Genomic DNA, 57,671 nt, shown 5'->3' with positions numbered 1-57,671 from the left:
TGCAAAGAAGGAGGAGATGCAGCAAAATGTTTCAGATCCAAAGGGCACAACTATGACTACCAATCAAGGACTTAAGGTTAATGATACCAATAATTCCTTGAAAGCCGGTGAGCGTGGTGCAACACTATTAGAAGACTTTATTTTAAGAGAAAAGATCACTCATTTTGATCATGAAAGAATTCCAGAACGCATTGTGCATGCAAGAGGAAGCGGAGCTCATGGTTATTTTGAACTATATAAAAGTCAGGAGAAATATACCAAAGCCGGAATTTTTACAGATACTAATAGGAGAACCCCTGTGTTTACCAGATTTTCTACCGTGGCAGGATCTAAGGGATCTGCAGATATGGCCAGAGATGTTAGAGGTTTTGCTGTAAAATTTTATACTGAAGAAGGAATTTTTGATCTGGTAGGAAACAATATGCCTATCTTTTTTATTCAGGATGCTATGAAGTTTCCAGATCTAATTCATGCTGTTAAACCAGAGCCACATAGAGAAATTCCTCAGGCAGCTTCTGCTCACGATACTTTTTATGATTTTGTTTCTCGTACGCCAGAGACGCTTCATAACCATATTTGGGCAATGAGCGACCGTGCCATTCCTAGAAGTTTACGAATGATGGAAGGTTTCGGAATCCATACTTTTAGATTGATAAATAAAGAAGGGAAATCTCACTTCGTAAAATTTCATTGGAAACCATTATTAGGGGTCAAATCTGTAACCTGGGATGAGGCGGTTAAGCTTCATGGAGCAGATAGCGATTTTCATCGTCGCGATCTATGGGATGCTATAGATTCTGGTCAGTTTCCAGAATGGGAACTCGGTCTTCAAATAGTTCCTGAAGAAGATGAGCATAAGTTTGATTTTGATCTTTTAGATCCTACAAAGCTTATTCCTGAAGAGATGGTACCAGTACAGCGAATTGGTAAAATGACTCTTAACAGAAATCCAGATAATTTCTTTGCCGAAACAGAACAGATCGCTTTTCACCCAGGACATATAGTTCCAGGAATAGATTTTAGTAATGATCCATTACTACAAGGAAGATTATTCTCTTACACAGATACTCAGCTTTCTAGATTAGGAAGTCCGAACTTTCATGAAATCCCTATTAACAGACCTATTAATCCGGTACATAATAACCAGAGAGACGGGCACATGAGAATGACGGTTAATAAAGGGAATACCGCTTACTTCCCAAATTCTATGAGCGGTGGTTGTCCTCATTTAGCAAAAATGGCTGAAGGTGGATTCACAAGTTATGAAGAGCGAATAGATGCTAATAAAGTAAGAGCAAGAAGCGAGAGCTTTAGCGATCATTATTCACAACCGGGAATTTTCTATAGAAGTTTAAAAGATTGGGAACAAAATCACATTGTAGACGCTTACTCTTTTGAACTTGGAAAATGTACCCAAGACTATATTAAGGAGCGTATGTTATACCTCATTGATAAGATAGATAAAGATCTTGCTAAACAGGTTGCAGATAATTTAGGATTAAAGGTTCCTTCTAGTGTTGAAAAACCAATAAACCAAGCTATTGGAGCAGATGATGATGGCACTAAAAATGAGCCTCAAAAAAGAAAGGATTATCTAGATAAATCTGAAGCTCTAAGCCAAACGCATATTAAAACAGATACTATTGCTACTAGAAAGATCGCTTTTTTAGTAAGTGATGGATTTAATGCAGATCATGTTACCAGTATGAAACAGGCCTTAGAAAAAGAAAATGCTGTTGTAAATATAGTGGCTACTCATGGTGGAACGGTAAAAGGATCAGATAGCAAAACACACAAGGTAGATGCTGCACTTATGACTACAGAAAGTGTTGCTTTTGATGCTATATATATTCCCGGTGGTTCAAAAAGCATTAAGGCTTTAAAAGAAAATGCCAAGGCAAAGAAATTCATCAATGAGACTTTAAAACATTGTAAAGCTATAGCGATGGATGGAGAAGGAGAAGACCTATTTGATGATACTTTTGGTAAAGACTTTAAAGAAGATGCTGCTGTATTTATCAATAAAAAACCTTCAGCTTTCATTAAAGCTATTGCAGATCATAGAAACTGGGATAGAGAAGATAAAGCTAAAATGATCCCAGCTTAATACTTACATTTAATACTAAATCAATAGAGATCCCGATAATAATGTCGGGATCTTTTATTAACACATACTGAAATGCTATCTATTAAAATAAAGATGAGACAAAAGAATCCATATAGAAGAATTTTAATTAGTAGAATCTCTAAGCTTTTTTTTAATTGATTCCGGTATTCTCCATGAGAAATTATTTAACAATTGTCTGTAAACTTCTTGCCATAATGAGTCTTCTTTATCTAGTAGCGCAACACGATTTTTTTTGAGAAGAATCATTACCTCATAAACACTGTGATAGCCCGGTAAAACTTGCTCACATTCTTCCAAGTTTCTAAGTGCTCCTTCTACATTTTTATCTAATAAAGAATATAAAGCTTTTCGTTCTAATGTTGCAGCCTTCATTTCTTTAGAGCCAGTACCAATAGTATTGTTCTGGAATTGAAGTTTGATACTATTATCATCTAAATCTTCAACTTTATCATCATCTAAAGACATGCTCATTCCTGCAGATACAATGGGCGCATTATTGTTAGCACTCACTGTTGCTATCTTTTGATTACGCGCACCTATATCTACTTTAATGGCCATTACCTGCGGATATAATTTTGTATCGGCATCATAAATTTTAGATTTTATGGTTGCCAAAGCCTGCATTGCATTTTGGATGGTGGTTTGGTTTATTTCTGATGGCAATGGCAATAATGTAGTAACATCTTTAGATTTTATTCCAATTACCTCAATCATTAAAGTTCCGCTCAATTTCCCGGCTTTAGCAGCGAGTCCAATCGAATACAGGTCACTTATGTTAATTCCTGCCTCTGCGGTGGTAATTAATGAAATAAGTCGTAATCCAACCCCTACCCGCTTATAACCAATAAAATTGTTTCTTTCATCTCGCTGGCCTAGCGTTGCATATTTCATATAATCCATAGTCACCTTATAGCTGGTGTTCTTTTTGGATATAGCAAAAGGGATATAGGCTATCTTACCTTCGGATGTCAATAGCCCTATTGAGACCAAAACCGTCTCATTGTTTAAAAAACCCAGAGTTTCTTCAGCATTTAATAGTTTAAGATCTTTACTGGCAATTAATCCATCCTGAACAATTAAGATATCATCATTAAATTCTGTAGGATCTACAGGTTCAAAACCTCTAAAATTCTTGAAGCTCTTGGCTTCCTCTAATACAGCATCATTAGTTTCTATAGCTTTACAGCCAAACAGAAGTATTAAAATCAGGAAAAATTGACTAGAAATTTTCATTCTCTATAATTAAAATGACTTATTAAAGACCTTTAGCTAAGAATAAAAAATATAAGTTCCTGAATTTGAGCACTTAAAGCTACTCTATTTTATTTTAATAATGCTTCCTAATTACTGTTTTTTAAAAAACCAAATACGCAATCACGTCTCATTATTAGACACTTACATCAGCCAAATCTCTCTATAAAATATCAACTTCTTTTGTGCTTCTGTATATTAGCCATTTAAATAATATTTTAACATGGATAAAAACTTTTGGGTAAAACTAAAATCGCAGTTACTAGAATTTTTATTAGAAATTGGGCCAGAACTTATTTACGCTCTAGTGATCCTTATTTTCGGAATATTCCTGATAAAGATCTTGATGAGAATATTAAAAGGAACTCTTAGAAAATCTAGGGTAGAACTTTCGCTTAAAACTTTTTTGGAAAGTCTTAGTGTATTTCTACTTTATGGCTTTCTTTTCTTTGTAGTTGGTTCTATCTTAGGAATAAAAACAACTTCCTTTATTGCAGTTTTTGGAGCCGCCGGGATTGCAATTGGATTAGCCTTACAAGGAAGTTTATCGAACTTTGCAGGAGGGGTGCTTATTTTGGTCTTTAAACCATTTAAGATCGGGGACCTAATTAATGTAAACGACAATCTGGGGTTTGTAGAACAAATTGATATACTATACACTCGAATAAAGACTTTTGATGGCAGAATAATTACAATGCCTAATGGGAATGTGTCTAACAGCGACGTAGATAACCGCACTATGGAGAAATATAGAAGAATAGACCTAGATCTAAAATTCTCTTTTGATACAGATATGGATGAGATACGAAGAGTTGTTACTAATGGCATGAACACTCATCCAAAATTAGCAACTCATTTACCGGTAGATGTCTGGCTAAATGAGATTGGTGAATATCAAATGAAAATAAAAGCTAGATGCTGGGTAGAATCTATAGAATTTTGGCCGGCATACTGGGAGCAACTAGAAGCAGTTAAAAAGGAATTAGATAGAGAAGGAATTATAATACCAATTCCCAAACATAAAATCTATAAAGAGGATCCTGCATAATATATATTTGAGAGAAATAATTATACATTAAAAGCCTGTAAAAACAGGCTTTTAATGTATTCTAAAACTATAATACTAATTTTTGATCTCTACTCGAATCCCTTTAGTATGAGCAGAAAATTCTGGAGCATACATACTCTCTAAAAGCGTGATGCCATTAGAAAATTTTCCGGCATTATTAGCTCTAACTGTATATTCTAATACGTAAACACCTTTCTTTAAGGAGTCAAAGAAAAAGTGAGTGGCAGCATCTCGTGTGCTTTGAAAATATCCTGTACCATCCTGATATTTATATTCGCTTAACACATCAGTAGGTTCAAATCCGCTTGCACGCATATCTTTTAGATGCACAAAATCCATAGCTGCTTCACTTCTTACAACTAGTCTTACTGTTACCAGATCTCCAGTTTTAATAGGAGTATTAGATGTTATTTTCCTTAACTTATTATCTGGTAGATTCAGATAAAGTTCCTTCTCTAAGCTTAACGGACTTTCAGAATCATCCTTTATTTTATCCAGATCTTCAAAATATTGCCAATAGGCACCGCCATAACCGGCAGTAGTAGTATTATTTTCAATTTGAATATCTCCAAGATCTTTAGATACCTCCTTCGCGCTCCAATTTATTTTTAGATATCCGGTACCTGCTTCCTTATTAGTTTCTTCTAATTTTTCGGGATTAATCATTTTATTCCCAACTTTAATAACAGTATTATCTGAAATACTTAGCCAATCTTTCCCTTTCATTAAAAGAGCATAACAAGCTGCCGTAGTAGATTTTGATGTATTCCAATGGGTGGTTCGCTTATTTTGCAAAAGCCAAATCTTCATTTCTTCTACAGCCTCTTCATCATTTAGCACATCACTAAAAGCTTCTATAAGCATAGCTTGTGTTTCTACTGATGTTCTGCTGTAAGACCAAGAAGATTGATTTTCTTTCCAATACATTCCATAATCCTGAGAACGAACTGCAGATTCCTTTAAAGACTTAAGGATCTTTTTTGCTGCTTCTTCTTCTCCAAATGCATTTAAAACTAATGATAAAGTTCCTTTATCATGCAATGATTTTTGTAACCATTCCTCCTTTTGAAATTTGATAATTTTGTTTACTAACTCTTGATGTTTTTTAGGTAATGGATGCTTTTTAAGATGATAAATTCTTGCGTACAAGTAGGACAAAGCATAATTACTTTTATAGAAATCATCTTTTTTTCTATAATAAGTATCTAACTTTTCTATTCTTAAAAACTCCTTATCTAAGTATACAATCGCATTGTTTATAAAACTTTTATAATCTAAAGCAACTCCAAGCTTTTCAAGTTTACCAAACCCTGTTAAAATAATTCGAGTTATATAAAAATTATCTCTTCCGCCATAAAACCAAGGAAATGCTCCAGAAGGATTTTGCAATTGTACAAGTTTGGCAAGAGCAGATTCTAATTCTAGATTTATCTTTTGGGTATCAAATAATTCTGCAACTCTCTTCTTTCTGGCAGTTTCAGATTCTGCATCTATAACCCAAGGGGTTTCTTGCAAGAGTATAGATCTTAGGTCTTCATTCTTTTCCAGATTGCTTACTAAAGAACTATCTTTTTTCCATTCATTAAATACAGCCGCAATTTTAGGTTGAGAATTGAGGATATGATTTCCAACAGAATTTGCAAAGATCTTGGCAAAGATCTGTTCAGAACTTTCATGTTCATTATTCATTAAATAAGGTAAACTTTGTATAGCATACCACGCAGGATTGGAAGAGTATTCGATAGTGAATTTATGATTTCTTAATGTTGATGAGTGCTGCTCTTTTAGATTTTTAAAAACGTACTCTTCCGTTTTTCCTGCCCGAACAAAAAATGGAATACTTTCTTTTACCAGCATTCTATTTTTTAGAACTGGCAGCAGATTTTCTTCTCCATCCGTAAAATTTCCGGCTTTTGCCAAAATTCTATAGGTTACAGCACCAACTGTATCTGGCACCACCAATTTCCATGAAATCACTTCGCTTTTTGAAGAATTCATTTTAAAAGCTCTGAGACTCTCAGAATTATTCATCGCATTATCTATAGGCTGCATAGTAACCGCATCAAATAATTTTAAAATAGCATTTCCTGTTAAGGTTCCTTTAGAAAGGTTACTGATTTTCGCCTTAAAAATGATGGTATCTCCTTCTCTTAAAAAGCGAGGCGCATTAGGTACAACGCTCAATTCTTTCTGAGTAATTATTGTTTTTTGTAAGCTTCCAACATTCCAGTTTTTTGTATGCGCTAATAATCTCAATTTCCAGCGAGTAAGAGCTTCAGGACTTGTAAAACTAAATTCGAGCATACCCTTTTCACTCAATTTTAACTGAGGCAGGAAAAAGGCTGTTTCATCCAGATCTTTTCTTGCTTCTACTTTTTGAAGGTCTGCTACTCCAGCTTTGGTAGTAATTATAACTACCCCACTAGATGCACTTGTACCATATTGGCTAATTGCCTCCATTCCAGTTAAAACCTCCACATTAATTATATCTTTAGAATCAAGATCGTACGTGGTAACTAGCTTACCATCTACTACAAATAGCGGAGTTTTAGCATTATTTAAAGTAGAACTCCCCCGTATAGATATAACTTCATTTAATACCTCTACTCCCGCAACTTTGCCTTGTAGCATCATCTCTGCATTCAATTCTGAACCTCCTGCTGATGTCTCTGCTTGTGGAGCTGGAACTACCTCGTTCAATTGAGTATTATCATTCTGTAGAACCAAAACAAATTCAGATTCGTTCATGACAATATATTCCTCCGATTTCATTCCTATAAATGAAAATACAAGAACGTCTCCAACCTTCGCGTCTAATGCGAACTCTCCTTGAAGATTACTCTGAGTTCCAGTGGTACTATTTTTAATTAAAACATTAACTCCGGGTAATACCAGTCCTTTTTCATCAATTATTTTCCCTCTCACGTTACCCTTTAGAACTAAGGGACTTTCAGCTTTTTTAGCTTGTAAATAGTTCTTGTAAAACCAATTATTTTTATTTCCAAAGCTAAATCCGAATGTTCTTAGCTGATTAAAATAAAGCTCCGTTGGTCTATACCCCCAAGAAGGATTATGGTTTGCGTAAAGGTTCATGGTATTAACCATATACGAAGACCTGAAATATGGATAATTGCCATAATCAGACTCTAGATCTGTGGTGGTATTCCACCTACTAGATTTAAAAAGATCTAAAGAAGCATCATACATAGATGCCAGCACCTCTGCATCTGGAATCTTATTATCACTATCTTTTATAGTAAAGCTCCATTTTTCTTCTATCCCGGGTTGAATTTTATTTCTAAAGGTATTAGCCTCTATTAAAAGAGCCTTTTCGTCAGCTTTTAAATTTATTATTTCTTGAAATTCAATTACTCTATTGTCACGAATTCCACTTACCACCAATTTAAACGCTGCTTCTTCTAAGTTCTTAACAGGTATCTTTATGGTTTTTGTGCCATCAACCATAATTAAATCTTTTCTTATAACAGCATTTTTATTGCTGTAAGCATCTACCTTTAAATGAAGATCTTTATAAGGTGTCTTAATTTTGATTTCCGCATAACCATCAGTTTTTATATTTTCTCTATTGACAACAGTCACCTCGAGAATCTGGCCATTATTCAAATAGTTGCTCTCTGGATTGTTAATATTAAAAATGGCTTTAGAAACCCCTTCGCTATTTAAGCTCTTGGCATCTACTTCAATAAGATAACTACCTTCTTTCCAACCTTTAGCTATTTGAAGCTTATCTTCAAATTCTCCATCAGACTCAAAACTAGATTGATAAACCATGCTAGTTTTTGGCCATTGCTCTGGAGGCAACTTGTTTAAGTAAGGTTCATTTGGAAAATGTGTGCTAAACTCCTCTTCTGTAATTAAATTAAATTCCGGAGCTTCCCACCACCTCGCTTTATAATTTTTTTCTGGCGTTTCTAATTGGTAGATCCTTAGTTCTCCAGATACCGGCACCTTTGAATCATTAAGATTTTTAGATGAAAAAGACATTTGAAGGGTATCTCCTAAATCAAGGGATTTCTGAACATCTAAACTCAAAATTAGACTCTTATTACCAATTTTAACCGTTTTTGTAGCGGTTCTGGTTTCTCCAGTTATATCTGTAACATTTGCCTTGACTGAATATCTATATATCTGAAAGGGGTTGGTAACTCCTTCCTTTTTTGCTTCAGCAATAAAATTAATTTCAAAATCTCCGGTATCCCGTGTTAGAACAGAATCTGTTTTAATAATTACAGGATTGGAGTAGGAATATCTCCACCAAGACGCAATCATTTCCTCTCTTGTAACTTCATATTTAACCATAGCATTGGTTATAGCAGCACCCATGTAAGACTTTGCACTACCAGACATTTTAACACTATCTTGAAGTTTAAAACTTTTATTAATAGTATCAAAAGCTACTTCAAACGTTGGCCTTTTATATTCTTCTACACTAAAGAATTTAGATGAATATTGAAAATTGCCTTTTTTATAAATCTCATTCCAAAATTCAGTATTAGACGCTGTATCTTCTTCTGCATAGATCTTAAATTCTCCAGTAATACCAGATTTTGGCAGATCAAAACTTCCTGTAAAAGATCCAAACTCATTGGTTTTAAATCTTAGTTCTAGGATCTCATTTCTATTTGGATCATCTACATAAATTTCTATAAATTCATTAGTAACCACAGAGGTTATATTGTCCTTGTTTTGTAGCAGCACCCCTTTAAAATATACTTTCTGCCCCGGCCTATAAATTGCTCTATCTAGAAAGAAGATGGTCTTAGCGTTTATTGGTTCTGTAGATTCTTTGTCATTGTTAATCGTAGCTCTATTCAAATAACTTATCAGAGTATCTTTTCCTTTGATGTAGTAGTTTCTGCTCCTATCATAATAAGAGCTAACATTGGCAACTGTTACTTCGCCATTAGAATCTGTGAATTTTTTAATTTCATTATCCCCATTATCAGAATTAATATTTAACTGAACATTTTTTAGTGCTTTACCTGTTTTTCTATTAGAAACATTAAAAACAGTATTTAAATTAAATACAGTACTAGAAACTGCAAGATCTGTAACTTGGTACATACCATAGTTAAGAGCGCCATCTGGTGAATAAAAAAACACCATATAATTGCCCAAAGGTTTTGCTTTAAGAATCACCTCTGTAGTATGAGTGCGGTAATCATCCGGCTCTGGAAGTATAACCTGTAAACTATCGCTGAATTTTGAAGCAGCCTTTTTCACAAAATTATCTCTATCCTTATAGTTTATATCTTCAAAAAAATTAGACACTACTGGAAATGTCTTATAATATAAAGTGTCTATATTCTTGTAGGTAATTAAAGCTCGACCAGATTGTTCTGAGGGTAAAAATTGTTGAATTTCAGTTTTAAAATAAGGTTTAGTAATATGAGCCCTTAACTTAGTTGCGTTCTGAATGGTGGGAGTTGTAGCATATTCTGAGGCTATTATATCCAATAACGCAATGGCTTTTTTCAAAAAATCAGCGTTTTTGAGTTTCTCATCAGTTCCTCTTTCTTCAGCTTGTTCATAATAATAATTAGCCATTTCATAAAGGATCATAGCTTGAGCTCTTTTATTGGTATGATCTTTTGATAGTGCTTCTAATGCATCAAAAAATAGTTTATTAGCGACATCTGTGGCTAACAGTTCTTTTGAGAATTTTAAACGCTCTAACTTCCAAAAGATAAGTGACTTTACCTCATTTCTCTCAGCGTGATTTTTTTCTAGTTGCTGATATATCTTTATTCTTTCCAAAGCAGAAGAACTTACATCATTAATTACTAGTTCATAAAATTTTGGAGTAACAGAAAATAATTGATCTTCAGAAAAGCTGAATTTTTCGTCCCCGAATTCAGTTATAAAAAAAGTTGAATCTTCAAAGAAATCTAAAACATTGGTAGAAAGAACATCGTATAGGCTTGGCTTATACCTTGCGTTGAAGGAATCTCTGGATAGAATCTCAGAAATATCAGCATTGGAAGTGTTAAATAGAAGCTCTTGATTTTCCAGAGATTTATTGAATGTGATTTTAATACTATCCAAAAGAATCGGCAGAGACCAAGTAGCAAGGTTTCTTTGGGTTGTATCTAATACCTGGCTCCTATCTTTAAACTTCCAACGGTTAAGCTTATAAAATTTTGAGAGATATATTGCTTTATAATTTCTTAGAATATTTTTATAAGGAGAAGGGATCTTATTTATAGCAACATTTAAATCGTCTAAAATGTACTGCTCAGAATTTTCATGATTGATCTGGTAAAGCCTGTAATGATATACCTTCGCTTTGATATAATCTATTAGGTCTCCTTTTTGAAATGTATTTTCAATTAAAGTTTTGGTACGCTCATTTGCTGTAGAGACTTTTCCTTCTATTTCAAGATCATCAATTTCCTGCCATTCTTTTTGGTAATTACTAACTTGAGAAAATGCAGTGTAGGTAAATAGAAATATTATTCCTAGAAGAAAATTTTTCATGGGTATAAATTAAAAGTAAAATTCGAACGTATAGAGTTGGTAATATAATGAAAAGCTAAACTTTATAGATTGAACTTTACATCGATTTAATGGAATCATATATAAAGTCTTTCAAATGCTAACAAACAGATAAATTTTTTCACAATTCATATAAAAGATAGAACTTACGGCTCATTAATTTTAATTAAATAAATATGGCCTCCGGATTTTTTGCATTGTTAGATGATATTGCTGCTTTAATGGATGATGTTTCTGTTATGACAAAGGTGGCAGGTAAAAAAACCGCAGGGATATTAGGGGATGATCTAGCTGTGAATGCAGAGAAAGCATCTGGCTTTATGTCTTCCAGAGAAATTCCTGTGCTTTGGGCAATTACCAAAGGATCTTTATTAAATAAAATAATAATTCTACCCATTGCATTTCTACTAAGTGCCTTTGTGCCTGTAGCCATAACAATTATTTTAATTATAGGTGGATTGTATCTTGCTTATGAGGGGGCAGAGAAGATCTATGAATATATATTTCCACATGCTCATGCAAAAGAAAAACCGGTTTTAGAAGAACTTTCTGAGGAAGAGGTTTTAGCTAGAGAGAAAGACAAAATTAAATCTGCCGTTCTAACAGATTTTATCCTTTCTGTAGAAATTATAATTATTGCTCTAGGTACGGTTAGTACAGAACCTATAGTTTCACAAATAATAGTAGTAACCATTATTGCCTTAATTGCTACGGTGGGAGTTTATGGAATAGTAGCTCTTATAGTACGCATGGATGAATTTGGAGCCAAACTTATCAATATGAATGATAGAGATGATAGCTTTTCAGACAAACTTGGTAGGTTTCTAGTAGCTGCTTTACCAAAGGTGATCAAAAGTTTATCTGTAATTGGTACCATAGCTTTATTACTCGTTTCAGGCGGAATATTCTCGCATAACGTTGATTTCCTACATGGCCTATTTGAGAACATTCCGGCAATAGTTGTAGAATTCTTTCTTGGACTTATAGCTGGAATTCTGATGCTAGGTTTGGTGAACATTGGTAAAAAATCTTGGAAAGCTTTGAAAACTAATTAAGTAGAGAAAGATCTGTTAATCCCAATGCAAGATTTAATCAGAAAGATATATAAGTATAGGGTTCTATAATTGCTGAAATTTGAACTTCTGCTCCCTTTGCCAATATTCTAAGAAGTCGTACTTTCGAACTTTATCTTTATAAAATATGTCTGATTTCTGGTTATATTTTAAGTTAGGCCTTGAACATGTGTTAGATTGGCAAGCTTATGATCATATTCTTTTCTTAATTTCACTTGTTATATCCTATTCATTTTCTAGTTGGAAAAAAGTGCTCTACTTAGCCTCTACTTTTACGTTAGGACACACTATTTCTTTAATGCTTTCTGCCTACGGAATTGTAAATGTAGACACCAAATATGTTGAAGCGCTCATTGCAATTTCTATATTAATTACGGCACTATTTAATCTTTTTACTGCTAAAAAGAAAGAGAATAAAAATGCTCTTTTACTTTATATCACCACCGTTTTTTTTGGAATAATTCATGGATTAGGGTTTTCTACCTATTTTAAGATGATAGCTTCAGGAATGGAGAACAAGTTTTTATTGCTTCTAGAATTTACTTTAGGAATAGAAGCTGCTCAAATTATAGTAGTACTTTCTGTATTGGTCTTCACGTTTATCTTTTTGAAAGTTTTAAAAGTGAATCGCAGAGATTGGATCTTAGTTATTTCTGCTATTGTAATTGGTATACTGCTACCCATCTTACAAGAAACCTTAATGCAGCTGTGGTAAGTTAAATACAAGATATTGCTTTCAACTATGAGAAATGAGAAACAACAAAGATATGATAAAGCGTATCTTAGAATAGCAAGAGAATGGGGTGCATTATCTCATTGCAAAAGGAAGCAGGTTGGCGCACTTATTGTAAAAGATAGGATGATCATTTCTGATGGCTATAATGGTACTCCAACAGGTTTTGAAAATTATTGCGAAGATGATGAGGGGTATACCAAATGGTACGTACTTCATGCCGAAGCAAATGCTATTTTAAAGGTTGCTTCTTCTACACAGTCCTGTGAGGGCGCTACTTTGTATATTACCCTATCACCATGCAAAGAATGTAGTAAACTTATTCACCAGGCAGGAATAAAGAGGTTGGTCTATAAAGAAGGCTATAAAGACAATTCCGGGATAGAATTCTTAGAAAAAGCAGGCATAGAAATTATTCAAATAACAGAACTTGAAGATTGAAGAATAAAAATAAAATATACCTGCCTTTTTTATTAGGTTTAGCGTGTGCCGCAGGATTGATCTTGGGGTCACAGCTCAATTTTACTCAAGAGCAGGTGTTATTTAGTTCTAATAGCAAAAAAGAAAAGCTGAACAGGCTTATAGATTATATTGAATATGAATATGTAGATGAGGTTAATACGGATAGCATTGTAGACGTTACTGTAAATAAAATTCTCGAAAATCTAGATCCACATTCTGTTTACATTCCCAAAAAGGAATATGCCAGCGTTACGGAGAATATGAATGGCGATTTTGTAGGAATTGGAGTGAGCTTTTATCAAGTGGAAGATACCATTGTAGTTATTCAGCCTATGAAAGGAGGACCTAGCGAAAAAATAGGGATTAAAGGCGGAGATAGGATTTTATATGCAAATGATCAAAAATTATTTAATAGAGATCTAGGTACAGATTCCATAATAGCACAACTAAAGGGGGAAGAGAACTCTAAGGTTAAATTGAAGGTTTACAGAAAAGGCGTTGATAAATTGCTGAATTTTGAATTGGAACGATCTAGAGTTCCCATTAAAAGTATTGATGCTGCCTATATGCTAACCGATAAATTGGGATATATAAAGGTTAATCGATTTTCAGAAACTACCTATCAGGAATTTAAAGAGAGCCTTTCACACTTAAGAACTTTAGGCGCAAAAGAAATAGCCATAGATCTTAGAGATAATCCTGGAGGTTATCTATCTGAGGCGGTAAATATTGTAGATGAATTTTTAAAAGACGGAAACCTAATCTTATTTACCAAGAACAAATCTGGCGCTATAGAAAAAACCTTTGCTAAAAATAAGGGGAATTATGAAGATAAACCTCTATACGTTCTTATCAATGAAAATTCTGCTTCTGCCAGTGAGATCGTCGCCGGTGCATTTCAAGATAATGATCGAGGAACTATTATAGGTAGACGCTCTTATGGAAAAGGTCTTGTTCAACGAGAAATGGCTTTGGGCGATGGAAGCGCTGTTAGACTTACGATAGCTCGTTACTACACCCCTACCGGTAGATCTATTCAGAAACCTTATAATTTAGGCAATGAAGCTTACTTTAATGATTACATCCGTAGATACAAAAACGGTGAACTTGCGCATGCAGATAGCATACATGTAACAGATTCTTTAAAATATACCACACCTGCAGGTAAGATAGTTTATGGTGGCGGAGGTATTATCCCGGATATTTTTATTCCTAAGGATACAAATTCTGAGAAAGAAGCCCTGTCCTTTCTTCTAAGATCTTCGGGACTCTTCAGCAAGTTCATTTTTCAGGAATTAGAAAGAGATAGAACCTTTTATAACAAGTTAACCTGGGAAGAATTTAAGGACCGAGAAATGATTACAGATAAAACAATATCTAATTTTTTCAAGTTTACGAAAGATGAAAATATACCTTTAGATATCAAGAATAATCTTTCTATTTTAAAGACCTATTTAGAAGCCGTAATGGCAGAGCAGTTATTTAGCACTAATGAATTTCAACGGATAATTAATATAGATGACCGAATTATTCAAAAAGTGATAGAATTATCGCAGTCAAATTAATATATTCGTGATAATGGACGCTTATAATGACTATACGGCTATTTTTCTATTGCTTTCACCGCTATTTTTTTACATAATAGCCGTGAGCTTCAGACTATTAGATAATAGTGCATTGTTATTTTTACAGAAAGAAATCCTCGTAGATTCCTCTAATGTCTCTTTAAAAGCTATTGAAGAGCAAATTCATTCTTCTGGAGATCATCAATTCAAAAGGCAATTAAAAAGAGCCCTTATTTATAGAAAGATCCACCGCGTGTTTATAATTTTAATGATCGCTTCACTTCCGGTAACTGTCATCACTTATTTCATGTTATTTTAGTAGATATAGAGATCTCTAAAATAAAATCCCTTTTCATCAAATAGATTCCAAAATTTTAAAAATCAATTGCTTAGAGTTCTAATCCATAAAGATTTATTCTGCAATTTTAACTCCTTCACTTATAGCAAAATCACCAAATCTTAGTTCATTAATTTCAAAAATATATGTATTTTCTTGAAACGAATAGGCATTTTAAGCGCAGCGAATAAGAACTGAAAAACGTAAAAATAACAATCTATAAGGGCGCATACTTTAAATTGCACCAACCTAAGGAGATAAGCTACCCTTAGCATTTTAAATTTGTTAATAATAATATTGAACGTCTAATAAATCTTGAGGTAAATCCGTTTAAACCAACAACAGCGCGATATCATCCAATTATCTAAGATTTGATAAAATCAAACTAAATAAAATTAAGCAGTGTAAGTGTATTCTTACAAAACTATCGTGTTAGTAGAGAAAGAATAAGCTTACGAATTTGAACTTTTTGAAGTTCCAAACCATAATAGTTGAAAAAAAAAATCTTACTATAATTTAGATTTTCTTTCAATAGCTTTAGAAGTGAGTAGAATACCTAATAGAACTAAAACGCAACTAGCGGCCAAGATTCCAATTAGAGCAATAGTACTATCGCCTTCCAACACATTATTAAAATCTAGAATTGTAAAGTTATAGGCAATGACAGCTAAAGACATTGCCATTAATATGTAGATTAAAATTTTCATCTGAATAACATTTTAGTAATAAGTTTTAAAAACCTAATTCAGGCTTGTTAGAACTTATTAATTCTCAATTAAATCTATTACATAAACAGATTTTGAATATTTGCTGCAAACAATTTTACTGCAATTGCTAACAAAATTACACCAAAAATCTTACGTATCACATTGATTCCCTGTTTTCCTAAGAAATGCTCGATCTTCCCAGAAGATTTTAAAACTAGGTAGACAAATATGATGTTAACTATAATTGCTATAATAATATTAATAGTTTCATATTCCGCCCTAAGAGATAGTATGGAAGTCATGGTTCCGGCACCTGCAATTAAAGGAAATGCTAACGGCACAACGGCAGCAGTTTCTGGAGCATCATCTTTGTAAAGCGTAATTCCGAGTATCATTTCTAAAGCTAGAAAGAATAAAATTAAGGAACCGGCAACCGCAAAAGAGTTTACGTCTATCCCAATCAAATTTAAGATCTGTTTCCCTAAAAATAGAAAAACGATCATCAGGATACCGGCAACTATAGAAGCCTTTTCACTTTGTATCTTCCCTGCTTTTTTCTTCAGATCTATAATAATAGGAATACTTCCAATAATATCTATTACAGCGAATAAAATCATGGTAGCAGTGGCTATTTCTCTAAAATCTATATTCATCAAAATCATTATTAAAAATAAGGCTGCAAAATTACACTTTATCAGACTAAAAATAAACGAATATCAAGCTAATTTTTACTGAATTTGAGCTTGATAAATTGCGGCCAAAAGTTTGAGGTAGTTCGGCTTAAATAAATATCTTTGCGCCATGTTTCAAATAGGCAAAACCATAGTTTCTGAAGAGATAATCCAAAAGGATTTTGTGTGCAACCTTTCTGTGTGTAAAGGCGCTTGCTGTGTAGATGGCGATGCCGGAGCACCTCTAGATGAAGAGGAAGCAAGAATTCTAAAAGAGATCTATCCTAAGGTAAAACCTTTTTTAAGGAAAGAAGGAATTGCAGCTATTGAGGCTCAAGGCACCTCAATTACCGGAGAAGATGGAGAACTTGAAACTCCACTTATAAATGGAGCAGATTGCGCCTATGTGATCTTCGATAAATCTACTGCTCTTTGTGGGATAGAAGAAGCCTATAACCAAGGAGAAGTATCTTGGAAAAAACCGGTTTCTTGTCACTTATACCCAGTTAGAGTTCAGGACTATTCTGAATTCTCTGCAGTTAATTATCATCATTGGCATATTTGCGATGATGCTTGTTCTCTAGGAAAAGAACTTCAGGTACCAGTTTATAAATTCGTAAAAGAAGCCTTGATCAGAAAATTTGGTGAAGACTGGTATATGGAACTGGAAAAGACAGCAGCCTCCATCTCTAAATAATAAACCATACATTTTTTTAGCAGATATAAAGATTTAATTCCCCAAGAAATATCCTGTCTAGCTTCAGTTTAGATCATCTTAGTAATTGAAGCTAAAATTGCAATTTCCATTCTCAAATCAAACTGAGTTCATATTTGCTATATTTCAGAAATAATAAAGCCTTATATTAAGAACTTCATTCTATTTCCGCTTTTAAGCTAAGAATGAGAAAGTATCATTATTGTTGCTTCTCATGCTTAAATCATCAATTATCAACAGTCTGAAATTTTAATAGAATTCTGCAGTTTTAAAGGGCTTAACCCATTTTAACACATCTTCTCTCAAGCCTAGTAAAAACTTCACAAACAACTGATTTTATGATAATTATATTTATATTTTAACATTTTTATAAGATGAGGATTTTGCCTCTATGTTCATTACTTTGTTGAAAACGTTTGCTCATAATTCTTTCAATATCTATTAGATTTTTGAATATTTGTTAGCACGAGATTTCTACGGAATTCTTTAACCCAAAAACATATCAAACCTATGGCACAACTAGAACCCATTTTACAAGAGAACAAAGACAGATTTGTAATCTTTCCGATAAAACACCATGATATTTGGGATTGGTATAAAAAAATGGAAGCTAGTTTTTGGACCGCAGAAGAAATAGATCTTCACCAAGATCTTTCAGACTGGAATAATAAGTTAACTAAAGATGAGCGTTACTTCATAAAGCATATTTTGGCATTTTTTGCTGCCTCAGATGGAATTGTGAACGAAAATCTGGCAGAGAACTTTGTAAATGAAGTGCAATATGCAGAAGCAAAATTCTTTTATGGCTTTCAGATCATGATGGAAAATATCCATTCTGAAACCTATTCGCTTCTTATTGATACCTACGTAAAAGATGAAACTGAAAAAAATCAGCTTTTTCAGGCATTAGAAGTTTTTCCGGCAATAAAGAAAAAAGCTTCCTGGGCTTTAAAATGGATAGAATCTGATTCTTTTGCAGAAAGACTTATAGCATTTGCTGCCGTAGAAGGGATCTTCTTTTCTGGAGCATTTTGCTCTATCTTCTGGTTGAAAAAACGTGGATTGATGCCTGGACTTACGTTCTCTAACGAGCTTATCTCTAGAGATGAAGGTGTACACTGTGATTTTGCAGTGCATTTACACAACAATCATCTTGTAAATAAAGTACCTAAAGAAAGAATTAGAGAGATCATCGTAGACGCTCTAAATATTGAAAGAGAATTTGTTACAGAATCCCTACCGGTAAGTTTAATAGGAATGAACTCCAAATTAATGACCGAGTATTTAGAATTTGTAGCAGATAGATTACTGGTAGAATTTGAATGTGAAAAAGAATATGGAAGTGCTAATCCCTTCGATTTTATGGATATGATAAATCTTCAGGGGAAAACTAACTTCTTTGAAAAACGCGTAGGAGAATATCAAAAAGCCGGCGTGATGAATAAAGATAAAGACACTAATAAGATAAGCTTTGATGCCGATTTTTAAATATTGGCAACCTAAACCGGGAAATTAGCTTAAATCTAATTCCCCGGTTTCTAATAAAATCAGTTCTAACTCTGAGTATTTAAAGCTTGTCCCCCCACGCTTGCTTCTAGATCAGACATTATTTAAAACCTTGGTGGCAAGAAGTATTCTTCTTGCATCCCTAAAAATTTATTACCTATGTATGTACACAAAAGAGACGGGCGTAAAGAACCCGTAATGTTCGATAAGATCACTGCAAGAATTAGAAAATTGTGTTATGGCCTTAATGAAATGGTAGACCCTCTAAAGGTTGCCATGCGCGTAATAGAAGGTTTATATGACGGAGTTACAACAAGTGAATTAGATAATCTGGCAGCAGAAGTTTCTGCCACTATGACTACCTCTCACCCGGATTATGCACGTTTAGCAGCAAGAATTTCTGTTTCCAACCTACATAAAAATACCAAGAAGACATTTTCTGAGGTAATGACAGATCTTTACGAATATGTAAACCCAAGAACAGGTAAAAAAGCACCTCTTTTGGCGAAAGATGTTTATAAGGTAATAAAAGAAAATCAAGAGCTTTTAGATTCAACCATTATTTATAACAGAGATTTTAATTATGATTACTTCGGGTTCAAAACATTAGAAAGATCCTACCTCCTCAAATTAAATGGTAAGATCGCAGAACGCCCGCAACATATGCTTATGCGTGTTTCTTTAGGTATTCATTTAAATGATATTGATGCTGCCATAGAAACGTATGAGTTAATGTCTAAGAAATATTTTACACACGCTACTCCAACATTATTTAATTCTGGTACTCCAAAACCACAAATGTCATCTTGTTTTTTACTTACAATGAAAGATGATAGCATAGATGGAATATATGACACTTTAAAACAAACCGCTAAGATCTCTCAAGCAGCAGGAGGTATCGGATTATCTATTCATAACGTTCGCGCAACAGGATCTTATATTTCCGGAACTAACGGTACTTCTAACGGAATTGTACCAATGCTTAGAGTATTTAATGATACCGCCCGTTATGTAGACCAAGGAGGTGGAAAAAGAAAAGGTTCTTTTGCTATGTATGTTGAACCATGGCATGCAGATATTTTCGATTTTCTAGACTTAAAGAAAAATCACGGAAAAGAAGAGATGCGAGCGCGCGATCTTTTTTACGCCATGTGGATCCCAGATCTATTTATGAAACGTGTAGAAGAAGATACAACTTGGACGTTAATGTGCCCAAATGAATGCCCTGGATTATTTGATATTCATGGCGATGAATTTGAAGCGCTTTACCATAAATATGAAAGCGAAGGAAAGGGCAGAAAAACAGTAAAAGCTCGTGAGCTTTGGGAGAAGATCCTGGAATCTCAAATAGAGACCGGAACTCCTTATATGCTTTATAAAGATGCTGCAAACCGTAAATCGAATCAGAAGAATTTAGGAACTATTCGTTCTTCAAACTTGTGTACCGAGATCATGGAATACACCAGCCCAGATGAAGTGGCTGTTTGTAACCTGGCTTCTATCGCTTTGCCAATGTTCATTAAAGACAATGAGTTTGACCATAAAGAACTTTTTAAGATCACTAAAAGAGTGATCAAGAACTTGAACAAAGTTATTGATAGAAACTATTACCCGGTTAAAGAAGCTGAAAACTCTAACATGCGTCACCGTCCGGTTGGCTTAGGAGTTCAAGGCCTTGCCGATACTTTTATTAAATTGAGATTGCCTTTTACTTCCGATGAAGCAAAAAAACTGAATCAGGAGATTTTTGAAACGCTATATTTTGGATCTGTAACCGCTTCTATGGAATTAGCTAAAGAAGAAGGTCCATATTCTACATATGAAGGCTCACCAATTAGCCAAGGAGAATTTCAGTACAATCTTTGGGGAATGACAGATGAAGATCTTAGCGGACGCTGGGATTGGGCGAAACTTCGAGAAAAAGTTCTTAAGAACGGAGTTAGAAACTCACTGTTAATGGCGCCAATGCCAACAGCCTCTACCTCTCAAATTCTTGGTAATAACGAAGCTTTTGAACCTTATACTTCAAACATTTATACCAGACGTGTACTTTCTGGTGAGTTTATCGTAGTAAACAAACATCTTTTGGAAGACCTTTCATCTAGAGGTTTATGGACAGAAGATGTAAAGGATGCTATCATGAGAGCCAACGGATCTGTTCAAGATATAGACATTATTCCGCAAGATCTTAAAGAACTTTACAAAACCGTATGGGAATTGAGTATGAAAGACATAATAGACATGTCTAGACACCGCGGTTATTTTATAGATCAGTCGCAATCGTTAAACCTGTTCATGGAAAATGCCAATTTTAGCAAGCTTACTTCTATGCACTTTTACGCTTGGAAGAGCGGGTTAAAAACTGGAATGTACTATTTACGTACCAAGAGTGCTGTAGATGCTATAAAATTCACCCTTAAAAAAGAAGAAAAACAAGAACCTGTAGCTGTAGCTGTAGAAAGTTTTACAGAAACAGCAGCACCGTCTGTAGCTGCACCTGTAAAAGTAGCTAAAGAAGGTAGTTCTCTTTCTCCAGAAGAATTGCGCGCTCTAATTGCACAATCTAAAGAGGCAGAAGGAGACGATTGCTTGATGTGCGGTTCTTAATAAAAATTATAACTCCAACAATTAATTAGTTAACACAAATAAAAGGGAAGTATCACATTACTTCCCTTTTTTATTACTTTTGAATTCAGATTTAGGGCGTCACCCTGCGGGTCGGGCTTTCGCCACTCGCTTCCCGAAAAACGTCGGGAGAGCTCAAACAAATGGCTCAATCCCTAACGCAAACAATACATTATGATGAATTGGGAACAACTCCTTTCTTTAAAAAGATTTGGAGATAAGAATAAGAGACTTAGAAAAGAACAGAACGAAACCAGACTTGGTTTTGAAGTAGATTATGATCGTATTATCTTTTCCTCAGCTTTTAGAAGTTTACAGGATAAAACTCAGGTAATACCATTATCAAAAACAGATTTTGTACATACCAGACTTACCCATAGTTTAGAAGTATCTGTGGTTGGAAGGTCTTTAGGTAGATTAGCCGGGCAAAAGATCTTAGAAAAACATCCACATCTTAAAACCATTCATGGCTATCAAATGAATGATTTTGGAGCTATTGTAGCAGCAGCAGCCCTGGCTCATGATATAGGAAATCCACCTTTTGGTCATTCCGGAGAAAAAGCAATAGGCGAATATTTCAGCTTAGGAAATGGTGCCAGATTTAAAGAGCAACTTTCTCCAGAAGAATATCAAGATCTGGTGAAATTTGAAGGAAATGCGAACGGCTTTCGCATATTAACGGAAACCAGACCAGGTATACAAGGCGGTATCAGACTTTCTTATGCTACTTTAGGTGCTTTTATAAAATACCCAAAAGAATCCCTTCCGCACAAACCCACAAAAAATATAGGCGATAAGAAATTTGGAATTTTTCAATCTGAAAAAGCGATTTTTGAAGAGGTGGCAGAAGAGCTTGGACTTATTAAAATTAGAAATGATAAGAACGTTGCTTTTGCAAGACATCCGCTAGCATTTTTGGTAGAAGCTGCAGATGATATTTGCTATACCATCATAGATTTTGAAGACGGCATTAACCTTGGTTTGATCAATGAAGAATTTGCATTAGAATATCTTATTAACTTGGTGAGAAATAGCATTAACACCTCAAAATACCACTCGCTAACCTCAACAGCAGACAGACTAAGTTATTTGAGAGCCTTAGCTATAAACACACTTATTACAGAAGCGGTAGAGCTTTTCTTAGTAAATGAAGAAGCCATCTTAAAAGGCGAATTTCACGAAGCTTTATTTGACAAAAGCAGCTACGAAGCTCAAATTAAAGACATCATAAAAATAAGTGTAGAGAACATCTATCAGAGTGAGGAGGTTATAGACAAAGAGATCGCTGGCTATAAAATGCTTTCTTATTTGTTGGACACCTACACCAAAGCTCTATTACCAGAACCTGCATATGTAGACTCTAATTTTAATAAATTGGTATTACAATCTATTCCCAAGCTTCAGGTATTGGAGGAAGATTCAGTTTACGAGAGCTTGATGAAGATCTGTTCTTACACCGCATCACTTACAGATGGAATTACCGTGGCATCATTTAATAAATACAGAGGATATAATATCTAAGTAAATCTAATATTCAGGTAATATCTAATATTACAAATCTAAAGATCTAAAAAGTGAGTTTAAAACTTCTTTTTAGATCTTTTTTTATTTTTAGAACCATACATCTATTCATTACTAAAACGATAAAAAGACTGGATCAATATTTATCTTTAAAGAAGTAATTTACGTTATCAAACTCGATTATTCATTAATTCCCAATTGCTAGATCTGAAGATTCTAGATCCCTTAGCCTCAAACATTCCTTAAGATTAGATTAAGATTAGTGGTGTGTTAACTGCTTTTAACAGTATTTTAAACTTCCTTAACACAATACTTTTTTATTTAGTTTACTTTTATAAAAGACGTGCTAATAATCACATAACTACGGTATTCTAAATTTAGAACTATAAAAAAAATAGATTATTTCACTGCCAAAGTCGGTATTAAAACTAAAAGCAAATAAAGTACGTGTGTTCATAATAATTCTAAGTACCTCTATCTACTGGTAAGAGTAATTACAAGAACAATTTTAAATAGATCCATAATTAGATTCGTGAACTAATAAGTTCACATTAATAATATTCTTTAATATAAAATACAATTCAGTATGAAAAACATGGGAAATCCAGATGGCGAAGCCAAATGCCCTTTTCGTGGCACTCGAGTAGGAGGAGCCATTGGAACACATCCACAGGTTGATGATTGGTGGCCTAATCGTCTTCAGGTAGAATTACTTCACCAAGAACAACCTGTTGCTAATCCATTAAGTGATGAAAGCTATAAAGAAGCCTTTAATAAATTAGATTTTCAGCAACTTAAAAAAGACATTAAGGCGCTGTTAGTAGACTCTAAAGAGTGGTGGCCTGCAGATTATGATAATTACGGTCCGCAAATGATTCGTATGGCATGGCACTCTGCCGGTACCTACCGTATTGCTGATGGGAGAGGTGGTGCTGCACAAGCAATGCAACGTTTTGCGCCTATCAACTCTTGGTGGGATAATGGTAATACAGATAAATCCAGACGACTTATTTGGCCTATAAAAAAGAAATACGGAGCTGCACTTTCTTGGGCAGATCTTATAGTACTAACTGGTAACTGTGCTTTAGAAATAATGAATTTTCCAACTTTTGGTTTTGCCGGAGGAAGAAGAGATGCATGGGAGCCGGACAGAAGTACCTATTGGGGTCCGGAGTTCTGGAATGGAAAACCATTTAAAGAATCTGAAGTAGGTGAATACTACGATGGGCACCCAGATAAGATGGTAACCCAAACTTTACGATGGAAAGGAGAACCTTCTGATGAAGATCGCGATCTTGAAAATCCGCTTGCCGCAACGCATCAAGCTTTAATATATGTAAATCCTGAAGGACCGGGTGGAAACGGAGATCCTATGGATTCTGCCAGAGCAATTCGAGAATCATTTAAGCGTATGGCAATGGATGATGAAGAAACCGTTGCTCTAATTGCAGGAGGACACGCTTTTGGGAAAAGTCATGGAATGGTATCTGCAGATAAGATAGGTCCGGCTCCAGAGGCGGCTCCAATACAAGCTATGGGAATGGGTTGGCAAAACCCGGAAGGAACCGGTTTTGGTAAATACACCATGACCAATGGTATTGAGGGATCTTGGACTCCAGACCCAACCACATGGGATAATAATTATCTGATCAATTTATTCAAATTTGAATGGAAGAAAACAGAAAGTCCTGCTGGAGCAATTCAATGGACACCAGAAGATCCTAATGCTCCTAAAACTCCAGATGCTCATCTTAATGGAGAGATGAATGATCTAATGATGATGACTTCTGATATTGCGCTGAAGGTGGACCCAGAGTATAACAAAGTCTGTGAAAAATTCTTAAACGACTTCGACTATTTTACTGATGCTTTTTCAAAAGCCTGGTACAAATTAACCCACCGTGATATGGGGCCTAAAGATAGATATCTTGGACCTGAAGTTCCGGAGCAGGATATGATGTGGCAAGATCCCATTCCAAAAAGAGATTATGATCTTATTGAGGATGTAGATATAGCCGACCTTAAAAATAAAATCTTAGCAAGTGGGCTTTCTATTTCCGCTTTGGTTTCTGCAGCCTGGTCTTCAGCATCTGTTTATAGACATTCAGATAAGCGTGGTGGAGCTAATGGCGCACGCATTGCGCTAGAGCCTCAAAATAATTGGGATTTGAACAGGCCTCAAGAGCTTAACCAAGTGCTGGGCAAATTAAAAGAAATTCAAAGTGATTTTAATAATGCTCAAGCTGGAAATAAAAAAGTTTCGCTCGCAGATCTTGTAGTTTTAGGAGGTTGTGTTGCCATAGGAAAAGCTGCAAAAGATGCCGGGATGGATGTAGGAGTTCCTTTTACACCGGGTAGATTAGATACTACTCAAGAACTTACAGATGTAGAAAGTTTTGATTGGTTAAAACCAGTTTCAGATGGTTTTAAGAATTATCACAACAGCAATATAGGATATCGTGTTCAGCCGGAAAGAATTTTCCTTGACAGAGCACAATTACTTACGTTAAACGCTCCAGAATGGACCGTTCTAGTTGGAGGACTCCGCGTGTTAGATCAAAATTTTGATCATTCTAAACATGGGGTATTTACAGAGAGACCGGGACAATTGTCTAATGATTTCTTCAAAGTTCTTACCAGTATGGATTATGAGTGGGTTCCTCAGGGAGAAGACTCCATGCTCTTTAATATTAACGATAGAGATAGTGGTGTTACCAAATATACCGCTACTCGATGCGATCTTATCTTCGGTTCTAATTCACAACTAAGAAACATTGCAGAGGTTTACGGAGCAGATGATGGACAGGAAAGATTTGTAAAAGATTTTATAGCGGCATGGGATAAGGTTATGATGCTAGATCGCTACGATATTAAAGACGAATAAAAGTACTTAGGTTATGAATAAAAAACCCCGACATCTTAATTGATATCGGGGTTTCTTTTTAATGCTTGAAGTATCAAATTAATTCGTTGCTACTTGAAATACCGCCAACACTCTTTTTAATTCTGCACGCGTATTCCATAGCTTTTGTTTAATTGCTATTTGCTTGATCCTGGAGGCGATCAAACTCTTTTCTCTGGTGTTCACAAAGAAGATAGAACTTTCACCTAGCTGCAATTTTCTTTCTTCCGCATTAAGCATGGTGGTATAATTATCTACCAGTGTATTGATCATTACCACCTGTTCTTGATAAGATTTGTACTGTTCTCTTAAAGCTTTAATCTTATTACGAAGTTCTAATTCCTGACTTACCACATCTAACTCTGCATTTTCAAGCTTAATTTCTGAAGCTTGAAGATCTCCTCTTTCTTTTCGTAAGAATATAGGAATGCTAAAATTGAAGCCTAATTTGTAATTTTCATTTACAAAACTTCTTAGCAACTCTGGTTCTGCACTTAGAAAGTTGTATTCTATGTTAAACTTAGGAAGTAGCTTGTTCGCTTTTAATCTTTTATCATATTCAAGAATATCTACCTTATACTCTAGAGATCTTATTTTAGGATGATCCTCTAAGGATTCTTCAAATAATAACGCCAAAGCAGTTAACGATTCTTCTTGAAAGTTCGCAGTTGGATACACCTCTTCCTTTAGCTCTAAAGGTGTATTATTTTCTGCCCATAAATAGGTTCCCAATTTTAATGAAGCTTTATAGAACTCAAGCTCTGCCTGAGTTAAACTTAAATTTCTATCCTGTATTTGAATATTCGCCTCCAAAGTATCTATTGCAGGTTTATCTCCTAACTCATAACTCTTCAAAATTCCAGAATATCTAATTTCTGCGTTCTCTATAAAGTTTCTATAAAGATCTAGTTCTCCAAACTTCGTATACCATTCAAAATAGGCTACAGATGCATCATAAAGCACTTCATTTACTGCTAGTTGTTGATCTACTAAAGTTTGTTCTCTATAAACCTTAGCTTTCTTTAAAGCCGCCATTCGATCATTTATAAACAAGCCTTGACCTAATGGAATGGAAATTCCTGCTGCAAAAAGACCATCATTAGGAACTTTGTTCTGAGGATTTAGATAATAGCCTTCGTTCTTCTCCCATTTAGCTTTGAGCTCTACACCATACCAAGTAGGTATTTTAAAGGTGGAATTAAAAAGATCATAATATCTGGTATCTTTAAAGTCTTTTCTCTCATAGCCTGCCTCAATTTTAGGATCAAATCCACCTCTTGCTTTTAAAAGATCTGCTGCACCTTTGTCTCTTATCAGGTTAGCTTGTTTTACCAGCGGATGATAGGCTTTAACCATTTCCAGATATTCTTCATATCCCAGATACAAACTATCTTGCTGCTGTGCCATAGTAATAAATGGCAATAAGAGTATCCCTATCAATATTACTTTCAAACCTTTCATTTAGACTCAGATTTTTCGGTTTGAGGGGTATAGTAATTAGGAGGAAATCCATTTAAATGTCTCCATATCTCATACCAAATAGGCACATCTTCCAATAAAGCAAGTGTATTCGCACCGGAACCTACTCTAAGTGCTTCCGGCCATGCATAATCTTCTTCATCTGGTGCAAGCAACACTCTATATTTACCATTTGCACTGCTAAAATTCTCAATGGCTACCACTTTCGCACCATAGGTACCATAAGATACATTTGGCCAACCACTAAATACAATTGCCGGCCACCCGTCAAATCTCACTCTAACTTTTTCTCCTGTGTGTAGCAATGGAAGATCTATAGGCTTCACATAAGTTTCTACCGCAAGATCATAATTAGATGGCATGATATTTACCAGCTTTTCACCTTCTTTAAAGGTTTCTCCAATTCCAGCCATAATGGCTTTGTTTATATATCCGTCTTGCGGTGCTTTTACATAGTAAAGATCTTTACGCATCTCATAATTAGTATATGAATTTTGCAATTTACTCACTTCAGCCTCTGCATTAAATTTACCAGATTCTGCAGAAGATCTATCACTAATAGATTTTGAGATCTTATCGCTATACTCCGCACGGGTTCTATTAATTTCAATTTTGGCATTTAATATATTATTCTGACTCGCCATTAACTTATTTTCCTGAGAAATTAATTTTGCCTGATTCTCTTGTAGCTTTAGTTTTTTCTCTTCAACATCTGTCATTGCTTTAAGTCCCTCTTCCTGCAATAACTGTGTTCTCTCGAACTGAGTTTCTGCAATACTAAGATTGGTTTTAGCAGCTTCAAAATCTATACTATCACTTTGAGATTTTAGTACGGCTTGCTTTAGCTTATTTCTTGCTTGTTCTAGCTTTAATTCTCGTTCTGTTTGCAGTGCTCCCAACTGTGTATTTAAAGCATTCAATTTTTGATCATAAGATTCCAAAGAATTAGATTTAGATCTTACCTGGTCTCCGGTTCTCTCAATTAGGTCTGGATCAAAATATTCATTTTTTACCTCTGTAATATATAAGATGGTATCTCCTTTATTTACAAAATCACCTTCGTTTACGTACCATTTTTCGATCTTACCGGGAATGACAGATTGAATGGTTTGCGGCCTTTGCTCCGGACTTAATGTAGTTACAGATCCAGTTCCAGAAATGGTTTGCGTCCACGGTAAGAATAAAACAACGATACCGAAGATGGCGAAGAACTTCAGGAATCTATTAAAATATTTGTAATGCTTTTTGAAAAAGACCTTTTTACCAGCTTGATATTGGGAAAAGTCTATTTTCTCATTCAAAGAGTTATTAGTGATATTTAGCATGATAATTAGGGATTATTTTGAATGACACCATTATTAAGCTCTATATGACGGTTGCAACGCTCTCGCCAAACTTCATCTCTACTGGTAACTATAATAGACCAATCTTTTTCTGAACTAAATAAATGGTTTAAAATTGCATTTTCATTCTCCTTATCTATTTGATGTAAAGGTTCGTTAAGTATCAATAATTTAGGCTTTCTAATTAAGCTTCTTGCAAGAATGATCTTCTTAGTAATGGTATGAGGCAATTGAAGTCCTTCCGGAAATATCGTGGTACTTAAACCATCGGGTTGCTGACGCACAAATTCTTTCAATCCCATTACATTTAGAACTGCAGAGATCTCAGATTGAGAAATTGAAGTATCCCCAAAAGTTAAATTATCCATCAGTGTGCCTTCAAATAAAGACTCTTCTGTAATAGAATGTCCTAGAAGTGAATGATAAAAGTTAATATCTATGTTTTTTAAAGATATTCCGTTCACATATATGGTTCCGCTATCTGGCTCTATTAATCCTGCAATGATCTTAAGTAATATAGATTTCCCAGAACCATTAATTCCTTCCAAAAGGATCTTATCTCCAGTTTTAATGGTGAGATTCACATCCTTGAGAACAAAAGTTCCATCATTTCTTTTAAAACTAACATTTAAAAGCTCAATTTCTAAGGCTCCATTTTCAACAAAGCTATGATCACCTCCCGTAGGCTCTAATTTCTTATCTACCACTTCTCCCAATTTTTCTAGTGACGTAAGAAGATCATAAAAATTCTCTAACCCCATGATCATTTTTTCTACGGAACTAATGATCAAAAGAATAATGATTTCTGCAGCAACAAATTGACCGATATTCATTTGTTGATTTAGTACTAATAATCCACCAATTACTAGTAGACCTGCGGTTACTAAAGTTTTGAAACCAATCATCTGAATGAACTGCAATCTTAAGATTCGGAAATGACTTTCACGCGCATCCAGATATTTACTTACTAAAGCGTCATTCTTATTGATAGCATGTTGGGTCTTACCAGATATTTTAAAACTTATAAGCGTTCTCGCTACTTCCTGAATCCAGTGAGCGATCTTATATTTCATTTTAGACTCTTTTATACTGGTTTCTAATCCGCTTTTTGCAGTAAATCTAAATACCAGATAAATAAGCAAAACCAAAAGAATTCCGTAAAAGATAAAAAATGGGTGATATAATGACAGTAATATAAGTCCGAAAACAATTTGTAAAACTGCTGCTGGAAAATCTAAAACCAGTTTAGAGATCCCTTTCTGGATAGTAATTACATCAAAAAACCTATTTGCTAATTCAGGCGGATAGAAATTCTTTAATTCAGACATCTTTATCTTAGGAAATCTATACGAAAATTCAAAAGAGGCACGAGTAAAGATCTTTTGCTGAATATTTTCTAGAATACGTATTTGCATTAACTGTAAAATACCTACGAACGCAACCCCAAGCGTAACAAGGGCTACAAGCACGATCCAAGAAGTAGTGATTCTAGCCCCCTGAATAAGGTTTACAATTGCCTGAATTCCAAGTGGCACAGAGAGATTCACCAATCCTGCAAAAATTGCATAATATAAAATCTGTAAGAAGTCCTTTTTCTCTAGCTTTAAAAGACCAATAAAGCGCTGCCAGGTAGTTAATTTATCTTCAGTCATGATTCTCTAATTTTAAAGTTTTTTCAACTAGGTCTATAAAATAATCAGTAACTGTGATCTTGGAATCGCAATCTGTAATAGATGTGATATGATCTCTTAAAAAATGCTGATGTAATGCACCATCTATAATCATACTAGATAAGCTTAAAGAAAATTTATACTCTGGAGCCACCGTATTTACCATTTCAGCTATACGGCCAACCACTCTCTTATATACAGAAAAATAACCTCCTTTATTATCTGTATCTACTTCTTTGGTAAGATAAGATTTTGAAGATTCATTAATAATAATATTGTTTAAAGCAACTTCATTTATATGCTCAAAGCGAAAATCCTGTACCACAGGATGCGTCATCACCTCCACACCTTTAATTAATTTTTGAGTAGGATTGCCCATGCCGTGAGTAGATATAGTTAGCTGAAATTCTTTCCAACCCCAATACCAGTTTGTGATATAAACCAGAAATTTGTGCTTATTCTCAAAGTATCTGTAAATAGAACTTTCATTAGAATTGATCTCCGCACCCAATTTCTTAAATGTGAATTTCTCAAACCCAATTTGATGGATTAAGAGAATTCCATTTCCCACAATCTTCTTACCAAGCTCACTAGATTCAGGATCTTTGAGATATAAGTCTGAATTAATGGAAATTTTTAAACTACTAAATAATTTATCCACCTTACTAATTTTAGTCTTGCAAATATAATAGTATTACTATTAACTATTAGTAGCTTGTCTATTAATTTTAGTTAAAACTTAAGAATTTCCATTCTTTAAAATTGTAACTTATTGATTGTTAGACATATATTCGCTACACAAATGAAGTAAATTAATAAATAAAAAGATGGAATTATGATATACAAGTAGAAAATCAAATCTGATATTCTAAAAGAGGATACCGATATTGATATTTTCAGATAAGATAAACAAGCTAAAAAGTAATTTTAGCTTGAAGACAAGCGGAGAAGTGAAAGCACAGAGAAGCCTTCTTACACAAAAGAATGAGTTTAAAATAAATAGTAAAGAATTGATAATGGGCCGGAAGAGATCTTAAACCTAAAATTCATACAAAACTCCTACCCCCAACATTTGTTTAAATTGGATCTTTGGCCCTTTTGCTTCTAAGACTCCATCTCCATCACTATCTTTTTTAGACTTCACATCGTCATCATATTTTAAATGAGAGCCAATACTAGCCTTTACAAAGTCGTTTACAGTAAGGTTGATGTTTAATTGCCAGTCTACATCTACATTTCCAAATTTATTCAGGTAGTCTGAATATAAACTTAATTGATTATCGACATTAATATTCTCAAACACCTCTTTAGTAAATCCACTTGTAAACAGAAAACCAAATTCTGTACGTACATTTTCCCCTTCTTCGATGATGTTACCTTCCTCATCTCTAATTGCCGGTCTTACCCCAAACATTCCTTCATTAGAAAGCCTTTGATCTAATACAAATGTAGATTTTTGAGTTACAGGAGAAATATACAGCGTAAGATCTTCTTTTGGATCTGTATATTCAGAACCAATCCCTAAAAACATATACCCCGGAGCCATAAATTTAGAAATAGGTTTTTCTGTATCTGGATATTGATATCCGTTGGAGAATTGAGTATTAAAATTGAATTTAGCAGAATAACGCCAGTTAGAGGTAGAATCTCGACGATAACCAAATGTAGAATTCACAATTAACTGATCGTCTGTTTTTCTAGTTTCTCGACCTTCTTGGGCGTTTATCCCATAACGTAATGCAATATTAGATTTCCAAAGGGTATACTGCTTTTTATATTTACGTTCAAAATTACCATGAAACAAAGCTGAAATAGAATTGTTACCCCCAGCATTCCAATTCACAAATGCTACTTCGTTTAAGTTCACTCCCACCGCATTTTTTTGACTCCAAAGCAACACCACATCCTGATCTATAATTGCGGTGGTATCTACAGTAGTGGTGTCTACAGAAACTGTATCTATCTTTAGTTTGGGGAATTTTCTTGCAAAAGCAGAATTTATAGAAATAAAAAAAGTTAAAAGCAATATCAAACCAAGGGTAGGGAATCTTAAAGGCATCAATTTTTTAAAAGTTTTAGTCATAGATCTAAATGGTGAGTTATGGCAGCGATTATACTCTCAACGTCAATTTTTACAATTTCTTGTAATTCATCTAAACTTCCTTGCTCCACAAACTCATCTGGCACGCCCAATCTGGTAATCTTACCCTTATAATTAAAGCGGGAAGCTAGCTCCAATACTGCAGAACCAAAGCCTCCTGCCAACACTCCATCTTCTACAGTTACAATATGTTCAAAATTATTAAAAATCTCCAAAAACAGATCTTCATCCAGAGGTTTTATGAATCTCGCATCATAATGAGCTACCCTATTCGCATCAGAAATTGCCTCTATAGCAATTCTAACATTTTCTTTTACGCTCCCTATGCTTACCACAGCCACATCAATCCCTGTTCTAATTCTAACACCTTTTCCAAATGGGATCTTTACAAAATCCCTTTTCCAGTTCACATAATTCCCTCTACCTCTTGGGTATCTTATAACCAAAGGACCCTCTAAGCCTAATTGAGCAGTATATAAAAGATTGCGCAATTCCAGTTCGTCTGATGGGGCTGCGATCACTAGATCTGGAATACATCTTAAAAAAGCGATATCAAAAACACCATGATGCGTAGCTCCGTCTTCTCCTACCAAACCAGCTCTATCCAAACAAAAGATCACCGGTAGATTTTGTAAAGCTACATCATGAATTACCTGATCATAAGCTCTTTGAAGGAATGTTGAATAGATATTGCAAAAAACAACGAACCCTTGAGTAGCCATTCCAGCAGCCAATGTTACAGCATGCTGTTCTGCAATTCCAACATCAAAAGCTCTATCTGGAAAAGCATCCATCATATATTTTAGAGAACTTCCTGTTGGCATTGCCGGAGTAATTCCTATGATCTTTTCATTCTCTCTGGCTAGTTCTACTAAGGTAAGTCCAAAAACATCCTGGTATTTAAAAGGAAGTCCGTTAGAATTGCTTGGAAGTAACTCACCTGTATCTGCAATAAATTTCCCCGGAGCATGATATTTCACCTGATCTTCTTCAGCCTGCTTTAAACCTTTTCCTTTGGTAGTGATAACATGCAGGAATTTAGGACCTTGAATATTTTTTAATTCTTCAAATACCTTAAGCAAACTTTTAAGATCATGACCATCTACCGGCCCATAATATTTAAAATTTAAAGCTTCTATTATATTATCCTGTGCTGGTTTTTTACCCACGGTGGCTTTGGTGAGATATTGTTTTAGAGCTCCTACACTAGGATCTATGCCTATAGCATTATCATTAAGCACTACTAAAAGATTAGCATTGGTTACTCCGGCATGATTCAATCCTTCAAAAGCCATTCCACTAGCTATAGAAGCATCCCCAATAACAGCTATATGTTGTTTCTTAGTTTCACCTTTTAAATTAGAAGCCAGTGCCATTCCTAAGGCTGCAGATATAGAGGTGGAAGAATGTCCTACTCCAAAAGTGTCGTAGATACTTTCCTCTCTTTTTGGAAATCCGCTAAGACCACCAAGACTTCTATTGGTATGAAAGCTATCTCTTCTCCCAGTTAGGATCTTGTGCCCGTATGCTTGATGTCCAACATCCCAAACCAATAAATCATCTGGAGTATTAAAAACATAATGCAAGGCTATGGTAAGTTCAACAACGCCTAAACTAGCACCCAAATGTCCTTCTTTGGTAGCTACAATATTTATAATGAACTTTCTAAGCTCCATGGCTAAAGCTTCAAGTTTCTCTTGTGGAAGTGCTCTAAGATCTGATGGAGCATTAATAGAATCTAAAATACTTTTTGCCATAAAGCAAAGGTACATTTTGAAATTGTATTTTTGAAGATGCAATTAATTTTTGACGATAGCTATTTCATGAAAAAAGCCTTAGAAGAGGCTGAAATTGCTTTTGAACGAGGGGAAATCCCCGTTGGTGTGGTAGTGGTAATAGATAATAAGATCATTGCCAGGGGGCATAATCTTACCGAAATGCTGAATGATATTACGGCTCATGCAGAGATGCAGGCCATTACCTCTGCTGCCAATTATCTAGGAGGAAAATATCTAAAAGGTTGCACCATGTATGCGACTTTAGAGCCATGCCAAATGTGTGCAGGAGCATTATACTGGAGCCAGATCTCTAATCTGGTTTTCGCAGCTAGCGATCATGATAGAGGTTATAGAGCAATGGGAGCCAAACTACACCCAAAAACAAAAGTTGAGAACGGTATTATGGAAGATGAGGCTTCTACTCTCTTAAAGAGATTCTTTATACAGAGAAGAAACCTCAACTAAAATAATTTTTTATTAAGACGTATGTTTAACTTCTTCTGGAATATCCCACATATTTTCTAATTCCTCCAAAGATTTCCCTTTAGTTTCAGGAATGAATTTGTAAGTGAAGATAATTATCCCCAGAATAAATGCCGAGAAGATAAAGTAAGGTAAAGATCCATTCCAATACGCATTATTGTTCACTTCGCTTTCGGCAACCATCGGGAATGCCTGAGTTACTACATAATTCGCCGCCCATTGCGCTGCAACTGCTATAGACATTGCTGCACTACGAATATTATTCGGGAACATTTCAGAAAGAATTACCCATACTACAGGCCCCATAGACATTGCGAAAGAAGCAATGAATAATAGCACTCCAATTAAGGATAAAATCCCAACAGACCCCGTCATTAAAGTTCCTCCAAGTAATAAGAACCCTGCTAACATCCCAAAAGAACCAATAAATATAAGCGGCTTTCTACCAAATTTATCTACTGTTGCCATAGCAACAAATGTGAACACCAAATTAATCGCAGCTAATAATACCTGCTGCTTTAAAACATCTTCCTTACCAAAACCTAATGCCTGTTCAAAAATATCTGCACCATAATATAGCACTGCATTTATTCCTGTAAATTGTTGAAGTACAGATAAAATAGTTCCTATTACTATTATAGAGAAAACTCCTTTAGCAAAAAGGCTAAGTTTAACTTTACTCTTGTCTTTCTGTAAAGATCTTTCTATTTCACCAAATTCAATATTCGCTGCTTCTGCACCGTGAATTCTCGTAAGTACGCTTACTGCATTCTCCTTTAAACCTTTCATTGCAAGCCAACGTGGACTTTTAGGAACGAAGAATAAAAGAACTAGGAATAACATGCTTGGTATAAGTTCAGACCAGAACATCCATCTCCAACCTGTTTGAATATTTTCTTCTACCGTAGCGTTTTGCCCTATCATATAGGTAACTAAGAATACTACAAAGAAACCAACTACAATGGCTAATTGATAATAACTCACTAAAGTACCTCTAATCTTTGCTGGTGCTATCTCTGCAATATAAGTTGGCGCATTCATTGATGCAATACCAATTCCTAATCCACCAATAATTCTAAAGACCACTAATAATGAAACAGACTGCGGCAAGAATTCTGGCAGTCCAGAACCCCAAGCAGATAATGAGAATAATATAGAGGAGATAATAAGAGAATATTTTCTTCCTATTCCCTTACTTAGAGGCCCTGCTACAATGGCTCCAACAAAACACCCTAATAAAGCACTTCCAACAACCCATCCTTTCATTCCGGCATCGAGATCGAAATACTGACTGAAAAAATATTGAGATCCGTTTATTACACCGGTATCATATCCAAAAAGTAATCCACCTAGAGCAGATACAATGGTTATTAGAATAAGGTAAGTTTTATTTTTCATGAAAGTAATTTTGAAGAAGGGATAAATCTACATTAATATGTTTAAAAACTTTTACAATTTGGTGACTTTGATATAGTCTACATAAAATTTAGCAGGAAAAATAGCATCATCCACCTCTGGACCTCCAAAATTTCCACCTACTGCCAAATTTATTAAAAAATAGAAAGGTTTACGAAAAGGATATTCATTCTCATCATAATTTTCTGGCGTAAAAGTATAAACTAAGTTTCCATCTACAGAGAAACTAATGTGATCTTCTGTCCATTCTGTTCTATAAATATGATATCCTTCCTCTATATCTCTTAGAGTGGTTTTCTTTGAATTTATAGTTTCTCCATGGCTTGCAGGAGTATGCAACGAGGTGTAAAGCGTATGAGGCTCTTTCCCTACATATTCCATAAGATCTATTTCTCCAGAAGCGGGCCATCCAACTTCAGAAATATCTGCCCCCAACATCCATAAAGCTGGCCAGATTCCCTGACCCGTGGCTACTTTAGCTCGAATTTCAATATTTCCATATTTAAATTCAACCTTATCTTTTGTATTGATCTTTCCGGAATAATACTTATCCCCATCTTTAACAGCGGTGATCACTAATTTTCCATCTTCCAATTCAACAAAATCTCTGCTATAGATCTGGCGTTCTGCATTACCCCAACCACAAAGATCCGGGCAACCATCTCCCTCTTCATAACTCCAATTATCCATATTTAACTGATCCTTATTAAAAGTATCTTTAAATATAACTTTAGAGCATGAAGTAAGCGAGCTAGCTGCAATAAGCAATATTGCAATGCTGGAAATTTTGAAATTTTTCATAGATCTAATTAATTCAAACTAAAGGTGATTTTTTTCAAGTCTTTGGAATTTCCTCCTATCATTACATCAAAATCTCCTACTTCAGATTCCCATTTCTTGTTAGCAGTGTAATATTGTAGCATCTTTTCTGTAATAGTAAAAGAAACATTTTTAGTTTCCCCCGGTTGTAGAGAGATCATTTCAAACCCTTTTAACTCCTTAACAGGTCTAGTTGTTGTTCCCACAAGATCGTGAAGATAAAGTTGTACCACTTCCTTACCTGCTACTTTCCCTATATTAGTTACAGGAATAGTTACAGTAAGAGTCTCTTCGGCATTCATAGCCTCAGAAGATATTGCTATATCTCCATATTTAAAAGTGGTATAGCTTAACCCAAAACCAAATGGATATAAAGCATCTTTAGCAACATCTGTATAATGAGAATAAGTTACATGTTCTGCATTTGAAGGTCTCCCTGTATTCTTTTGATTGTAATACAACGGCTCCTGCCCTACAGATCTTGGAAAAGATACCGGCAATTTACCTGAAGGGTTATACGTTCCGAAAAGAACATCTGCAATAGCATTCCCACTTTCTGTCCCTAAGAACCAAGCCTCAACAATAGATGGAACATTCTCTGCAGACCACGTAATTTCTAATGGGCGACCATTTAGAAGTACTAAAGCGATATTTTTGTTTACCTTAAAAACCTCTTCCAGTAATTCTTGCTGAAGACCGGCCAATTTGATACTAGCCTGACTTCTACCTTCTCCACTTTGAAAAGCATCTTCACCTAGAACCATAACCACCATTTCAGACTTCTTAGCCATTTCTATAGCTTTGCTAAAACCAGATCGATCTGTTTTATTGATCTCTAAAGGCATTAAAAAACTGCGTTCACCAACACCCAATGTAGTTCCCTGGGCGTAATTGATCTTAACGTTTTTACCCGCTGCACTTTTTATACCTTCTAATACTGATACTGCAGAATTGGCTTCTCCTTGAGCTCTCCAATTTCCAATAGGACTGTCCTTATCATCTGCTAAAGGCCCAATTACAGCAATAGATCTTACTGAAGATTTTATAGGAAGCAAAGAAGACTCATTTTTAAGAAGTACTATAGACTTTTTAGCGGCATCTCGAGCCACTGCCTCATGCTCTTTATAAGAAATATTCTTAGCCACATTAGGGTCTGAATATCTATATGGATCTTCAAATAACCCCATCATAAATTTTACACGAAGCACTCTTTTTACAGCATCGTTTATGTTGGCAATATCTACTTTACCTTCATTTACCAAAGCTACAAGACTAGTTTCATAAGCTCCGCCTTCCATATCCATATCACTTCCGGCGTTAATAGCTATTTCTGCAGCTTGTTTTTTATCTTTTGCTACCCCGTGGTTTATCATCTCTGGAATAGAACCCCAATCTGAAACCATAAATCCGTCCCAGTTCCAAGCACCTTTTAAGATGTCTCTTTGTAGGGTTTTGTTTCCGGTAGAAGGAATTCCATCAATTTCATTAAAAGAATTCATAAAAGTTGCTACTCCGGCATCTGCAGCATCCTTAAATGGCGGTAAGACAACGTTATGAAGTACGTTTTCTCCAATATTAACAGTGTTATAATCTCTACCTGCTTCTGCCAATCCGTAACCGGCAAAATGTTTTGCTGTAGCCGCAATGGTTAATTGATCAGCAAGATCATCTCCTTGATATCCCTTAACTTTTGCAATAGCAACCTGACCTGTTAGGTAGGTATCTTCTCCCGAGCTTTCCATAATTCTACCCCATCTTGCATCTCGGGATATATCAATCATAGGGGAAAAGGTCCAGTTTATTCCATTTGCTACAGATTCTATAGCAGAAATTCTTGCTGTTTTCTCCATGGCTTCAAGATCCCAACTCGCTGTTTCCCCAAGAGGCACAGGAAAAATGGTTTTATATCCATGAATTACATCATATCCAAATATCAATGGAATTTTCATTCTAGAATTTTCCATTATCATTTTTTGGGCTTCTCTGGTAGCATCTACAGATAGCACATTCAGCATAGATCCTACAAGACCTTTTTTAAGATTGCTCTCTTTTTGTTTACCATCAAGTTCTGAAGCGGGTCCGGTAAGATCCCAACTTCCGTTATATTGAACCAGCTGACCTACTTTTTCTTCTAAGGTCATCATTGCAAGAACAGAATCTACTTTGGTTTCTACATTCTTAACGGAACTTTGGATTTTAGAATTTTGAGCAAATAATGAAATTCCACCGCATAAAAGACATAGGGTAAGTAAGCTAAAGTTTCTCATTTGTATAAAATAAAATCCCGAGGGAAACCTAAATTTCCCCGAGATTGTTGGCTAAAAAAATTGTAATTACTTATAAATTCTAACGTAATCTATCTCCATAGAAGATTCTTGGAAAGCAGGATCTATTGCTCCTCCAAGGCTACCACCCATAGCTACATTTAGCAAAAGATAGAAATCGTCCTGAAATGGCGTAGAAGTATCATTATCAAATTCTAGATGCGGAACTCCGTCTAAAAGGAAAGTGATCTTATCTGCTGTCCACTCTACTTCATAGATATGAAATTCTGAAGTAGCATCATTAACTCCTGTAACATCTCCTACAATAGCATTACCTCCCGAATTACCAGGCAGGTGCAGTGCAGATGAAACTCTACCAGGGGTATTCCCAACATATTCCATTATATCCATTTCTCCAACTCCAGGCCATGATTGCTCTGGAAAGTCTGCGCCAAGCATCCAAATTGCAGGCCATGTTCCACCTCCAGAAGTAAGTTTTGCGCGTACAGAAACTCTACCATAAGTGAATTCTTGTTTATTATTTGTAGTGATTCTCGCTGAAGTAAAGTTAAATCCACTTGTAGATTCTCTTTTAGCAGTGATTATAAGATTACCATCTGCAACTTTTACATTTTCTTCAGAATCTGTATAATATTGAGCTTCTCCATTTCCCCAACCATTGTCACCATTTCCTATATCATAGTTCCAATTGTTAGTATCTAATGCATCTCCATCGAACTCATCAGACCAGGATAAATCCTGAAATTGAGATTCAAATTCTTCTTCTTCAGGAGCATCACCAAGAGTAGTAGTAAATTTTAAATACCAAGCTAATCCAGGATCGTTACCCATAATAGCTCTCACATATAAGGTAGTTTCTGTAATAGATAAAATCTCGTAAGAACTTGCACCTATGTAATAACTCATAAATCCACCGTCTGCTATATTAATAACAGTACCACTAGTTTGATCTGCTGGAAGACCAGAAGTTGAAGGGGATAATGAAACATTTTTAGTTCCTGAACCATCAAATGCTAAACAAGCATCATCTCCGCCAGAACCACCAAAATCTGCAGCATAAGAAGCGTTAAAGAAAGTAGCTCCATTGTTATTATAATCGTAAACTAGATCCTCTCCATTTAAACTAAAAGTTAACTCATCTGTATAGAAACAAGAAGTGCTTTCTCCCGCTTTGTCAAATGGCGGTGCAGCGTAATAGATTGGTGATGCAAACCCATCTCCTGAAGATGGACCAACTCCTAAATGTCCAGGCTGTGATGCTGCCACATACCAGGTTTTAGAATCTCCCCCAGATAATAATTGTGCCGTTTCAGGATCACTAAAGTCACTAAAAACAGTAACAGTTGTCATTTTATTTGAAGGAACTCCTCCGGCTCCTGTTGCTATAACTTGAACTGTATAATCATTAACACCGTTCTTATTGAAGCTATGTGAGGCTGTTCCGCTTGGAGAAACTAATGTAAACCCATCTCCAAACACGTATTTATACGTCATTGCATCGTCTGCAGAAGCGGTGAAATTAACTGTTCCACTACCATCACCATATGGCATATCTGCAGATTGCCCTACAACCTCAAAATCTATTACTAGATTAGAAGGTACGGTAACTTTTCCTAATTTATAATCGTCATCCTGACAGCTTACCGTCAAACCGATCGCAAAAAGAAAAAATAATATATTCTTAAACTTTTTCATCTTTATATTTTTAGTTACTTCCAAAAGTGATGTTGTCAAAATAAACTACATTATCTGCATCTCTATCTTGAAAATCAGGGAAGATAATTATTTGGGTGATCACTCCTGTAACACCAGCACCAATACTTCCTGAGAGATCAAAGGTTAGTTCTTCCCATTCATTTATCTTAGTATTTGGAACCAAGATCTCTAGTTGAGCTTCTCCATTTGCTTCAGAAAATTTAAGACCTACATTACTAATAGTAGTTTTGTAAACCATCACCTTTACGATCTTATTAGAAGCATCAAATTTAAAATCTCCTAGATCTGCATTTCTTTTAGACTCTACACCCGCATAAGGCTGGCCATCTTTCAAGGCGGTAAATTTAGCCACTTTTGAAGATGTATTAATTCCGGTCTTACTTGGATTATCTACGATCTCTAATGCAGGATTTCCTGCATTTTCAAATACGTTCCAAGTGAAATTTGCACCGTAACCACCAGCTTCAAAATTAATTGGGCTGTAAGGAGCTGTACCACTAGGAGTTTCTCCTCCGTTATCTGTTCCACCTCCTGTTGTAGTTCCAGATTTAGAAAAATATAGATTGTCTATAAAAAAGGTACCTCCAACTTCTGGCTGAACGTCAAATTTAAATTGGAAAATATCGTTTAGGCTAAGGTTCTGATCTGTGAAGTCTTTTAAAGATATCTCTAAACTATTCCACTTATTTGGTGCTACATTTAAAGCAACTTTTTGTTCTCCAGAAGCTTTACTGATCAAGTAAAAATCTATAGAAGTATAATCTCCAGACCATACATCTATATGAACTTTATCAAAACCTGTTACATCTATTTCTTCACCAAGGTCTATCCCTTGGTAGTTAACATCACTATATTTAATAGCAGCGTTTCCTCCCGGAGTTACCATTTCATATTGTGTAGACTGTCCCCAGTCTGGATAATAATTAACAGCTGAAGGATCTCCATAAGCGTCACTAAAAATAGATCTTACATTAGCAGATGCTGCAGAAGGTGTTGGAGCGGCTGTTGTTGGTTCTTTAGAAGTTTCACCTCCGTCTGTTCCACCATTTCCATTTCCATTCAACTCAATATCATCTATATAAAAATCTCCAGCAGTTGTTCCTGCAAAGTCTAAGAAGATAGAGAAAGAGTCATATTTTCCTGTTGGAACAAAAGGTGCTCCGTTCTCACCATCTCCATTTACAAAACTCTTTCTAGCATTAGTTGCAAAGTCAAAAGTTAGCTCTTCCCAACCAGTTCCACCATGATTTACTTCCACTTCATTAGCTCTTTCTCCATTAACACCAGCCTCTAATTTAAATAATACAGGATAAGCGGTCATAGAATAAACTTTCATAGTAATAGTTTTACTTGCACTAGAAAAGTCCATAGCTTCATCAAGCTGCACTGTAAGAGCTTCGTATTGCTCTCCATTATTGGTTACTTTACCAACTTTAGTATCGCTATTATTAATTCCAGATTGATTTGGGTTGGTTACAACTTCAAAAGTAGTACCAGTAGTTGCAGCTGCATATGCTAAATCTCCATCAAAATTCAAAGGTAATTTCAAAGGATCTCCATTATCTACAGCAGCTTTCATAATATCATCTATGTAGAAAGTACCATCCATTGTTCCTCCACCATCAACAAATAATGTTAGGATAGAATATTGTCCTGTAGGAACAAATGCTTCACCTACACCTTGATTCCCATCTATATAACTTTTTGTAGCACTAGTTGCAAAATTGAATGTCATTACTTCCCATCCTGTTCCACCATGTGTTGCTACTACTTCATTTTGGCGCTCATCATTAACACCACCTTCAAACTTCATTAATACAGAGACTTCTTTCTGAGACCAGAATTTTATTGTAATTGTCTTATCATCTCCACTAAAATCTACCGGTGTTCCCAATTCGAAAGATCCACCTTCATATGCTACACCACTGTTTGTAATAGCGCCAACTTTAGTTTCAGCTGTATTTGCTCCAGAAAGATCTGGATTAGTAACCACTTCAAACGATGCTCCATCAAATGTTACAAATTCATAGTTAACAGTTGCATCATCAAAAGTTATAGGGAATTTCATTGCATTAGAAGCACCAGTAATTGAGATTTCTTCTGTGTATTCTAAGGTAGCTGCTCCGGCACCTCTAGCAACAACTCTTACGGTATAATCTCCTACTTCTGCATAGATATGAGTTGCAGTTTCTCCATTCATAATAGTTGTAGGCTCTTCATCTTCCATATCTCCAAAGTAAACATCGTACACGGTAGCATTGGTTGCGGTAGGTGTAACCATCACTTCATAAGGATTGGTTCCTGAGATTGCAACATCTACGTTAAGATTTTCTGGAGCATCCATAGAGATTGTCACCACTCTTACCAATTCACTTTTTAAACCGGTAAGACCAATAGCAACAATTCTTAAATTAAATTCTCCTTCTGCATACGTATGAGTTGCTGTTTCACCCGGATTAAGGATGGTAGGAGTTTCGTCAGTTTCATCTCCAAAATAAACCTCAAATTGCGTAGCACCGTTTGCCGTTGGCATAACAGTAACTAAACCTTTTTCGTCTTGAGAGATATCAAATTTCGCATTTACGTCTGTAGGTGCAGATAAGTCATCTAACGCGTAGGATACTTCCTCGTCATCACAGGATACCGTTACAATACTTACTAAAAATAATACTAATAGGTGTTTAATATATTTCATTTTTACTTTGTTTATAATTATTAATATCCTGGATTTTGCTCCCAGTTACCTTGTGAAAATTCTATTTCTTCTAATGGAATCGGGAATATTTCGTTCTTCCCGGAAGTAAATCCATTTATAGCTTGCGCCGCTTTTCCAGTTCTTACAAGATCAAAGAATCTATGACCTTCTCCTACCAATTCTTTTCTTCTTTCAGAATAGATAATATCTGTAAGGCTGCTTCCTGTTACAGTTACTGGTTCTAGATTTGCTCTTTCTCTAACTTCATTTAAGTACATACTAGCTTTTCCATCATCTATACCACCACGATTTAAAGCTTCTGCAGCCATTAATAATACATCTGCATATCTAATAGATCTGTAATTGTTTGGCTGAGTTAAGTTTGCATCTCCAGCATTATCATTCTCGCGTGGAAGATATTTCCTGTTATAGAATCCTGTATGCTTGTAGCCTTCAGCAAATGTTGCTCCTGTTTCTGCAGCCCAAGCATCAATATCTAATATGGAAAGATCTTTTCTAATATCTGCATCTGAGAAAATATCATAAGCTTCTTGAGTAGGTAGATTGAAACTATAGCCTGGCTCAAATAAAGGACCGGCATAATTTCTAATCCCTTGAAAACCTACTGCTACGTTACCTTCACTACACTGAAGACACTCAAAACCTGCTCCCTCTTCTCCTGTATATTGAACTTCAAAAACAGATTCTTCATTATTCTCACCAGCCTGCTCAAAAAGGGTATTAAAATTTGATAATGAATAAGGACCATTATCTATAACCTGAGTTAAAGCGCTTGCTGCTGGCGCAAATTTTTCTTGATATAAGTAAGCTTTTCCTAGTAAAGCTAAAGCAGCTCCTTTAGTAGCTCTACCAACTTGTGGAGCATTATAATCTAAATTGTCTACAGCAAATTGAAGGTCAGACTCTATTTGAGCGTATACTTCTGATACTGGAGATCTAGGGATGCTTTTTTCATCTCCTAAAACAAATCGAGTATCTCCCTTAAGAGGAAGAGGGCCAAACCATTTTACCAGTTCAAAAGTGAAGTAAGCTCTTAAAAATCTTGCTTCTGCAATTATCTTAGATTTACCTTCAAACTCGGTCTTGTCTTTAAATTCTAGAATGTAATTTGCGCGTTGTACTCCCGCAAAGTTCCAATCCCAAACATCATCCAAATTATCATTTACCGGAGTATGAGACATTGCATCTACTTGTTGAAACCCTATAACATCTGTAGCGCTTTCTCCACCACTTACCGTATTATCTGAGGCGATCTCACCTAGAAGAACGTTTACATAAGTAGATTGCAGGATATCATAAACCCCAATCAACGCATTGTAATAATCTTCTTCTGAGTTGAAATAATTTTCAGAACTAATATTATATTCTTGCGTATCCTTTAAATACTCTTCGCTACATCCATAACCCAATGAGAGTAAGAGTAACAATAGAATAGCTTTAAATTTTGAACTATTTATCTTCATTATGCGATGTTTTTAAAAGTTAAGATTTAATCCGGCAATAAAAATTCTTGGCACCGGATAGAATCCGTAATCTATACCTCCTCCAATAGCTTCACCTGTAGATGCAGCAGGATCAAAACCTTTATATTTTGTAAAGGTATATAGGTTGTTTACTGAAGCATATATTCTTAATCTGTTGATACCAACATTGGAAAGCATTTCTCCAGGTAAAGAATATCCTAATTGTACATTTTGAATTCTAGCATACGAAGCATCCTCTACATAGAATTCTGAAAATGCAATGTTTGAAGTGGCTCCTGTAGTTAATCTAGGAACATCATTACTAGTACCAGCACCTGTCCATCTGTCTAGATATAAGGCGTGTCTATTCACATTAGGTTGATTTCTTGCATAGTTTCTTATCATATCATTCCCTAGAGAAGCATAGGTATATGCAGTAAAATCAAAATTCTTATAGTTTAAGTTGATATTAAGCCCCATGGTAGCCGTAGGAATTGGATCTCCAATTTCGGTACGATCATCTGTATTGATAACTCCATCTCCATTAATATCTACGTATCTTAGATCTCCCGGCGCTGCTGCAGCTCCTAACGCTACCTGCGAAGGTGCATTATCTACATCTGCCTGAGTTTGGAAGATTCCATTTGTTTTATATCCATAGAAATATCCAATTGGAAAACCTTCCTGGAATCTAGCTGGTTGCGGCTGTCCTACTCCAAAATTACCACCGGCAATAAATTCAGTTCCATTAACCTCTGTAACTTCGTTCTTTAAAAATGTGGTGTTATAACTTACGCTGTAGCTAAAGTCATCTCCAATAATATCTGAATATTTAAAAGAAAATTCTACACCTTCGTTTCTGGTAGTACCTGCATTAATTGTAGGCGCTCCGGCTCCCGGCGCTCCACCTCCAAATATTCCTGAAACTGGTATTCCCTGAACAAGTAGATCATTTCTATCTTCTCTAAAGATATCTGCAGTAATATCTAATTTGCTTTTAAACATTCTTAGATCTACACCAAAGTTGGTCTTTTCTGCTTCTTCCCATCCAGCACCCGGATTTGCTAATCTTCCTAGTGCGGTTCCATTAACTAGATTTCCATCTAATACATAAGTAGCCTCTCCATTAAGTAAGGATCTGTAAAATTCTGCACCTCCAGCTTCATCATTTCCTAGAATTCCGTAACTAGCTCTAAACTTTAAGAAACTTACTGTATTTGAATTCTTTAAAAAATCTTCTTCAGATAATATCCATCCTGCAGTTGCCGATGGGAAGTATCCAACTCTATTCTCTTCACTAAATCTAGTGGAAGCATCTCTTCTTAGCATTCCAGAAACAAGATATTTACCTTCAAAATCATATTGAAGCCTTCCAAAGAATGATAATTTTCTAATATCATATTTATATGCAGAGTTATTTAAACCATCGTTAGTACCGGTGGTTAAGCTAATATCTGCAAACTCATAAGAGTTGTTTGGAACATCATACCCTGTTGCATAAAGACCGTCACCCCATTCGCGAATAACCGTCATACCACCAGTTAAAGTAACATGGTGCATATCATTGAAAGTTTTATCATACGTACCAAAAAGGTCATATGTATAACTGTTATCATTAATTCTATTTTGGTTTACAGAACTTCTTACATTATTAAAAACTTTACTTGGCCCGTAGAAATCTATTATAGGGTTAAAGGTTTTAGATTTACTATTTGCTAAAGTGTATCCAATTCTAGAAGTAAATACCAATTCTTCTAATGGCTTATAGTCTAAACTAAAAGAACCATTAAACTTATTTAAGTTATAATCATTAAACGTATTCTCTATTTGAGATAATGGATTAATGATCTCATTCCCAAAGATCCCATTAGTATCTTGTTGATCTATTGCGAAAGTTGGAGCGTAGTTTAGTGCATTAAATAAGACAGATCCTAAACCATTCTCATTAATAGATCTTCTATCAATACTTGTATAGATAGAATTACCAGTAAATTTAAATTGATCGCTAATATCAATACCTACATTGAATCTTGCTGTACTTCTTCTGAAATCAGATTTAGCAGCTCCAATAATACCTTCTTGATAAAGATGAGAACCACCTACAGAGTAAGTCACTTTTTCTGATCCTCCAGATAATGTTAAGTTATGATTGATAATTGGAGAGGTATCAAACACTTCGTCTTGGAAATCTGTTCCTGTACCCAGTCCACTTACATCTGGAAAAGGCAATGCTTGTCCATTATTTGCATAGCTTTCATTTATTAGCACTGCATATTCTGTAGCATTTAATACAGGAATTTTTCTCGAGGTCTGTTGCATCCCAATATATGTATCATATTGTATAGTAGGTGCTGTATCTTTCTTCCCTCCTTTGGTAGTGATCAATACCACCCCGTTTGCTCCGGCAATACCATAAATTGCAGCTTGCGCATCTTTTAGAATAGAAATAGATTCTACATCATTTGGATTTAAGGTTTCTAAACTGCCTTGATACCCATCTATTAATACAAGTGGACCATTCTCACTATTAGAGGCAACACCTCTAATGTTAATGTTGATTCCTGCTCCAGGAGCTCCAGAAGATGGAGTAACATTTACCCCAGCTGCAGTTCCTTGTAAAGCTTGCTCTAATTTAATAGGATTTAATTCGTCTATAGTTTTTGCCGAAACAACAGAAACCGCTCCCGTAATATCCTTTCTCTTTTGTGTACCATAACCAATAACTACTACTTCGGCTAAAGCTTCAGAGTCTGATTGCAAGGTTACATCTAAAGATTTTTGATTTGTTATGGTGATCTCTTTAGAAATAAAACCCACATACGTAAATTGTAACACATCTCCAGATGATATGTTATCGATAGAATAATTACCATCAAAATCTGTGGTAGTTCCCCTAGTTTCATTTTTCACTAATACATTGACCCCTAATAGTGGTAAATTATTTTCATCTGTGACATTTCCCTGAACCGAAAACGATTGCGCGCACATAGAAAAAATTCCCCCAAAAAGGACAATTACTAAGCATGTAAATCTCTTCATTAGATTATTTGTTAAAATTGCACTAGCAATATATTAATAGAATGTTAAGGCACTAACAATTCCACCTTTACAAAAGGCATACATTGAAAATAAATTATGTAGTGAAACACTAAAACCCTATAAAACAAGGAGTAAAATGTACAAATGTTTAATTAATAAATGATTACATAAACATATGTACTATATCAAATTATAGGTATTGTAGAGGTAATGTAGAGTTATTTTAGACTTTAGTAAAGGTCTAAATGGCTAGAATGTATTCCACTAAGTTCGTTTCTCGCGGTAAATCCATTTTTTTACGCAAACGATATCGTTTAATTTCCACACTTTTTACTGAAATATTGAGAAGTGGAGCGATCTCTTTCGAAGATAGATTTAATCTTAAATACGCGCATAATTTTAGATCATTAGAAGTGAGGTCTGGATGAAAGAATTTCATCTTCTTAAAAAAATCTTTATCTGCATTATTGAAAGCTTCTTTAAAATAATTCCAATTGTCTGCCTCACTGATATCCTTATCAATTGTCTTTATCACAGATCTTACCTTGGAAGAGTCTGATTCTTTTAATTGATCTTTTATGCTATTTAAGAATTCATTCTTCTTGATAAGACTCATAGTAGAAACAGCTAATTCTTTATTCTTACTTGCCATCTCTTTTTCAAGCTGTTCATTCTGCAGCTTAACGATCTTTTGCTCTGCCTCTAAATTCTGCATTTTCAAGGCCTTTTTGTTTTCTTCATTAATCTTTTGATGATGTTTATTATATGCACTATTCACCAAATAAATAATAAACAAAAATAGCAATACATATACAGCAAGAGCTACATAGCTTAAATACCACGGGCGAGCTATTACAAAATTATATATAGCAATTTCGGTAACGGTATCACCTATCTTTCCTCTTACTTGAAATTCATAGTGACCATGAGGTAGATTATTGAAATTAATTCGTGCAGATTTAGACCATACACTCCAGGTTGGACTCAATCCAATTAACCGATAACTATAAAGAGGAAAATTAAATTTTTTAAATTCCGGTATACTATAGTCAATATTGATATTGTTAGATTTATAATGAAATGCATCTCCTCCTTTAAGACTCACCAATTCTGAATTATTATTTAGAGTGGACTTAATTATTCTATCTATTTGCACTTCATAAAGTTCTGCAGAAATTGCAGATTCATTAAAAGTAAGGTATCCATTTGCCGTCCCTAGCAGATATGTGTCTTGATTAAATCTTGTAATATTTTCATGGCCCTTAGTTACATTTCTAAGATCGTTAGGAAGGTAGATAGCTTTATAGTTATACTTAGAATTGAGAGGAGATAAACTTACATAGAAAACAGAATTATCAGAAAATCCCCAGATCTTATCGCTTCCCTCATTAACTATATTCCCTGAAATTCTATTTACCTTTTTTAGAACTTCTGCCAATCTATTATCCTTCGAGAATTCATCTGAAGTAGGCATATACTGGAAAATATCTTTGGTAGTGGCATAATACAATCTATCATTGAACTTAAAAATGCTAGAAGTTATACCCGATGTACCTTCAAATCTATAATTTTTAGAGTCGGTAATATCACGTAGGTCTTCAGAAATTGAAATTCTAAACACTCCTTTATGCTCATTCCCGATCCAAATACTCCCATCATCTTCTGGGACAATGAATTTGGATGAATGAGGAAAATTTTTGAGCATTGGAATATCTTCAAATCCATTTTCATTCTTTTTAATAAAACTGATACCGTTATAATGTCCCTGAATAAAAACGTTAGAAAAACCCTTCAACTTCTTTACTGTCCAGGTACCAGACCTATCAGAAACAAGAGACGCAATATTTTCGTTTACTGCATACGTACCATTATTATGTCCACAAAATAAGGTGCTATCTACAATTTGTAAGCTCCAAACCTGTCCATTTGTTTCAGGAATTAGCTTAAATTCTTCTTCATTAATGCGTTTACAATACAAACCCTGATTTGTTCCTAGATACAAATAATCATTATAGACATACGAGGTATATACAGAGCCAATCTTCCCATTTTTATCTTGAAATAGGCCAAATGGGGAATTAAGATTAATAATACTTAAACCATTATCTAAGCCCGCCCAGATATTCTTTTCATTATCCAGAAACAAACTTAAGACCGTATTATTTAGCAAACCATTGGTTTGATTAAAGTGACTTAGTATTTCTCCATTCTTATCTATATGATATATCCCATTCTCTACAGTTCCTATTACCATAGTATCATCTAAAAGATCTATAGCTGAATAGATACTTACCCCTTGAATCTTAACTGTGAGATTTTGTTGAGACGGTATTAAATCATTTCCATCCCAATTATAAAATCCTCCGGCACGACCAATAAGCTGTAATTTATTCTCACTCCAAAATAGTTGCATTAATTCTGTTCCTTCCAACACCTCACCAGAAATTAGCAATTGTGGTGTTCCATTCTTAATTGTAAAAAGTCCCAGGTCTGCACGTTGAAAATAGATTTGATCATTTACCTTAAAAAGGTTGGTAATTGGCTGCTCTCCCTTAGTATCTATTCTACTCACATTATCCGAAACAGGATCATAAAGATACAGGCCTTCAAAACTCTGAAATATCACCATTTCTCCTAAATTTTCTATATGCCAAAACTGCTCACCATCATGTAAAGGCTTAGGAAATTTACTATTTAAGCTGGTATAATTTAAAGTTCCAAATTCATTCTTCACCCAATACCCTGCTTCCATATAAGCTCCGGTAAAAATCTTTTCTCCTACCGCTTTTACAGACCTTATAATAGTATTATTTGGAACCGGGTATAAGTTCCATTGCTCACCATTGTATTCCAAAAGTCCGGTGCCATTGGCTACATACAAATTCTTGTTCGTCCCCTGAGAGATCATCCAATTTTGATTCCCAGCATTGTATTGATTAGGATCAAAATTAATTACTGGCGGCAGCTCCTGAGAATAGCCAAGAGTAATACCAAGAAGAAAGAATAAATTTATAAGAAATTTCAATAGTAGAATTTTGAGCTAATTTAATTTTATTTCCGGAAACAGCTTTAAAACATCATTTTCATAATACAAAATTTAATGCATAAACCTATAAATATCAATTTTCTAGAATAGATTCCATTTACAAAATGTTATAGTTGGTTAAAATTTGTAAAAAAATAATTTATTTTTTGAAACTTGAACCCCTCTATGAAAATTTAAGCATTATCACACTTACACAAATCTCTATGGATAAAACATTTACCCCAATAATCTGCAAAATAGCATCAATTAAGAAATTACTTTTTATCTTAATCATATTACTTGTAAATTCAACTTTCGCTCAGGTTGTAAGATCTTCAGAAAATAAGGAGATTTCTAGAGCTTTCTATATCACTGCTAACACAGGTGTAGATGATTCTGATATATCTCAACAGATACTTAAGCAAATAACAATTGCTTCGCAAAAGGATGATGCTGCTACTGCCCTCATAGTTGGAAACTTAACCAGAGAGCATGGATATCAAAAGAATCATGAAAAAAGGAAAGAAGAGGAAGAATATCTTCAAAAGAACTTACTACAACCTTTAAAAGATTTTAATGGGGAAATCATCTTTACTCCTGGTGAGAATGAATGGAATAAGAAAGGTCACAAAGCTTTAGATGATCTAGAGTCCTTTTTACAGGATAACAGTAAAGCCAAATTCTGGCCAAATGATGGATGCGCACTAGAAAGTGAGAATATCAATGATGATATTGCCATGATCATGATAGATTCTCAATGGTTTCTGGAAGACTGGGATAATTACCCATATATCAATAACAAATGTGATCTTAAAACACGCGAACAATTCTTCATTGAATTTAGAGATGAATTAAAAGACGGACAGGGAAAAACGATTATAGTTGCTATACATGATCCTATTCTTACCAACACTAAATTCGGGTTGATCAATAAGATTGGAGGATTTTCATCGCAAACATTCCATAACGAGCAACAAAGAGAATTGCATGATAGACTGGAAGCAATAGCTAGAGAGTTTGAAGATGTGATCTTTGTGTCTGGAAAGGATAGAAACTTGCAATATCTAGATCATCATGAAGTTCCACAAATTATTAGTGGTGCAGCTACTTCAACTCAAAAAGCTAAGATCCATAAAGAAGGACATTTCGCATCAGATAAAAATGGGTATGCTAAGCTTACTATCTATAAAGATGGTAGCTCTGTGGTAGATTTTTACGCTGTATCTGGCAATACTTCAGAATTAATATTCACAAAGAATATAAAAAGACAAAGAACTACCTTAGATGAAGTGAGCTATAGACCAAGAACAGAATATGGTAAAACAAAAGCAGCTTCTGTCTATACAGACGAAGAAACAGATAAAACAGGTTTCTATAAATGGGTTTGGGGAGATCATTACAGAGAAATTTACAGTAAAAAAATAGAGGCCCCAGTCTTATTTTTGGAAGATCTACCAAACAATATGAGACCAATTTCCGAAGGTGGAGGGCATCAATCCCGATCTTTACGCTTGATCAATGATAATGAAAATGAATATACGCTAAGAGCTTTAAAAAAGAGCGCCGTAAGATTTATTCAAAGCAGCATTAAAGACCATTACGTAGGAGATTATCTTCAAAATACAGTAGCAGAAAGAATTGTAGAAGATTATTATACTACTTCTCACCCTTATGCTCCTTTTGCGGTAAATGATCTTTCTAAAGATCTTAATATTCTACACGCTAACCCGGAGATCTATTATGTGCCTAAACAAAAAGGTCTTGGGATATTTAATGATGAATATGGAGATGAACTTTACATGTTGGAAGAACATGTGGGAGACGAAAATAAAGAATTTGAGATCTTTGGTAATGCAGATGATATTCTAAGCACTACAGATCTATTAGAAGAATTACAAGAATCCAAAGACGCTTACGTAAACGAGGATGCTTATATAAAAGCCAGACTTTTTGATATGCTCATTGGAGACTGGGATAGACATTTTGATCAATGGAGATGGGCAGAATTTGAGCAGGAAGACGGAAGAAAGATGTATCAGCCAATACCTAGAGATAGAGATCAGGCATTTTCAAAATATGACGGACCTATAATTCCACTTATTAAATTGGGAGTACCAATTTTTAGAGCAATGCAAACTTTTGAGAAACCACTTAAAAGTGTAAAATGGTTCAACTTTGCAGCTTATACTTTAGATAATGCACTTATCACTACTTCAGACTGGAAAGATTGGGAAGATCAGGTAACTTACATTCAACAGAATCTTACAGATGCCCAAATAGATGAAGCATTTAATAATCTTCCGGAAGATGTGAAGGATGATAGCATTGAAAAAATTAAAATGCTTCTTAAACAAAGAAGAGATAATTTAAAAGAGGTTGCACAGGAATATTTTGATCATTTAAATAAGTTTGATGTGCTTATTGGTACAGAAGAAGATGATAAATTTCTTATTACTCGAGAGAAAGATGGTATAACCTCTATTTCTATTTCAAATAAAGATAAAGTGGTATTTAAAAATAGCTATAATGCTAATGATACCAAGGAAATCTGGATCTATGGATTGGATGGTGATGATGAATTTAAAATTGTTGGAGATGGAAATAACCCTATAAAACTTAAAGTTTTAGGAGGTGAAGAGCATGATATCTACGATTTTGAAAATACTAGGAATGCTAAAGTCTATGATTATAAGAGTAAAGATAATACCATCAAAAATCCTGGAACTCACAAATGGCTTACAGATTCTTATGAAGTAAATAACTACGATTATACCAATAGAAAATATTCCCAGAATAAGATCTTCCCAAATCTAAGCTTCAGCACAGACGCTGGACTTAAAGCCGGATTATCTGATACCTACACCACATACGGTCTTGCAAAAAACCCATTTACCACACAACATAAAGTGGCATTAAACTATTATTTTGCTACTCAAGGTTGGGAATTTCAGTACAATGGAGAATTTGCACATATCTTTTATAACTGGAACTTAGGAATTGAAGCACTTTATACCAGTCCTAATTTTACCATGAACTATTTTGGTAAAGGAAATGGAACTAGTTATGATGAAAACGATGTGTCTTTAGATTATAATCGTGTTAATATTGAACAATGGAGATTTGCACCATCTTTAATTTGGAAGAACAATAGAGGTAGTAGGTTTATGATTACTCCTATGATTGAGGGTATGGAAGTTTCTAATAATGACGATAGATTTATTACTCAGGATTTTCCTGCGCCAAATGATATTTATGAAGAACAGATCTATGCCGGTGGAGAGGTAAGTTACCAATACCTAAATAAAGCTAATAACCCTGCTTTCCCTAATGCCGGAATGCAGTTTGACATTACTACCGGATACAAAAAGAATATTGATGGTAATGATAATCATTTTGCATATATAAAACCGGCAGTTTCTATAGACTACCCTATACACCCCAGTGGTGTAGCAGTGCTAGCAACTAAGATTGGAAGTGAATTTGTTCTTGGAGACAATTATGAATTCTATCACGCAGCTACTTTAGGGGGTAATAATAGCTTAAGAGCTTACAGAAATGAAAGATTTAATGGGAGATCTGCAATCTATCAAAGTACAGATCTACGAGTAGGTTTTGCCAAATTTAAAACCAACTTCATTCCAATTAGGCTGGGAGCAACCTTAGGTTATGATTATGGTAGAATTTGGGATGATATAGACAATTCTGATAAATGGCACCAAAGTTATGGAGGGTCTATTTTTGTAAATGGATTTAGTGCCTTTACAGGAAATGTAGGATATTATACCAGTGAAGAAGGAAGCAGAGTAATTTTTACATTCGGATTTAAATTCTAAGAATAGCAATTGATTAGAATCTGTCTGAATTCACTACAAAAATAATGAATGATGAGCAGAAACGTATCAGAACAATTATTGGATATCCTTGTTAATGAAGGGGTAGATCGTGTTTACGGAGTTACCGGAGATGCTTTAAATTTTTTTGTTAGCGCCATAGAAGGTAGGGAAGATGTAAGCTGGATAGGGATGAAGCATGAAGGTAATGCCTCTTTTGCCGCTTTTGGCCAAAGTATTACCACCAACAAACTTGCAGTTTGCGCAGGAACTGTAGGACCCGGAGCCTTACATTTAATTAACGGACTCTATAATGCTAAAAAAGAACGCACTCCTGTAATTGCAATTACCGGGCAGGTTCCGCAACGCCAGCAAGGCACTAATTTCTTTCAAGAAGTTGATTTGGAAAAGGTTTTTGCAGATGTTTGTGAATATCAGGCCATTATTAGATCTCCAGAAGAAGCCCCCATGATTATGCAAAAAGCAATTCAGATTGCGGTTGCTCATAATACGGTATGCCGAATTGAGATAGCTGCAAATATTGCTGAAATGGATGCTAAGAGTGAAGAATTCATTCACCCAATTTTTCATTCTGATGCTACACTGGTCCCCGGAAAAAATTCTGTCCAGAAGGCTGCAAAAGCTATCAATGACGCTAAGAATATCGGAATTCTAGCAGGAGAAGGATGTAGACTTGCCAAAAAAGAGGTGCTAGAACTATCACGAAAATTAAAAGCGCCTATTACACATACGCTTAGAGCTTGTGATGTATTTGACCATGACACAGAAAATGTAGTGGGTCTAACCGGTTTAATTGGAAATCCTTCAGGATATAGTGCAGTAATGAAATGTGATCTGCTAATTATGCTAGCCACAGATTTCCCCTACATAGATTTTCTTCCACACGGCACAAAAACCATTCAGGTAGATATTCGCGAAGAGAATATTGGTAATAGAACTTCTGTAGATGTTGGAGTTCATGGAGACGTAAAAGAATTTCTTACTCAGGTTTTACCTTTAATTGACGTAAAGACGGAAGATGATTTTCTAAACACATTAACCAAGAATTTCAAAAAATGGAGGCAGAACATGAAAGAGGAAGCTTCGGTTTCTAGAGATAATAAACCACTGCATCCCCAAATTTTTGCAGATATGGTGAATACCCATGCTTCCAATTCTGCTATTTTCACCGTAGAAACAGGAACCTCTGCAATATGGGCTTCCCACCATATTTCGTTCCACTCAAACAGAAAAATAATAGGTTCTTTTAATCATGGATCTATGGCTGTTGGATTACCTGCTGCAATTGGGGCGCAGTTCGCACATCCGGGAAAAGAAATCTGGGCATTATCTGGAGATGGAGCATTTAATATGGCAATGCAAGATTTTATAACTGCGGTAAGATATAAATTACCTATAAAGGTGATCATTTTTAATAATTCTGAACTGAGCTTTGTAAAACTTGAGATGGAAGAAGCCGGTTTAGAACCCGCACTAGATGCTTTGCACGAGACTAACGTAAACTTTGCAGAATATGCAAAACTTTGCGGTGGCGATGGCGTAAGAGTAGAAAATGCAAAAGATATAGAAAGTGCAATACTTGAAGCAAAACACAGCAAAGTGCCATTTATTATAGATGCTGTTGTAAGCAGTGGAGAATTATCATTACCTCCACATATTGGTCTAAAAGAAATAATAGGCTTTGGTACCTCTAAGATTAAAGAAGGAGCACAAGCCATTACAGGAGATAAAAAGCAATGGGAAAATTTAAAGAAAGAACTTAAAGCTTATTTTGATAAATAAACGGCTGTTCTCGATCTATTAAAATATACATACATGAAATTTGACGCGATTATTATAGGTACAGGGCAAGCAGGAGTTCCTTTAGCTGCCAGTTTGGCTAAGAACAAATTAAAAGTAGCCATTATTGAAAAAGGCTTTGTAGGTGGAACTTGTGTAAATGTTGGCTGTACTCCTACTAAAAGCTATGTTGCAAGTGCAAGAAGAGCATATGTGGCTAATAATAGTGATGAACTTGGCATAACTATTAAAGGTGAAGTTCAGGTTGATCTTAAAAAGATAAAAAATAGGAAAGACAAGATAGTTCAGGATTCTCGCGATGGAATTAATAAAATGATCTCAGATAATGATCATATTACTCTTATAGAAGGAGCCGGAAAATTTGTAAATAACACTACCGTAGAAGTTGATGGTAAAGAATACACTGCAGATAAGATCTATATAAACGTTGGGGGTAGACCCAGAATTCCAGAGGGCTTTAAAGAGGTAGATTATCTTACCAATGAAAGTATTTTACAGCTTGAAGAAATACCGGAACATCTTATTATTGTTGGAGGTGGATATATAGGTTTAGAATTTGCTCAAATGTTTAGACGGTTTGGGAGTAAAGTAACCATCTTAGATCGCGGAGATACACTTTTAAAACATGAAGACCAAGATATTGCAGAGTCTATAGCTAATATCTTTAAGAATGAAGACATTCATATTCAACTAAATTCTAATTGTATAAGTGCAAAAAAAGTTGGAGATCAAATTGAGGTAACTCATGAATGTGAGGAAGATAATACTCCTATTTTGGGTACTCATTTATTATTAGCTGCAGGAAGGATTCCCAATACAGATCTAATTAACCTAGAAAAGGCCGGAGTAGAAACCGATGAAAGAGGTAACATTAAAGTAGATGAAGCGCTGAGAACAAATGTAAAT

Annotated in this window: 34 protein-coding genes (2 of these 34 only partly in view); 16 read left to right on the top strand and 18 right to left on the bottom strand. The window is 35.0% G+C overall.

Annotated elements, in window-relative coordinates; genetic code table 11:
• Positions 1 to 2,107 carry the 3' portion of a catalase gene (locus P163_RS03125; protein ID WP_034887503.1) on the top strand. 20 nt of this gene lie to the left of the window's left edge, so the window shows 2,107 of its 2,127 coding nt (coding positions 21-2,127); its start codon lies beyond the left edge, outside the window; its stop codon occupies positions 2,105 to 2,107.
• Between the two features lie 123 nt (positions 2,108 to 2,230).
• On the opposite strand, the gene P163_RS17720 is transcribed toward P163_RS03125, so the two are convergent.
• Positions 2,231 to 3,361 carry a hypothetical protein gene (locus tag P163_RS17720; protein WP_051931059.1) on the bottom strand — a complete coding sequence of 377 codons (1,131 nt, stop codon included), beginning with the start codon at positions 3,359 to 3,361 and terminating at the stop codon, positions 2,231 to 2,233.
• Between the two features lie 241 nt (positions 3,362 to 3,602).
• On the opposite strand from P163_RS17720, the gene P163_RS03115 reads away from it, so the two are divergent.
• Positions 3,603 to 4,427 (top strand): mechanosensitive ion channel family protein, encoded by an 825-nt coding sequence (locus P163_RS03115; RefSeq protein ID WP_034887502.1) that lies wholly within the window; start codon positions 3,603 to 3,605, stop codon positions 4,425 to 4,427.
• Between the two features lie 75 nt (positions 4,428 to 4,502).
• On the opposite strand, the gene P163_RS17715 is transcribed toward P163_RS03115, so the two are convergent.
• Complete coding sequence (locus P163_RS17715) at positions 4,503 to 10,946, bottom strand: MG2 domain-containing protein (RefSeq protein ID WP_051931057.1); 6,444 nt, start codon at positions 10,944 to 10,946, stop codon at positions 4,503 to 4,505.
• A 194-nt stretch (positions 10,947 to 11,140) separates the two neighbouring features.
• On the opposite strand from P163_RS17715, the gene P163_RS03105 reads away from it, so the two are divergent.
• From P163_RS03105 to P163_RS03085, 5 genes are all read left to right on the top strand, one after another.
• Entirely contained in the window at positions 11,141 to 12,019 is an 879-nt protein-coding gene (locus P163_RS03105) for a DUF808 domain-containing protein (RefSeq protein ID WP_034887500.1), read from the top strand.
• A gap of 145 nt (positions 12,020 to 12,164) precedes the next feature.
• Complete coding sequence (locus P163_RS03100) at positions 12,165 to 12,752, top strand: HupE/UreJ family protein (protein WP_034887498.1); 588 nt, start codon at positions 12,165 to 12,167, stop codon at positions 12,750 to 12,752.
• Positions 12,753 to 12,779: 27 nt separating this feature from the next.
• Positions 12,780 to 13,211, top strand: coding sequence for a deoxycytidylate deaminase (locus P163_RS03095; protein ID WP_034887496.1), 432 nt, complete (start codon positions 12,780 to 12,782; stop codon positions 13,209 to 13,211).
• On the top strand, positions 13,208 to 14,797 hold the full coding sequence (locus P163_RS03090; RefSeq protein ID WP_034887494.1) for a S41 family peptidase: 1,590 nt from the start codon (positions 13,208 to 13,210) through the stop codon (positions 14,795 to 14,797). Before P163_RS03095 ends, P163_RS03090 begins: the two co-directional genes overlap by 4 nt.
• Positions 14,798 to 14,810: 13 nt before the next feature.
• Entirely contained in the window at positions 14,811 to 15,116 is a 306-nt protein-coding gene (locus tag P163_RS03085; protein ID WP_034887492.1) for a hypothetical protein, read from the top strand.
• Positions 15,117 to 15,643: 527 nt separating this feature from the next.
• Here the strand turns inward: P163_RS03085 and P163_RS03080 are convergent.
• Both P163_RS03080 and P163_RS03075 read right to left on the bottom strand, forming a co-directional pair.
• Positions 15,644 to 15,841 carry a hypothetical protein gene (locus tag P163_RS03080; RefSeq protein WP_034887490.1) on the bottom strand — a complete coding sequence of 66 codons (198 nt, stop codon included), beginning with the start codon at positions 15,839 to 15,841 and terminating at the stop codon, positions 15,644 to 15,646.
• Positions 15,842 to 15,918: 77 nt separating this feature from the next.
• Complete coding sequence (locus tag P163_RS03075) at positions 15,919 to 16,494, bottom strand: MarC family protein (protein ID WP_034887774.1); 576 nt, start codon at positions 16,492 to 16,494, stop codon at positions 15,919 to 15,921.
• Positions 16,495 to 16,642: 148 nt separating this feature from the next.
• On the opposite strand from P163_RS03075, the gene P163_RS03070 reads away from it, so the two are divergent.
• From P163_RS03070 to katG, 5 genes are all read left to right on the top strand, one after another.
• Positions 16,643 to 17,209 (top strand): DUF3109 family protein, encoded by a 567-nt coding sequence (locus P163_RS03070; protein WP_034887488.1) that lies wholly within the window; start codon positions 16,643 to 16,645, stop codon positions 17,207 to 17,209.
• 528 nt (positions 17,210 to 17,737) lie between these two features.
• On the top strand, positions 17,738 to 18,715 hold the full coding sequence (locus tag P163_RS03065) for a ribonucleotide-diphosphate reductase subunit beta (protein WP_034887485.1): 978 nt from the start codon (positions 17,738 to 17,740) through the stop codon (positions 18,713 to 18,715).
• 177 nt (positions 18,716 to 18,892) lie between these two features.
• Positions 18,893 to 21,340 (top strand): ribonucleoside-diphosphate reductase subunit alpha, encoded by a 2,448-nt coding sequence (locus P163_RS03060; protein ID WP_034887483.1) that lies wholly within the window; start codon positions 18,893 to 18,895, stop codon positions 21,338 to 21,340.
• 195 nt (positions 21,341 to 21,535) lie between these two features.
• Positions 21,536 to 22,879: a dGTP triphosphohydrolase gene (gene dgt / locus P163_RS03055; RefSeq protein ID WP_034887480.1), complete on the top strand. Its 1,344-nt coding sequence runs from the start codon at positions 21,536 to 21,538 to the stop codon at positions 22,877 to 22,879.
• A gap of 586 nt (positions 22,880 to 23,465) precedes the next feature.
• Positions 23,466 to 25,763 carry a catalase/peroxidase HPI gene (katG, locus tag P163_RS03050; RefSeq protein ID WP_034887478.1) on the top strand — a complete coding sequence of 766 codons (2,298 nt, stop codon included), beginning with the start codon at positions 23,466 to 23,468 and terminating at the stop codon, positions 25,761 to 25,763.
• Between the two features lie 78 nt (positions 25,764 to 25,841).
• On the opposite strand, the gene P163_RS03045 is transcribed toward katG, so the two are convergent.
• The 6 genes from P163_RS03045 to P163_RS03020 form a co-directional block, all read right to left on the bottom strand.
• Positions 25,842 to 27,242, bottom strand: a complete 1,401-nt coding sequence (locus P163_RS03045) for a TolC family protein (protein WP_034887475.1) — start codon at positions 27,240 to 27,242, stop codon at positions 25,842 to 25,844.
• Positions 27,239 to 28,585, bottom strand: a complete 1,347-nt coding sequence (locus P163_RS03040; RefSeq protein ID WP_034887474.1) for an HlyD family secretion protein — start codon at positions 28,583 to 28,585, stop codon at positions 27,239 to 27,241. Before P163_RS03040 ends, P163_RS03045 begins: the two co-directional genes overlap by 4 nt.
• 5 nt (positions 28,586 to 28,590) lie before the next feature.
• The gene (locus tag P163_RS03035; protein WP_034887473.1) at positions 28,591 to 30,255 is read right to left on the bottom strand and encodes a peptidase domain-containing ABC transporter; all 1,665 of its coding nucleotides are present in this window, start codon (positions 30,253 to 30,255) and stop codon (positions 28,591 to 28,593) included.
• Positions 30,248 to 30,934, bottom strand: coding sequence for a TetR/AcrR family transcriptional regulator (locus P163_RS03030; protein ID WP_034887472.1), 687 nt, complete (start codon positions 30,932 to 30,934; stop codon positions 30,248 to 30,250). Before P163_RS03030 ends, P163_RS03035 begins: the two co-directional genes overlap by 8 nt.
• Before the next feature lie 378 nt (positions 30,935 to 31,312).
• Positions 31,313 to 32,356, bottom strand: a complete 1,044-nt coding sequence (locus P163_RS03025; RefSeq protein WP_231556143.1) for a DUF3078 domain-containing protein — start codon at positions 32,354 to 32,356, stop codon at positions 31,313 to 31,315.
• Entirely contained in the window at positions 32,353 to 34,131 is a 1,779-nt protein-coding gene (locus P163_RS03020) for a 1-deoxy-D-xylulose-5-phosphate synthase (RefSeq protein ID WP_034887470.1), read from the bottom strand. Before P163_RS03020 ends, P163_RS03025 begins: the two co-directional genes overlap by 4 nt.
• A 36-nt stretch (positions 34,132 to 34,167) precedes the next feature.
• Between P163_RS03020 and P163_RS03015 the strand changes: the two genes are divergently transcribed.
• Positions 34,168 to 34,617, top strand: a complete 450-nt coding sequence (locus P163_RS03015) for a nucleoside deaminase (protein ID WP_034887467.1) — start codon at positions 34,168 to 34,170, stop codon at positions 34,615 to 34,617.
• A 12-nt stretch (positions 34,618 to 34,629) separates the two neighbouring features.
• Here the strand turns inward: P163_RS03015 and P163_RS03010 are convergent, their stop codons facing one another.
• The 8 genes from P163_RS03010 to P163_RS02975 form a co-directional block, all read right to left on the bottom strand.
• On the bottom strand, positions 34,630 to 36,033 hold the full coding sequence (locus P163_RS03010) for a sugar porter family MFS transporter (protein ID WP_034887465.1): 1,404 nt from the start codon (positions 36,031 to 36,033) through the stop codon (positions 34,630 to 34,632).
• A gap of 51 nt (positions 36,034 to 36,084) precedes the next feature.
• Positions 36,085 to 36,852: a family 16 glycosylhydrolase gene (locus P163_RS03005; protein WP_034887463.1), complete on the bottom strand. Its 768-nt coding sequence runs from the start codon at positions 36,850 to 36,852 to the stop codon at positions 36,085 to 36,087.
• 8 nt (positions 36,853 to 36,860) lie between these two features.
• Positions 36,861 to 39,137, bottom strand: coding sequence for a beta-glucosidase BglX (bglX, locus tag P163_RS03000; RefSeq protein ID WP_034887461.1), 2,277 nt, complete (start codon positions 39,135 to 39,137; stop codon positions 36,861 to 36,863).
• A 66-nt stretch (positions 39,138 to 39,203) separates the two neighbouring features.
• Positions 39,204 to 40,850, bottom strand: coding sequence for a family 16 glycosylhydrolase (locus tag P163_RS02995; protein ID WP_034887772.1), 1,647 nt, complete (start codon positions 40,848 to 40,850; stop codon positions 39,204 to 39,206).
• 10 nt (positions 40,851 to 40,860) lie between these two features.
• Positions 40,861 to 43,566, bottom strand: a complete 2,706-nt coding sequence (locus P163_RS17710; protein ID WP_051931055.1) for a PKD domain-containing protein — start codon at positions 43,564 to 43,566, stop codon at positions 40,861 to 40,863.
• A 20-nt stretch (positions 43,567 to 43,586) separates the two neighbouring features.
• Positions 43,587 to 45,050: a RagB/SusD family nutrient uptake outer membrane protein gene (locus P163_RS02985; protein WP_034887459.1), complete on the bottom strand. Its 1,464-nt coding sequence runs from the start codon at positions 45,048 to 45,050 to the stop codon at positions 43,587 to 43,589.
• Positions 45,051 to 45,062: 12 nt separating this feature from the next.
• Positions 45,063 to 48,089 (bottom strand): SusC/RagA family TonB-linked outer membrane protein, encoded by a 3,027-nt coding sequence (locus P163_RS02980; protein WP_034887457.1) that lies wholly within the window; start codon positions 48,087 to 48,089, stop codon positions 45,063 to 45,065.
• A 241-nt stretch (positions 48,090 to 48,330) separates the two neighbouring features.
• Positions 48,331 to 51,114 (bottom strand): triple tyrosine motif-containing protein, encoded by a 2,784-nt coding sequence (locus P163_RS02975; protein WP_034887454.1) that lies wholly within the window; start codon positions 51,112 to 51,114, stop codon positions 48,331 to 48,333.
• Between the two features lie 224 nt (positions 51,115 to 51,338).
• On the opposite strand from P163_RS02975, the gene P163_RS02970 reads away from it, so the two are divergent.
• The 3 genes in view from P163_RS02970 to P163_RS02960 are tightly spaced (at most 51 nt apart) and all read left to right on the top strand, a layout consistent with a single transcriptional unit that may run on beyond the window.
• Positions 51,339 to 54,947: a metallophosphatase gene (locus P163_RS02970; RefSeq protein ID WP_034887770.1), complete on the top strand. Its 3,609-nt coding sequence runs from the start codon at positions 51,339 to 51,341 to the stop codon at positions 54,945 to 54,947.
• A gap of 51 nt (positions 54,948 to 54,998) precedes the next feature.
• Positions 54,999 to 56,747 (top strand): thiamine pyrophosphate-dependent enzyme, encoded by a 1,749-nt coding sequence (locus P163_RS02965; RefSeq protein ID WP_051931051.1) that lies wholly within the window; start codon positions 54,999 to 55,001, stop codon positions 56,745 to 56,747.
• A gap of 33 nt (positions 56,748 to 56,780) precedes the next feature.
• Positions 56,781 to 57,671: the 5' portion of an FAD-containing oxidoreductase gene (locus P163_RS02960; protein WP_034887452.1), read on the top strand. Its footprint extends 477 nt past the window's final position; 891 of the gene's 1,368 nt are visible here — the first part of the coding sequence; it begins with the start codon at positions 56,781 to 56,783; its stop codon lies off the right edge, out of view.

The sequence above is a fragment of the Gillisia sp. Hel_I_29 genome (assembly GCF_000744275.1).
Classification (GTDB): Bacteria; Bacteroidota; Bacteroidia; order Flavobacteriales; family Flavobacteriaceae; genus Gillisia.
Note: the sequence above shows the minus strand (reverse complement) of the source record. Positions and strands in the feature narration are given on the sequence as shown.

What these genes read in the sequence shown, in the direction of transcription:
- katG (WP_034887478.1), top strand. Translation starts at nt 23,466, where the DNA reads ATGAAAAACATGGGAAATCCAGATGGCGAAGCCAAATGCCCTTTTCGT.
- P163_RS03115 (WP_034887502.1), top strand. Translation starts at nt 3,603, where the DNA reads ATGGATAAAAACTTTTGGGTAAAACTAAAATCGCAGTTACTAGAATTT.
- P163_RS17710 (WP_051931055.1), bottom strand. Translation starts at nt 43,566, where the DNA reads ATGAAATATATTAAACACCTATTAGTATTATTTTTAGTAAGTATTGTA.
- P163_RS03095 (WP_034887496.1), top strand. Translation starts at nt 12,780, where the DNA reads ATGAGAAATGAGAAACAACAAAGATATGATAAAGCGTATCTTAGAATA.
- P163_RS03080 (WP_034887490.1), bottom strand. Translation starts at nt 15,841, where the DNA reads ATGAAAATTTTAATCTACATATTAATGGCAATGTCTTTAGCTGTCATT.
- dgt (WP_034887480.1), top strand. Translation starts at nt 21,536, where the DNA reads ATGAATTGGGAACAACTCCTTTCTTTAAAAAGATTTGGAGATAAGAAT.
- P163_RS03085 (WP_034887492.1), top strand. Translation starts at nt 14,811, where the DNA reads ATGGACGCTTATAATGACTATACGGCTATTTTTCTATTGCTTTCACCG.
- P163_RS03025 (WP_231556143.1), bottom strand. Translation starts at nt 32,356, where the DNA reads ATGACTAAAACTTTTAAAAAATTGATGCCTTTAAGATTCCCTACCCTT.
- P163_RS17720 (WP_051931059.1), bottom strand. Translation starts at nt 3,361, where the DNA reads ATGAAAATTTCTAGTCAATTTTTCCTGATTTTAATACTTCTGTTTGGC.
- P163_RS03045 (WP_034887475.1), bottom strand. Translation starts at nt 27,242, where the DNA reads ATGAAAGGTTTGAAAGTAATATTGATAGGGATACTCTTATTGCCATTT.
- P163_RS03060 (WP_034887483.1), top strand. Translation starts at nt 18,893, where the DNA reads ATGTATGTACACAAAAGAGACGGGCGTAAAGAACCCGTAATGTTCGAT.
- P163_RS03035 (WP_034887473.1), bottom strand. Translation starts at nt 30,255, where the DNA reads ATGACTGAAGATAAATTAACTACCTGGCAGCGCTTTATTGGTCTTTTA.
- P163_RS03040 (WP_034887474.1), bottom strand. Translation starts at nt 28,585, where the DNA reads ATGCTAAATATCACTAATAACTCTTTGAATGAGAAAATAGACTTTTCC.
- P163_RS02980 (WP_034887457.1), bottom strand. Translation starts at nt 48,089, where the DNA reads ATGAAGAGATTTACATGCTTAGTAATTGTCCTTTTTGGGGGAATTTTT.
- P163_RS02985 (WP_034887459.1), bottom strand. Translation starts at nt 45,050, where the DNA reads ATGAAGATAAATAGTTCAAAATTTAAAGCTATTCTATTGTTACTCTTA.
- P163_RS03015 (WP_034887467.1), top strand. Translation starts at nt 34,168, where the DNA reads ATGCAATTAATTTTTGACGATAGCTATTTCATGAAAAAAGCCTTAGAA.
- P163_RS02995 (WP_034887772.1), bottom strand. Translation starts at nt 40,850, where the DNA reads ATGAAAAAGTTTAAGAATATATTATTTTTTCTTTTTGCGATCGGTTTG.
- P163_RS03010 (WP_034887465.1), bottom strand. Translation starts at nt 36,033, where the DNA reads ATGAAAAATAAAACTTACCTTATTCTAATAACCATTGTATCTGCTCTA.
- P163_RS03075 (WP_034887774.1), bottom strand. Translation starts at nt 16,494, where the DNA reads ATGAATATAGATTTTAGAGAAATAGCCACTGCTACCATGATTTTATTC.
- P163_RS02970 (WP_034887770.1), top strand. Translation starts at nt 51,339, where the DNA reads ATGGATAAAACATTTACCCCAATAATCTGCAAAATAGCATCAATTAAG.
- P163_RS02965 (WP_051931051.1), top strand. Translation starts at nt 54,999, where the DNA reads ATGAGCAGAAACGTATCAGAACAATTATTGGATATCCTTGTTAATGAA.
- P163_RS03070 (WP_034887488.1), top strand. Translation starts at nt 16,643, where the DNA reads ATGTTTCAAATAGGCAAAACCATAGTTTCTGAAGAGATAATCCAAAAG.
- P163_RS03005 (WP_034887463.1), bottom strand. Translation starts at nt 36,852, where the DNA reads ATGAAAAATTTCAAAATTTCCAGCATTGCAATATTGCTTATTGCAGCT.
- P163_RS17715 (WP_051931057.1), bottom strand. Translation starts at nt 10,946, where the DNA reads ATGAAAAATTTTCTTCTAGGAATAATATTTCTATTTACCTACACTGCA.
- P163_RS03020 (WP_034887470.1), bottom strand. Translation starts at nt 34,131, where the DNA reads ATGGCAAAAAGTATTTTAGATTCTATTAATGCTCCATCAGATCTTAGA.
- bglX (WP_034887461.1), bottom strand. Translation starts at nt 39,137, where the DNA reads ATGAGAAACTTTAGCTTACTTACCCTATGTCTTTTATGCGGTGGAATT.
- P163_RS03100 (WP_034887498.1), top strand. Translation starts at nt 12,165, where the DNA reads ATGTCTGATTTCTGGTTATATTTTAAGTTAGGCCTTGAACATGTGTTA.
- P163_RS03065 (WP_034887485.1), top strand. Translation starts at nt 17,738, where the DNA reads ATGGCACAACTAGAACCCATTTTACAAGAGAACAAAGACAGATTTGTA.
- P163_RS03105 (WP_034887500.1), top strand. Translation starts at nt 11,141, where the DNA reads ATGGCCTCCGGATTTTTTGCATTGTTAGATGATATTGCTGCTTTAATG.